Origin of the sequence: Staphylococcus sp. FSL W8-0305, from assembly GCF_037966415.1 — a bacterium.
Classification (GTDB): domain Bacteria; phylum Bacillota; class Bacilli; order Staphylococcales; family Staphylococcaceae; genus Staphylococcus; species Staphylococcus aureus.
Window position 1 is genome coordinate 1,384,114 of the sequence record NZ_CP150198.1, and the last position, 57,671, is coordinate 1,441,784.

The following is a 57,671-nucleotide window of genomic DNA, read 5'->3' on the forward strand; positions in this document are numbered from 1 at the left end:
GTCGCTGGATTAGCACTAATTGTTCATATGATAATCAATCGTTTATTTAGAAAAAGAAAATAAAACATACTAAAAACGGACAAGTTGCACATTATAAAGCTGCGAAACTTGTCCGTTTTATATTTATTTTATAATAACCTACGTTAATTTATCGTTTAGTATCGATAGTTCTATATAATTTATTTAGCATCTTTACCATATAATTCTTGTTTGATTTTAGTCGTCGAAATGCCTTCTGTACGTTTTAAATAAATGACTTCACATTTATCCTTTAAGAAGTCGAATTCACCTTCCCAGTCATGTCCCATAACAAAAACATCTACATCAAATTTTTCGACATCGTCTTCTTTTTGTCCCCAGCCCTTTTCTGGAATGACTAAATCGACATAGCGTATTGATTCAAGCATCATTTTTCGTTGTTCATAATCATAATAAGATTTTTTATGTTTAATTTGATTAAATTCATCAGTTGATAATGCTACTATTAAATAATCGCCCATCTCTCTTGCACGACGAAGCAATTCGATATGACCATAGTGAAGTAAGTCATATGTGCCATATGTTATTACACGTTTCATTAAGTTATCCTCCTCATATTGTCACATCATAGGATTGCAGTTTATGGTCATCAATGTACACATTATCGTTTTAACATTGATTTTGTTCGATGTGCAAACTTTCTCCCTTTAAGTTGAATCAAGAATCTTTTATATGTCGGCCTATTAATGCCCACTTGAATTAATGTTTGTCGCCACAATTCGTATATTTCTCTATCCCAATTCTCACCATTAAATTCAACTGTATTTATAATGTCAAACATATTTTGTGATACATAATCAGAATGCTGCATAGACATAATATAGTCTTTTACAAGTTGAATTGTCGTGTGCGTTACTGCTGGGTGTTCATTCATATAATATTTTAATGAATTATTGAATAAAATACGATCAACCATATCACTATATAATAGCCTTTGTTCAGGTAATAGTAACATTTCCATGACTCGTTGTCTTATTTTCATAATTTCTGTGATATATCTTTTAAAATCTTCATTGTTACTTGTAGCATGTGTATCTATATCGTTATCTCCGACAATCATCTGTGAAACTAAATGTATATCTGTAGCTTTTTGCATCGCTTTGACAAGTATTTCGTGATTGTAAGTGTTAGCTAAAGTTACGTCACACTGTAATTCAGCAAATTTAGCACTGAATAACTTTCCGTCAAAAGACATCATTGATAACAAATCTGGTTGTTCCGTTAATGTAACGATTCGATTGTCTTTAATAAACTCATCAGCACTTTTCAATTTCCATTCACCATGGTAATTGTAAGCTCGCTGCCCTATTACCATATCAATATTATCATTATTTTTGAATGCTGCAGTTAGCCTATCTAATTTACCTGGCAATACGATTGATGTTGGATTTATGACCATAAATGCGTCACTATCATGTGGATCTGTCATTTTGATCTCCATCAAACCTTTATTAATACACGTAGCTATCGAAGCATTTTGTAATTGTATTAATGAAATATGCTTGAGTTCTCTTTGTAACCGTTCAATCATAGGAATTGTTTGATCAGTAGAACCACCATCAATACAAAGGATTCTATAGTGTTCTTTACTCTCAATAGAGATTAACAATTGTCGAATTGTTGCCTCATTATTACATGTAGGTATGATTATCGTAAGCCTCATTTTGTCACCATCTTATCTATATATTCTGTGAGCTGATGTAAACTTTTATCAGTATTATACTTATGCCAATCTTTAAATAATGGACTTAATAGATGTTCTTTTTCTTGTATCGTCATTATTAAATCCTCTTCAGTATACACTTTGTAGCTATCCGGTATTGCTTTGTAAAATTGATTCAGGCCTCTCACCTTATCATATGTTCCTTCATCATACACATAAAATATAGTTGGAATATCTAACAAGCTAGCTTCTATTGGCAGCGAACTATAGTCGCTAATAATTATATCTGACATTAACATTAATATAGACGTATCGATCGAAGATACATCATCAATGTCTGAATGTTCAATTGATGGATGTAGTTTATTAATCAGTGTATATCCTGGTAAACATTTTTCAAAATAAGCTTTATCAATAGCCCTATTATCTGCTTTATCTTCTCTATATGTTGGTACATATAATGCCAACTTATTTGTAATTCCATATTTATCCTTTAACTCTGCCTTAACCGTTGCTCTATCAGCTGTGTAATATTTATTAATTCTCGGAAGCCCAAAATACAACATTTGCTCTTCTGTTGCACCTAAAGACTGTTTAAAACATTGTGACATTTGTTCACAACCCACTAAGTAAAAATCTGTCGCTTGATAAACTTTACGGTACTGCTGAACCATTGCCTTGTCAGACACATCGACTTGATGATCTGTTAAGCCAAAGTTTTTTAACGCACCACTTGCATGCCACGTTTGAACAATGTGTTGATTAGAAGTCTTATTATATCCACCTAGTAATAGGTAATAATTATCGATAATAATCATCTGCGCGCTTTTCAAAGCCTTAATTTGTTTTACCAGTGTTCGATTAGTCATTTCTATCACATTAACATCGTCGCTAAGTTCAGATAAATAAGGCGCTTGTTTTGGTGTTGTTAAAACCGTTTTCTGATACAACGAATTATTTAATGCTTTGATGATAGGCTTAATATCTTCTGGAAAAGTCATCATAAATACGATATGCGGTTTATCAATCACTTGAGGCGTAATCATTTTAGAAAGTATTCGAACTACCAAATGATAAAATTTCTTTATTAAAACGTTCATAATACACCAACTTAATATGTTATTTACTTAAATTATAAACAAAAATGAACCCCACTTCCATTTATTAATGGTTAGCGGGGTTTCGTCATATAAATATATTACAAGAAGTCTGCAAATTGATCTCTATATTTCATGTGTAAGTACGCACCAATTGCAAAGAAAATGGCAACAATACCGAAATTGTATAACATTAATTTCCAATGATCCATGAAATACCATTCGTGATATAAAATTGCTGCACGGTATGATTCAGCAATAAAGTAAACTGGATTATATTTCATTATTTCATGAATTAAACCACTGATACCATGGTTCTTTGGTAGCCACAAAATTGGTGAAAAGTAAAATAATATTCTTAATATTGCTTGCATTAACATTTGTGTATCTCTAACTAACACACCGAGTGTTGATGTTAATAACGTCACCGAGGCAGTTAAGAAAAAACAAAACGGTACATATATCAATAATTGAATGATATGTATTGATGGATAAATACCCGTAAACATACATGCAATTATCACAAGTAAAAGTAAGCCTAAATGTCCATAAAATCTACTTGTCACAATATATGTCGGTATTATCGATAACGGGAAGTTCATTTTCGATACTTGATTAAACTTTTGTGTAATTGCTTTAGTACCTTCTAAAATACCTTGGTTGATGAAGAACCACATACTGATACCAACCAATAACCAATAAACAAAAGGTACACCATGAATTGGTGCATTACTTCTTATTCCTAATCCAAAAACCATCCAGTAAACCATAATTTGCATAACAGGGTTAATTAATTCCCATGCCACACCTAAATAGTTACTATGATTGATAATTTTAACTTGAAACTGAGCCAGTCTTTGAATTAAATAAAAGTTCTTTACATGTTCTTTAAAAACTGTTCCTATTGCTGACATTCCATTAAACCACACTTTCAAATGTTTAACTATTTCTCTACTTAACTAAATAGTATTATAATAATTGTTGTAAATACTATCACTATACATGGATGCTATCAAAATTATTGTCTAGTTCTTTAAAATATTAGTTTATTACAAATACATTATAGTATACAATCATGTAAGTTGAAATAAGTTTAGTTTTTAAATATCATTGTTATCATTGATGATTAACATTTTGTGTCAAAACACCAACTCTGATAATAACAAAATCTTCTATACACTTTACAACAGGTTTTAAAATTTAACAACTGTTGAGTAGTATATTATAATCTAGATAAATGTGAATAAGGAAGGTCTACAAATGAACGTTTCGGTAAACATTAAAAATGTAACAAAAGAATATCGTATTTATCGTACAAATAAAGAACGTATGAAAGATGCGCTCATTCCCAAACATAAAAACAAAACATTTTTCGCTTTAGATGACATTAGTTTAAAAGCATATGAAGGTGACGTCATAGGGCTTGTTGGCATCAATGGTTCCGGCAAATCAACGTTGAGCAATATCATTGGGGGTTCATTGTCGCCTACTGTTGGAAAAGTGGATCGTAATGGTGAAGTCAGCGTTATCGCAATTAGTGCTGGCTTGAGTGGACAACTTACAGGGATTGAAAATATCGAATTTAAAATGTTATGTATGGGCTTTAAGCGTAAAGAAATTAAAGCGATGACACCTAAGATTATTGAATTTAGTGAACTTGGTGAGTTTATCTATCAACCAGTTAAAAAGTATTCAAGTGGTATGCGTGCAAAACTTGGTTTTTCAATTAATATCACAGTTAATCCAGATATCTTAGTCATTGACGAAGCTTTATCTGTAGGTGACCAAACTTTTGCACAAAAATGTTTAGATAAAATTTACGAGTTTAAAGAGCAAAACAAAACCATCTTTTTCGTTAGTCATAACTTAGGCCAAGTGAGACAATTTTGTACTAAGATTGCTTGGATTGAAGGCGGAAAGTTAAAAGATTACGGTGAACTTGATGATGTATTACCTAAATATGAAGCTTTCCTAAACGATTTTAAAAAGAAATCCAAAGCCGAACAAAAAGAATTTAGAAACAAACTCGATGAGTCCCGCTTCGTTATTAAATAAACCGAAAAAACCGAGAATCTCCATTTAAGGATTTCCTCGGTTTTATTTTGTCATCATGACTATTTTGCCTTTTTTATTTTTCTTTTTGCTTTGGCTATTTTATACATAAATATAGGAATACTCTTTAATCTACCAATACGTTTCCAATCTATTAATGCTCTATATATCCATTCAATGTTTAATTTTCTAAAGATATAAGGCGCTCTCTTTTTAGCCCCAGCAAATACTTCAAGAGAACCACCTACGCCCATCATCACTTTAGATTCAAATTGATTTTCATGTGTCATAATCCATTCTTCTTGTTTAGGGAATCCCATACCTACAAATATGTAATCAGGTTTAAACAGTTCAATTCGTTTCACTACTGTCTCATCTTCTAAATCAATATAACCATGATGATGTGCAAACGATATGTTTGGATATCTTTGTTGCAATGCATATTGTGCCGCTTCTCCAACTTCATTAGTTGCCCCTAGCAAAAATACTTTTTGATGATTTACATGAGCAATTTTCAAACATTCATCCATCAACTCAATACCAGGTATACGATGCGCTAGAGGTTGCTTTAAACGATGCGAAGCTTTGACTACTCCTGTCCCATCAGCAACAATATAGCTCGCTTGATTTATTAACTCTAAATACGCTTGATGTGTCGTCGCGTAATTCACTATTTCAGGGTTGGCTGTTACTATAAAAAGATTATTCGTTGATTGATTTGCAAAAAAGGTTTTAATATTTTCAACCATTTGCAACATTGTTGTATTATCAAAATCGACCCCTAAAATGTCAACTTTGGCTGTATTGGATCTTTCTTCAACAGTCATAACAGGAATCTCCTATCTTATTTCATTATTATGTTAGTGTAATCAATATTAACAGTATTTATATTCATCCTATTTATATCGAAATGATTTTGCTTTATTTTAACACATATTCACCTTTTCAAAAATTAAAATTAGTTTAACTAAGGTAAGTCTAAAGTCTAACGCTATTGATGCCAATATCATTTATAATAAGTGATAAGCAAACTTTAAATTAATATCTTATATGAGGTTAACAATGAATTATTTATCCAACTTTTTTAATACGACAATTCAACTTAATATATACATTATCGTTATTGTTGCAGCTTGTTATATTGCTATTCATCAATATAGACATAAGCCTGTTTTGAACTATTTAGATGTCATTTTAAACTATATCCCTGTTTTAACACATGAATTTGGTCATGTACTGTTTAATAAACTCGCTGGTGGCCGTGCAAAAGATTTAGTCATTGTAACAAGCCCACGAGAGCGACAACAGACATTACAACAAGGATTCGCAATTACACAATCTAGACATCTAGCAGGCCAATGGCTTACAACGATTGGTGGTTATTTTATGCCACCTATTATGTTATTGATTGGTCTAGCGTCGAGCCATTATCAGATACCTAGTTTCTTTATATTTACCTATTTATTGATATTTATTTATTTTTTAATTTTAACATCTAGAAAAGGCTCACCCATTGTTGTTATAACTTTAATTTCTATCATGTTGTATTTTATATTAAAAGATGAAAATATAGTAGAAATTCAACTACTTGTCACAATGAGTTATCAATATATTTTAGGTGTATTATTAGGCGAAGTTCTACAATCTAGTTGGACGATTGCTAAATTGACTTTCCAGCGTCCGAGTCCACAGTGGGATGGTAGTGCACTTAAAGAACTCAGTCATGTACCTATCTTCATTTATAGTACAATCTGGATTATCTTCAATCTTTATGCAGTGAATATTTTACTCAAATATACTCACTTGATAAATTAACTAATAAAAAAGAAGCCTAAAGCAATTATCCATATGTCTTTATCAGTACAATCATGGATATCTTTATGGCTTCTTTATTTTATTTTTCAGCAAACATGTTCATTGCATTTTCGTAACTGACAATAATTACATTATCATTACGTTTGATGATAATTACTTTATTCATTTCATCTTTCGATACAATTTCCACTTCATTACCAATAGAGATATCTTTACTAGACAAATATATTAGCAAATCAGTCTTATCTCTCACACGTTTGATTGTAACGATATCACCAGGTTCATAATTCAAAATCGTTGTTATATATTTCTCTTTATATTCATTATTTCTAGGAATCACACCGCCGTGCGGGCAAGTTTCTGGGAAATTTAACAAGCTATCCAGCCTTTCAACAAATAAATCTGAAATTCGATGTTCTAAAATTTCTGCTTCTTGATGTACTTCTTCCCAATTATATTTCAATATTTCTATTAAAAATAATTCTAATAGTCGATGTCTCTTAATGATATCAAGCGTATGCGTTAAACCATCCTCTGTTAATCTAACACCTTTGTACGGTTTTGTTTCAACATAGCCTGCTTTTTCGAGACGTCCTACCATTTCACTTACAGATGGAGGCTTAATATTTAAAAATTGAGATAAGATTTTATTTGTCACAAAATTTTTATCGCCATTATTCGTAAGGATTGCCTTTAAATAGTCCTCTTTTTCTTCAGTTAACATACTTTCACCTCACATACATTGTCTATATTATATCACGAATTTACTTGACATGATAAATATTCTCAGTTTATTATACAATTAATTAGGTTAGCCTAAACTTTTAATTAGGAGGTATAAACGTTTGTTAGAAACAAAAGATTTAAATCTGTTTTTAGGTAATAAGCATGTACTTAAAAACATTTCCTTATCGATACCAGTACGCGGCGAAATAATTGGTATCATGGGCCCGAATGGTGCTGGTAAATCTTCCCTTATCAAGTCTTTAATTGGTGAATTTAATGCTACCGGTACTAAATTGTTACATAACAAACCTATACAACAACAACTGCAACATATTACATATATTCCACAAAAAGCACATATTGATTTAGATTTTCCTATAAGTGTGGAACAAGTGATTTTATCAGGTTGCTACAAAGAAATTGGATGGTTTAGACGACCTAATAAATCAGCAAGGGATAAACTCAAACAGTTATTAAGCGATTTAGAATTAGAATCTTTACGTCATCGACAAATTTCAGAATTAAGTGGTGGACAATTACAACGTGTGCTAGTAGCGAGAGCATTGATGTCCGAAAGTGAAGTTTATTTTCTAGATGAGCCGTTTGTCGGAATTGATTTTAGTAGTGAAAAATTAATCATGACAAAAATCGAGAACTTAAAACAACAAGGAAAACTTATTCTTATCATCCACCATGATTTATCAAAAGCAAAGCAATACTTTGATCGCATTATTCTATTAAATCAAACATTACGATACTTTGGTGATAGTGAAGAGGCTATGAGTGTCACTCGCTTAAACGAAACATTTATGAGTAGCACTGACTGTAGTGACCCTAGTCAAAGGAGCAATATAACATGTTAGAGTTTGTCGAACATTTATTTACATATCAATTCTTGAATCGAGCATTGATAACTTCAATTATTGTAGGGATAGTTTGTGGTACAGTTGGTAGTTTAATTGTATTACGTGGTCTTTCATTAATGGGAGATGCAATGAGTCACGCAGTATTACCTGGTGTTGCCCTATCATTCTTATTTGGTATTCCAATGTTTGTAGGCGCACTTATAACTGGTATGATCGCAAGTATTTTTATCGGTTATATCACATCTAGTAGTAAAACGAAACCTGACGCCGCTATTGGAATTAGTTTTACCGCTTTCTTAGCTTCGGGGATTATTATTATTAGCTTAATAAACACTACGACAGATTTGTACCATATTCTGTTTGGTAATTTACTGGCAATCACAAATAGTGCATTTTTAACAACTATAGTGATTGGTTCAATCGTCCTTATTCTAATCATTATTTTCTATCGTCCATTAATGATTTCTACATTCGATCCAACTTTTAGTAGAATGAGTGGTCTAAATACGACGTTATTACATTACTTTGTGATGTTGTTACTCTCATTAGTAACAGTAGCAAGTATTCAAACGGTAGGTATTATTCTTGTAGTTGCATTATTAATTACACCTGCATCTACAGCATTTTTAATTAGTAAAAAACTATACTCAATGATGATTATAGCAAGTTTAATAAGTGTCATAAGTTCAATTGTCGGACTTTATTACAGCTATATTTACAACATTCCTAGTGGTGCAACAATCGTACTTTGTACGTTTGTAATTTATATCATCACATTATTTTTCACAAAATTTACGAATAGAAAGAAACGAGGAAGTTTAACATGAAAAAATTAGTACCTTTATTATTAGCCTTATTACTTTTAGTTGCTGCATGTGGTACTGGTGGTAAACAAAGCAGTGATAAGTCAAATGGCAAACTAAAAGTAGTAACGACGAATTCAATTTTATATGATATGGCTAAAAATGTTGGTGGAGACAACGTCGATATTCATAGTATTGTACCTGTTGGTCAAGATCCTCATGAATATGAAGTTAAACCTAAAGATATTAAAAAGTTAACTGACGCTGACGTTATTTTATACAACGGATTAAATTTAGAGACTGGTAACGGTTGGTTTGAAAAAGCCTTAGAACAGGCTGGTAAATCATTAAAAGATAAAAAAGTTATCGCAGTATCAAAAGATGTTAAACCTATCTATTTAAACGGTGAAGAAGGCAACAAAGATAAACAAGATCCACACGCATGGTTAAGTTTAGATAACGGTATTAAATACGTAAAAACAATTCAACAAACATTTATCGATAACGACAAAAAACATAAAGCAGATTATGAAAAGCAAGGTAACAAATACATTGCTCAATTGGAAAAATTAAATAACGACAGTAAAGACAAATTTAATGACATTCCAAAAGAACAACGTGCCATGATTACAAGTGAAGGTGCCTTCAAGTACTTCTCAAAACAATACGGTATTACACCAGGTTATATTTGGGAAATTAACACTGAAAAACAAGGTACACCAGAACAAATGAGACAAGCTATTGAGTTTGTTAAAAAGCACAAATTAAAACACTTATTAGTAGAAACAAGTGTTGATAAGAAAGCAATGGAAAGTTTATCTGAAGAAACGAAGAAAGATATCTTTGGTGAAGTGTACACAGATTCAATCGGTAAAGAAGGCACTAAAGGTGACTCTTACTACAAAATGATGAAATCAAATATTGAAACTGTACACGGAAGCATGAAATAACACGCTGTGTTTTAATGAAGTAAGATGAATTGATGTTGATGCAACCTAAAATATTGGTATCTCCAATATTTTAGGCCACACATCAACATAACAAAGTCGAAGGCTAATAGTCCCATATCGTGCGTTAAATATATATTACCCTCCTATTAATATATATACCGTTCCCGATCGCACGATATGGTGGTATTAGAACTTCTCTTTGAGCGAAAGAGAAAAGCTAGAAGTTCTTATGCAGTTTTAATTAAACTATAAACATTTGTCACTCTTTAAATCAAAGAGTAAAGTTAAAAGCTTTATGTGTTTTTAATTAAACTGTCGTTCCCTTCATCTCTTTTAACCACAGAGATGCGTTAGAAGTTCTTCTAATACAATTTATACAACGCCATTCCCTACACACTCTTATAAAAGAGATTCACGCGCGTCAATAAATTGTATTACATACTAACTAAAAAGCTTTTCTTAATCGTACTAACGAAGTTAGAGGTTCTTATGCGATTGGACAACTGTTCTCCCTACTAGACTTTTAGCATAGCTGGTTAAAAGTACTATTACAGATTGTTCAATTGTATGCCCCTTTCCTTTGAACGGAATATTAAAAGCTATGTGCAGTAACTTTTAATAGGCATACCACTTTTGCATCAAGCTATAAATAATCGCATACTTTGATATTTAATCTGGCCTATCAAAGTAAACATCTATGGTTTCCTCCCCCCATAGATCCTTAAGCCACACTCATCCGATGTCATATGAGTGTGGCTATTTTTTGTGAATGCACTTATCTTCATCTTTAAATGACTTCGATTAATCTATCTCCTCCAATTTTTAAAACTTATTTCAATTAAATCTCAAATGTTAACAACACCTTCAAATCCCTTTAATTAAGTTTACATAAAATTAATTTGCAATATTTAATTAATTTATATAGAATATAAATTAATCGATACTATTTTGAGGTGATAAAATGTTGCTTTTGCAAAGTGAAATAAAAAATTCTAAGAACTCACATGCATAGTTAGAAGCTGAAATCAACACTTCTCAAGAAGTAATTCAATCTCAAGGTTTTCCCTGTGTTTTTGGTGTACATGGCCACAAAAAAGAGGTTTGAATATACCTAGCGATGAACAAATAGAATATTATATGGGTATTCCGATTGAAAAATCTTTTAATTTAATGAGTGATTTTAAGCTAAATGACAAAGAACTCACCGAACTAATGACATTGTTTAGAGAAAATTATAAAGAAACTGAAGCAAAACATTTAAAAATATATGACGGAATGCAAGAACAGCTCAAAACACTTCATCAAAACCATAAGTTATTCGTTGTTTCTAGTAAAAAAACAAATGTATTAGAAAGAAATCTTTCTAAATTAGGTGTTGATAATCTATTTGTTGAAGTAATTGGTTCAGATAAAGTAACGAATTATAAACCTTCTCCTGATGGAATTATATATATATTACAAAAATATGACTTACATAACAAAGACACTATATATGTTGGAGATGCTGTTTTTGATATTAAAATGGCTAAAAATGCCAATATTGATTCTTGTGCTGTAACTTGGGGAAGTCATAGTATTGAAGTATTAAACACTGAAAATCCAAATTTTATAATTAATAATGTTAAAGAACTTAATTTTGAGGAGTAAGATATGTCAAATATTAAAATTGTAACTTTGATTGGCTTTTTCACAATGTTTATTGTTGGTGTTTCAGACTTAATTGTTGTAGGAATGTTAAATGAAATGAGTAAAGAATTTCATGTAAGTAATGCTTTAATAGGTCAGTTGGTAACATTGTATGCTGTTGCTTTTTCAATTCTAAGCCCTCTCTTAACAAAGGTAACTAGTCAAATTAATGACAAAAAATTATTAGTATCCTGTTTAATACTTTTTATTATTTTCAGCATGCTTACAACTGTAATGACCAATTATTTCTTTCTATGTATTGTTAGAATCTTTATGGCGGGCATCGCTTCATTAATCACTGTAAAATTAATGTCTACTGGAGCAAATATTGTTCCAGTAGAATACAAAGCATCAGTTATCGCTAACATATACGTAGGCTTTAGTGCAGCAAATATACTTGGTATACCCATAGGTACATTAATTGCTTCCCATTACAATTGGAAGATTCCGTTTTATATCATTGCGATTATCACTTTTTTATGTCTACTAGGTATTATGTTATTTATCCCGAATAAATCACATTATAGTATTAATAATCATTCTAAATACCAATTAGTAAATTTCAGAGGCACATTAATCATGTTGGGCTTTTTATTAATCATGATGATATCTAATAGCATGTTATTTACATATATAGAGCCTTTAGTAAAAAGTAAAGGTCATAGCATCTGGATAGTAAGTTTGTGTTTATTTTTCTCAGGTATTGCAGGTGTTTTAGGTTCAAAATTAGGAAATAATTTAACTGAAAAGAAAGGCTATAGGATTGCTGGAAATATCATTATAATTGTCTATATTATTTCTATTATGAGCATCTTATTGACTGGACAAAATGTCATACTTTTAATTTTATCTATATTTACATGGAATTTATTTCATTGGGGAACAAATCCAACAGTTCAATATGCTTTACTTAAATTTTTAAAAGGCGATCCAAGTCAAATATTGAGCTATGATATTTCAATATTAAATTTAGGAATCGGATTAGGATCATTAATTGGTGGTATATTATTTTCTATCGATAATCAGTTCAACTTATCAATTGTTGTTGCTATGATATTAGCAATGGTTTCATCTATATTATTAAAAACAGCTGTTCATACAGAGAAAAATTAAAACTATCTATTCAATTCCCCTAAATAAAAGGGATTGATGAAAAGCCATTCAGTTTTTCATCAATCCCTTTTAGCATAATTACGAACTACGTCATACTATCTACAATAACCATTTCATCATAATTGATGGCTTCTCTTAGTTTTAACGCTGTACCTTCTGATACTTCATCTGTATCAATCAACTCACGTAAAATGCGACGTTGTTCTCTCAATGCATTTAATTTAATTTTAGTAATCGTATCTTCACTTGCTGAGTTGAAGAAATTAGATGGTGTTAAGTTTTCAATTCGCATTAAATAACCGTCACAAACCATTCCAACTTCAAGTGTATTATCTTTTGTTGTTTCCTTAGACAAACGACTAACCACATTATAATGGACTAATTTATTAATTTTATTTAATTCCATTAAGTTATCCGTAACACTAAGTGAAGATGCCGAGTTCACTCTCGTTTGTACTCTTCGTTTTAATAAAGCACCTCGTAATAATACAATCATTCTTCTTATTAATGATGCTTGTCTATATACTTGTGTTCTTTCAGCATAACGCATATAGTTTTCAAGTACACTATTCGTTATTTGTCCTTCATCTACTAAAGACTCTAAAGTCTTTGTTTCTACATTAAAAGCAATTTTTTGTAGACGTTCTAATTCTTTAGAGTTTTCATCATCTTTCTCTACAGTTTTTAAAAATGCTAATTTATCATGATATTCTTTAATCACATTACCATATTTAAAACTTGTTTCGAAAGTAGATTTTTGATTTAGATAATCAATAACTTGTTCTAATATATAAATTCTAGCAACTTTAAACGACATATTGCCAATTACTGTTTTAGGTGCAGGTTTCGTTAATAATGGCAATAATACTTGCGCAACTACCAAACTAATAATAACCATACCAGATGCAATAAATAATAAATCATTTCTATACGTAAAAGCATGATGACCTGCTAAAAAATACGGTAACGTTAATGCGATTGCTAAAGAAATTGTTCCATGCACACCACATAACGTCATAATTAAAGCGTATAAACTTCGCTTTGGTGGTTTCTCAGTCGTTGGATTATCATCATCATTTTTAGTCATCATTTTTTGGAATGGACTGATGGCTAAATAAAAATAAGGATATAAGACATAAACCCAAACAAATCTAAATAGATAGACAGCTAAAGCAACAACAATAGTGATGCCTATTAAAAAGATTAAATTGTGCGGTTCTGTTTTGATAATTTTAATAATAACTTCAGGTACTAAAAATCCTAGTATTGAAAAAACAAAGCCATTTAAAACATAACCTAGTATATTCCATGTATGATTGTAACTCATTTGTAGTTGTGTACGTACTTGCATAATTCTGTCACGTTCGAAACCATGTACAAGTCCTGCAACTACTGCTGCAATGATTCCTGATGCGTGAAACAATTCAGCAATTAAATACGTAACAAATGGTGTTAACAATTGAATAATTGTAAACATATTAATGTTTTCATATCCTCGACGCATCAATGTTAATCGGAACCTTACTAATGCCATACCTATAAGTAAACCAACCACTGCGCCACCAATTGATGCAATTAAAAACAACTGAACAGCATCAACAAGTGAAAAAGCACCTGTAACTAATACTCCAACAGCTATTTTAAATGAAATAATACCAGCAGCATCATTCAATAATGACTCACCTTCAAGAATTGTCATTGCTCCTTTTGGCAAGACCTTTCCTTTAGTAATTGCTTGCACTGCTACTGCATCAGTAGGACAAAGAATGGCAGCAATTGCAAATGCTGCTCCAATAGGTAAATCTGGCCAAATCCAATGAATAAATAAACCGACACCTATCACAGTAGTAATGACTAATCCTAATGCCATCATCATCACTGGCTTAATATATTTCCTTAAATGGACTCTAGAAACATTAACACCTTCTACAAATAACAAAGGCGCAATCATTGTTACCATAAATAATTCAGAATCAAAATTAAATTGAACAGGGATTGGGGTAATAAATAGTAACATGCCCAAGAAAATTTGTATAAATGCTAGGGGTACTTTAGGTATGAAAGTATGGACAAACGAACTTAGTATCACAACAGCTATAAATATAAGAATTGTTTCAAATATTTCCAAACTTTCACCTCTCTAAAAAGTATTGTTTAATTGAAAAATAAGTATCACATCTCGTTGTAATTATACTTTAGAGGATAAATTGAGTTAGCGACCACAAAAGCACTTTAATATAGATATATGTCTACGATTGCAGTACTTAAATTTGCAATTATTTAATTTTATTTTATCACTAATTGTTTGTATAAATAAACAACTTGCTTTCACATAACAACATTAACTTATAATACAAAAAATGAGCACCTTAAAATCGACTAACCAATTTCAAAGTACTCTTTTAATGATTAATTTTGAAAACAAATCTTCAAAAGTATTGTTATGCTTAACAATTTAGCCAATACTTCAATCGTTTTGATACCATTTCTTACGATACTCTTCTCGTTTTTTAGCACGTAATTGTAATGCTTTTGTAGAGTTTTGTTCATTTGAACTTAATAATATTGATGCATGTGTGTGATCATCATTTTTTCGATACATATAAGCGCCGTTGCGATAAGCAGCGCGAGCGACTAAGTGCATGCCGACTGGTGAAGTTAAATTAATAAAAACAAGTGACAGTAATAAACGCACACTGAAAAATCCTGTATTCACAATAAAATAAATTAATACACCAATTAAAGTTAATAACACGGATAAAGTCGAACTTTTTGTTGCAGCATGACTTCTTAAGAAAACATCTTGGAATTTCACGATACCTATTGCACTAATAAGAGCAATAAAACTACCTAACAACAACATCACAGCAGCAATAAGACTAAAGATTTCTTTTGTTATTTCCATTAAACACATACCCCCCACCAATAAATCTTGAAATCGATACAGAGCTTACAAAAGATATAATGGCAATGAGCATGATTGAATCTAGGAAAGAAACGGTGCCCATTAGTACACTTAAGACACCCACAATAGACATGACAACAGCACTTGTTGTATCAAATGTAACGACACGATCTGCTGTTGTAGGTCCCTTGATTAATCTAAATAAACAGATGATTAATGCAATTCCAAAAATAATGAGTGAACTAATAATCATAATATGTGTGATTGTTTGTATCATCGCGACACCTCCAATATTAAGTCTTCATAATGCTTAATACTTCTTAACAAACTATCTTTTTCTTTTTCAGACACGTCGATACTATGAATAAAAAACTTTTTTGAGTCTTGAGAAATTCGTATTACTGTAGACCCTGGAGTTATAATAATTAAAATTGTTAAAAATGTTATTGCCCAGTCACTTGTTAGTCTTGTTTCATAAGAAAGTAATCCAGGGTTCATATCTTTTGTTTTAAAAAGAATATAATTAATCGTGCTAATGCTAGATGTTATTAATTGATATAAATAAACACCTAAAAATTTAATAGCTACCCAAATTTTTCTAACATAAAAATCATCGCTGAAAAACCTGTGTAATATATAAATGACAATTAAACCAATTAGATATCCAGAAAAGAAAGTCGAGAATTTAAAATGATCTTCATCTTGAAATAAAACCCATAAGAATGCAATGATAATATTTAAAACAATTTGATTCATTTATTCCTCTCCTTTCAAATGTGGATTAACAAGCTTTTGATATAATTGATCGTTCGTATTAAGTTCTGTTGCATCATTAGTTATTTTTAACAGCACAGGCGCTGCAATCCCGATTGCGATAACCACAACTACTAAAATACTTAAAATACCTTTACGATATTGTGGGATTTTCTTAAAATGAACTTCTTCGCCATCTTTATCTCCAAAATACATATAGAAAAGTATTCTAAACAAGCTGTACATAGCAATTAGACTAGTAATAATCATTAACGCTAGTCCAATATAGTTGCCATTTTGCAATGCACCTTGGAAAATAAGTACTTTCCCCGGAAAGCCACTAAATGGGGGCACGCCGCCAATAGCAAAAATCATTATAATAAACGCAACACCAAAGAATGGTTCTTTTTTTGCTAAACCATTTAAATATTGATATTGTCGATAACCAGTAATATAAACTAAACTACCAATAATAAAGAATAGCAATGTTTTTACAACAATATCATTTACTAAATAAAATATTGCACCATTAATACCTGCAAACGTGTTTGTTCCTAAACCTAAAATGATAAATCCTATTGAGATTATGACTTGGTAAGCTGCAATCTTTTTAATATCTTTATAAGCAATGACACCAATAGCGCCGATGACCATGGTTATAGCTGCCATTGTTACTAGCAATGGATGTATAAGACCATTATGTTGGTCAAATAATAATGTAAAGAAGCGAATCAATGCATAAGCGCCCACTTTGGTCATTAACGCTGCAAATAATGCTGCAAGCTCAGTATTTAACACTGCGTATGCTTTGGGTAGCCACATAAAAAGGACCAGCGCTGCCTTCGCACTAAAAGCGACTAAGAAGATTAATGAAATCATTGTAACAGTGCGATTATCTCCCATGTCATTCAAACGCATTGCAATATGTGAAAAGTTTAATGTACCTACTGTTTTATAAAGTAAACCTATACCTAATAAGAATAGCCATGAACCAATAATATTCAAGACAACATAAATAATTGCGGCACGTAATTGTTCTACAGATTGTCCAAGTGTAATGAGTACAAATGACGCAAGTAACATAATTTCAAACATGACATATAAATTAAATAAATCTGATGTTAGAAAAGAGCCTATCACACCAACACTTAAAAATAATATAAATGAAGGTAAATGATAACGATTTGCTTTATGTTCGCCACGCCCAAATCCATATGCCATAATTAAAGTAATCACAAACGAAGCGGTTGTAACCATGATTAAACTTAACGAATCTCCTAAAAACTGTATTCCAAATGGTGCAGTCCAACCACCAAAATCCAATGTAATTGGACGATGCCGCTGAACATAAATTAATAGCATTAATGAAATAATTGTGGTGATAGTCATTGTACCTAAGTATAAATATTTAGAAATACGGTCATTATTTTTTAAAAATACAAGGATTAAGGCACAAAGGAATGGTAATAACATTGGTAATATTAACAAATTACTTAGCATCATCTTCCCCCCTTAAGCCTTCAATTTCGTCTTCTTTAGTTACTTTATAAGTTCTATAAACGAGGACAAGTAAAAACGCAGTCATCCCAAAACCTATAACTATTGCAGTTAATACAATAGCTTGCAACAGTGGGTCGACAAACAATTGATTTCCACCTGTAATCAGCGGTTCTGATTTATTAGAGCCGTAAGTGCCCATACTCATGATAATAAGGTTACCAGCATGTGTATAAATTGAAATACCTATGACAATACGAATTAAATTTATAGATAATATCATATATGTCCCTATAAATACTAAAAATCCTATAACTAGTAATAAAATTAAATTCATGATCGACCTCCACTAAGAGACAGCATCACCGTTACAATAACCCCGACAACCGAGAACAAAATGCCCAATTCAAACAGTGTTATTGTCGTTACATGAATGTGCCCTAAAATTGGTAGTGTCAATGTTGTTTCATATTGCGACAAAAAAGGTTTTCCAAAAAATGTTGGCATTATCGCAGTAATAGATGAAACTAATGCACCAATAATCATTAAAATTCTAAAATCTATCGGTAAGCTTTCTAATACTTCTTCGACATTAAAAGCTAGAAACATTAAAATAAACGCGGAACTAAATATTAAACCACCTATAAAGCCACCACCTGGGTTATTGTGGCCAGCGAAGAAGACGTAGAATCCGAAAGTCAATAAAATAAATACAACGAGTTTCGTGACCGTTCTTAAAACGACATCATTCTCTTTCATCTTGTCCCCTCCTATCTTGGTAATTTAATAATGTGTAAATACCTAATCCAGTAATAATTAATACTAAACCTTCAAACAATGTATCTAATGCTCTAAAGTCTCCTAATATCGCATTCACAATGTTTTTGCCACCTGTTAATTTATCCGCTCTAAGATAAAAATTAGAAATCGATGCCAATCCATCTGCTTGTTGCGCGATGAAAATAAGTGACACAACAATCAGCGCCATCATAAGAGATACTGAAATTTTAATTATTTCTCGTTTTTTATTAACTTTAGACCTTGGTACGTTGGGTAATCTTGAAAAGCTAACAATAAATAAAATTGTCGTAATCGTTTCAACTACAAGTTGCGTCAATGCTAAATCAGGTGCTTTCATTGCTATAAAGAATAAAGTTACAACAAAACCGATGACCCCATTTAAAATGACCATGGTTAGTCGTTGACGTATAAATATTAATGACAAACCAATGATAACTGTAACAATTGCTAATATAACTTCTAACGGTCCAAATTCGGAAACATGTAACTGATGAACTTTTGGTAGTCCTATACGAATATAACCGTATCCGATGATTACCATAAATATGCCCAGTGTCATAATAATGTATTGATTTAAACGATCTTGCATAACACGTTTAAATCGCTTCGTAGTAAACTTTTCAAATTGTCGGTAAACCATTTCGTACCCTTTTGAAACTGAAATTTGTCTAATTTTACCTGTGAACACTTTTTTCCAATCTACTTTGATTGCTAGTACACTACCCAATAAAATAATGATGATGGTTAAAAGAAGCGGTATGTTAAATCCATGCCATTGCGAAACATGTGGTACCAATGGATCAATTTGATGATTACCACCTGATACACCTCTTAATGCTGGAACGATAATCCCCTTCCCAAATATATTTGGCACAAAAAAGATTACAGGTACTAGCACCATTAATATAAGAGAGGGTAAACTAAACAACCATGGTTCGTGGATATTTTTTTTAGTAAACACTTTAAAATCATATTTAGTCCAAAATACTTCTTTAACCATGTAAAGTGCATATGTGAATGTAAAAATACTAGCAATAACACCCATACATACGATGATAATCATTGAAATCAAACTAAATTGGGACAATTGTCCAGTTTGTGTTAAAGCATCTAAGAACATTTCTTTACTTAAAAATCCATTTAAAAATGGAACACCAGCCATAGATAGCGCCGCAATCATCATAACAAGATTCATTTTTGGAAATAATTGACGCATGCCACTTAAAATTCGTATGTCCCTTGAACCTGCTTCATGATCTAAAATCCCTACACCCATGAAAAGCGCACACTTGAAAATTGCATGATTCATAAGATGGAACAATGCTGCAAATAACACAAATACATAAATAGATGCTATTGCGTCTTGTTGGTGTTGAGCATATCCGCCACCTATACCCACCATAGCCATAATCATCCCAAGTTGACTGATTGTAGAGTATGCTAGGATTCCTTTTAAATCCCATTGTTTTAAAGCTGTGATTGATCCAAATAACATAGTTATTAACCCGACAAAGGTTACGATATAAATATACATATTGCTTAGACCTAACAAAGGTGTAAATCTAAGTAATAAAAAGATACCAGCTTTAACCATAGTGGCTGAATGTAAATATGCACTTACAGGTGTAGGCGCTGCCATTGCCCTTGGTAACCAAATATGAAATGGGAATTGTGCAGACTTTGTAAATGCACCTAATAAAAACATGATAATCATGGGGATAAATAAAGCATGGTTCTTAATATGATCTGCTTGTCCTAATATCTCTGTGATGTTATTCGTTCCTGTCATGATATACAACATGATAAAACCAACTAATAATGCCAAACCACCAAATACTGTAATCATAAATGACTGCATCGCACCAAATTGACTATCTCCGTTGTTATACCAATATGAAATTAATAGAAATGATGATACGCTAGTTAGTTCCCAAAACACATACATTAATATTGTATTATCAGCTAATACAATACCGAGCATGCTAAACATAAATAGCGTTAAGTATAAGTAAAACCTTGGTAAATTATCTTTACGAGAGGATAAATATTGTGTTGCATAGAAGAATACAGCGATTCCAATAAGGGAAATAATAAGGGAAAACATTAAACTCAAACCATCTAAACGTAAATCTACATTAATATCTAATGAGGTCATCCACGGAATGGAAACAGACAAATAATGCTGTTTAATTACTGATGGAACTTGTAACAAAAAATAAATAGATGCTATTACAGGTGCAGTCAGCGCTATGTATCCTGCATATTTAGCCATTGCTCTACGTTTAGATGTTAATAATATCATCGCCATAATTACTAGTATAGCAATTAATAGATAAACCAAACTCATTATTAGCCTCCTTTTTCGTTATAATTGTAATGAAATATAAATACTGTGTTCACATTCATTTTCTAAACCGATAAAATTCAATGTTTCTATAGCTGATTGATGCCCTAAATACTTTTGAATGACAGGAATAGGTATGCCCTTTTGATATGCATGATACGCAAATGTCTTACGCAATGTCGTTAGTCCTACATTCTCTATGCCAGCCTTAATTGCTGCTTGATGAATAATACGATAGGCTTGTTGCCTAGATAATACTTGATTAGTTCTCAATGATTGAAATAATACATCTTCATTTGACAGACTTTTGTTTTCAATATAATGAAGTAACTCATTAGATAATGTTTCTGGCAATCTAATTTTAATCAATGAGTGATAATGGGCTTTACACAATTCGCTTAGTGTCCCCTTTTCTATCAGTCGTTTAGTATCTTCAACAGTAATTGTTAATAATTCTGTTATTTTCATACCACTATGTATAGCTAATTTAAAAAACAAATAATCCCTATCAGATCGAGCTTTGAGCGCGTCATACATTTTATTAATATCATCATTGCATTTAATTACTTCTACCTTGTTCATATGTCCCTCCTTGCTTTAAGTGTCTTAATCATAAACATTAAGTATTTAAGTCACATATAATTATAACCTTTTTTATAGAATTTAAACAAGAATAATAAAATTAACCCAATTATTTTTTTCTTTCGATATATAGTGTGAAAGGAGGTTTTAAAATATGAGTAAAACAAATCACATTACAATTGTATTATCATTTACAAAACTAGATACAAATGGTAAACAAACAGAATTTAAACGTCGATTCGCCAATATTAATCCTGAAGTATCAAACGACCAAATTAAAACATTTAGCAAACTTATCGAGCGACTTACTGGAGAAACATACAATAACATCGAAGTCATCAAATCTGTATCAATTTAATCAGGAGGACACTTTCATGACCAAAACACTTGAATTAAGTTTTAAATCTTCATTAGACAAACCTGTCAAATTGCAATTACCACAATTAAACAACATCGTAACCGAGCAAGTTGCACGTGATAGTATGAATGCATTAGTAGATTTAAATATTTTAAAGTCTAATAGTGGCGCTATCACCAAAGTACATTCTGCTCAAATTATTGATAAAACGACGACCGTTTTATTTGAAGCAAAGAAATAGTCTCAAACATAGGTAGTCATTCATTGAATATAATCATTAACGCCCCAGTCTTTCTTCTTGATTGACTGGGGTATTATTATGGCACTCGCTTTACTTTTATCTCTTTTAAAAATAAGTTGTATTTTTTCTCTATAGTGATAATCTATACATATGTTTTTTATTATTAACTTTGGAAAGTGAGACTTTATTCATATGCTTCTTTTCTATATCATTGGTGTCCTAGTTGGAATGCTTATTCCTATCCAAACATCTGTCAATTCAAGACTATCACTGTATACTAAATCACCTTTCTATACATCATTTATTTCATTTTCAGTAGGTACTATATGCTTAATCGTCTTAAATATTTTTATAAATCCTGACGTTTTCTCATTACACTTTTTTAGTAATCAAACATTCAACTATACTTGGTTCGTTGGCGGATTACTCGGTGTTGGCTATTTAACTGGCAATTTATTGTTATTGCCAAAATTAGGTGCAACATTAACTGTAATTGCAACAGTTGCGGGTCAAATTATTATGGGTGTCATTATTGATACATTTGGATTATTTGGTGCTACAATTCATGATTTTAATTTAATTAAAGCAATTGGAGTATTGTTACTCATTATCGGTATCGTCATAATGAATCAATTTAACAAGAATAATTTATTACTAACTGATCAAAAGTATTTATTGTTTTGGCTTCTCTTAGGATTTATTTTTGGTTTCTTTCCACCTATTCAAACGACAATTAACAGTTTATTAGCAAGTCATACTCATTCACCAGCCTTTGCATCATTAGTATCATTTACAATTGGGTCAATAACGCTATTGATTTTAACCGCTATTTTTAATCGTTCTTTAAAACTAAAAACAAGTCATTTAAAATTCGGTAAATTAAAACCTATCTATTTTACTGGCGGTATACTAGGCATGGCTTTTGTAACATCTAATATAATTTTAATGCCCCATTTAGGTGCAGCATTAACAACACTTATTGGTATGTTTGGTCAAATACTTATGGGCATACTCATTGATCACTTTGCCCTATTTGGTTCACCTAAAATAGCTATGACATCAAGAAAAACTATAGGCCTGTTGTGTATATTGACAGGGATTATATTTTTAAGATTATTTTAATTTAACATTTAGCTTATCATTTTAACTTGTAATTATTTTTAAAAGTGATAAGCTATTTTTTTGTGGTCTAAATTAGTTTTAATAAGTACTAATATGGGTAGTATGCTTTGACACAACAAATTTTAATTTAGCAAATTCGATAGTCAACTCATTCTTAAGACCTAAATTAATGTTATTTTTTAATAATTTACACCAAATTAATAGCAAAATTTATGTTATTCGTGCTAATATTTCATAGTTGGTTATTCAATTAATTAAAAATAAGTCAAAATGTACAACTTTAATTCATTCATTGAGTCGACTTTAAAGATTGAAGATGCTTTAAATTATGAACCATAATCGTACTTTCTAATATTGATTACTTGTTATCAATCGGATTACTATACACTTACTTTAAAGTGCTATAGTTTTACTTTTGTCATTAAAATAGTGTATTTTTCTTATCATTAAAACTGCACTGGGAATTACTAAATTAAAAAAATTATAAAAATTTTTCTTTTTTAGTGATAAAAGTTCGAAAAATGGGTATAAATATTAGAAGAAGTTAACTTGAAAGCGTTAAGCTATGACAAAGAATCACTTTAGATACACATTGAATATTGAAACATTTAATTGCGCTAAATCGTTTCATTAAATAAATTACCTTGTACTGACGATTAAATTAAGGTAAATAATAAAAAATGCTGATCTTTTTGACTAATCCAAATGCTAACCCAGAAATACAATCACTGTGTCTAATGAATAATTTGTTTTATAAACACTTTTTTGTTTACTTCTCATTTTTAATTAGTTATAATTAACTAAATAATAGAGCATTAAATATATTTAATAAAACTTATTTAATGCAAAATTATGACTAACATATCTATAATAAATAAAGATTAGATATCAATATATTATCGGGCAAATGTATCGAGCAAGATGCATCAAATAGGGAGGTTTTAACCATGGCAATTACAAAAATCAATGATTGCTTTGAGTTGTTATCAATGGTCACTTATGCTGACAAATTAAAAAGTTTAATTAAAAAGGAATTTTCAATTAGCTTTGAAGAATTCGCTGTATTGACATACATCAGCGAAAACAAAGAGAAAGAATACTATCTTAAAGATATTATTAATCATTTAAACTACAAACAACCACAAGTTGTTAAAGCAGTTAAAATTTTATCTCAAGAAGATTACTTCGATAAAAAACGTAATGAGCATGATGAAAGAACTGTATTAATTCTTGTTAATGCACAACAACGTAAAAAAATCGAATCATTATTGAGTCGAGTAAATAAACGAATCACTGAAGCAAACAACGAAATTGAACTATAATTTTGTTTAGCGCAATTTGGTGAAGTTTGATAGATGATACATTCTATTAAACTTCCTTTTTTTATGCTCTTTTTACCTAATTGTTAAGCGGTTTTGCACTAATGGCACTTAATATAAGGAAGATAGCCGCTTAACGAGCAGTATATATCAAATACATTTCAAAAAAGCTGATTTCTATCAAATAATGAATAGTAATCAGCTTTTTCACATTGCCTAAGGGCTTTATGCCCTAGCTTTATATATCACATATTATGATACGCTTTTTAAAAAATTTAGATAATAACATAGAAATGCTTCTGGTTCTTCAATATGCGGTGCATGTCCTGAATGTTCGAAGATTTTTTTCGTTACATTTAAAAAATGCGCTTCTAATTTAAAATGATTCTTATCTTTAATCAAAGGATCATGTTCCCCATTAATTAACAAAGTAGGTACACATGTACGTTTTTTTAAATACATAGGTTCATCTTTATGCAAAATTAATGAACGAATTGCCACCGCACTATCATCCTCAGACTTAATGCTATATATTCTTTGTTTTTGATACCATTTCATCGTCTTCTCTTGATTTCTAAACAATTTAGAAAATAAAAGAATATACGCTTCAGACTTATTAAAACCCGCTATATCATCTTGATATTGAATTAACAATTGAGTAAAGCTGTGTATTAAGTCATCTTTCTTCGATGCAATGGTAGTTAATGATTTTACACGATAAGCATATTTATCTGTAAATAACTTAGCAACTACCCCACCTAAATCATGTCCTAGAATATGTGCCTCATGAATATTTAACTTCTCCATTAAAATTTTTAAATCCTCAACGTGATCGTTTAAATCGTATGATTCACTTTTAGAAGACTTGCCATGACCTCTTAAATCGTAGGTAATTACTTTATATGATGATGCTAGTTGATGTTGCAAATCTTCAAATCCAGCTAAATTACCATCCAATCCATGAAGTAATATTATAGGATCCCCTTTACCTTCAATTTGATAAGTTAATTGGATTTGAGGATTAATTGTGACTTTATTCATTGTGACACCTCCCTCAATAAACTATATACCCAACCTTCATTCTATGTACGCTTCCATTTTATAAACAATTTTTTTAAATTATTTATAAATTACCAAAAGTTATTCCAACAATAAAAAAACTATTCATCTCAATTAATACAATTAATCAAGTGAATAGTTTTATCATATTTATAATCTTGTACGTGAAGATAATCTAATTGTGAAATATATAACTAGAACTACTAATAATATCCATATAATTAATGAAAAAGTCTGGGCTGATTGTGGATTATGAATCATTGCATCTACGGTTTTTTGACAAAATAATAAGCCGATTCCCGAAAACTCAAGTCGCTTATAAAATATGCCGGCAATTACTAAAATAATACCAATGAAAAAGAAAAATTGATGTCCAAAATTTGTAATTGGTATAACGCCCCAAGTAATATTAAATGCTTGTAATATAATTAATAACAGGGATATGATAGCGATAATTGTACCCATAACCATTTCTATTTTATTACTACGCAAGTAATTCTTTTGAGACACCCTTAGGTATACAACAATAGTCATTGGAAAAATCACTAAACAATAAAATAGACTCATTCCAGTAATAGCTTGAAACTGAACATACTGTTTATCATATAAATAGGATATGAGAATGAAATTTATAATAAAGAAAATAACTGGATTCATTTGTAAAGCAAACAAATTCCTTTGAATCATTAATATGATTTGTGCTGGAGATTTTCTTTTATATTCAATATAATCTTGATCTTTCTTTTCAGAATTTTTTATATCAGTAATTACTTTCTCTTTAATATCATCAATCAAATGCGGTGATAAACCTTTATGATTAAAGTAATCTTCTATATTTTCTAGTAAAATTTTATCGTTAATACGCATTGGTAGTACTCCTTTAAAATGAAACATCTTTATTTATTGTATTGGTTTAATATCCCCTTCGCAAATCATAAAAATTAATATTCACTGTATTATGCCATGTAATAAAATAACCGACAAGTATTGCGATTTAACTTGTCGGTTAAGCACGATTAATTTAATTATTATTTTTCCAAATCAATACGATATAATTTTATGTTTTTATCTTTTGGTGCTGAGGCAAATTGATAAGTCGTTTTGCCTTTTTCAATATATCCAAAATTACCAGCAACTTTGCTATATTCCGTATGTGTTACTGCTTTGCCAACATAATTTTTAACAGCTTGATATGTTGGACCATTAGCATCATTATACATCATTGAAATATGAGTTACTTTACCATTGTTTTTCTTACCATCAGTAGTTACTAATAACATACCTTTTTTAGTATGGAATTCGTAATAATGTTCAGTTCCATCTTCATTGTAAGAATACATCGGATTTTTGTACTTAGTTAAAACATCTTTAATAGATTCGCCAATTTTCACATTTTCTAATGACTGGTCACCCTTAATTAATTGTTTAACAGTATCAATAGAGTTGCCACTTGCTGCTTCGGCACTAGTGTTCGCTATGCCTACTCCCATTACAACAGAACATGCAATTATACTTGCCGTTAGTAGCTTTTTCATAAGCACTCTCTCCTTTTATTTATATCGTCTTGTGCTCACAACCATTATACAACAATCATTTCTAAAACAACAGTCATATTACAATTATATTACAAATAATAATTACTACTTTTATATTTCACTTATCACTAAAAATTAAACATGCTTTTCATCGTGATGTTTGTTGATAAATGAAGCTGTATCTTCAACGAATCTTTCTTGCTCTTCAACAAATGGGAATGCACTTGATTCTTGATATACTTCAAAGTCCGCATTTTGGATTAAATCAGCTACTTCTTTAGCTTCTAATCTTGTTGTTCTTTCACCGAATTCTCCTGCAATAATTTTTGTCGGTACTACGACATTTCTATAAGTTTGAGAAATATCAGCGTTTTTGAATACCTCTTTAACTGCTTGAATTTCTTCTTTAGTTGATATTTCATTTGTATCTACGACATGTTTGAGGAATCGATTCATTTTTCTCGGACGATAATACTTACGCTTATTTAAAAATTTATCTTGTTTTTCAGGATCCCAGTTTCGAATAATATGGGCATATTTTCTAAATAAACGTTCTTCCGGTAATTCACCTTCAATAGATGTTGGATTTACCAACATAAGTGATGATGTAAATTCAGGATAACGTACTGAAATATCCGCACCAATGATTCCACCCATTTCATGGCATACAAATGCAACTTCTTCAATGTATAGATATTTAAGTAATTCAACAATATCTTCAGAAAAATCTTTTATTTCAATGTGACGAGGTTTATCAGAATAGCCATGTCCACGTAAATCAATTAACACAACTTGAAATGATTTTGCTAATTCTGCTGCTAATTTATTAAACACAGAATAATTATCAAGTACAGTATGAATCAATACGATAGGATAGCCTTCACCTAATGTACTGTAATGTATCGATGTTCCATCTTTTCTAGTAAATAGATCCATAATTTTCTCCTTTATTATCAATTTTTATTGGTAAAATGGTTAATAATTCTTCCACTGTTGTAATTGTAAAATCAACTTCTTCTTCGAGTGGTTCAATTTCTGCATCTTCTTGTTTATACCATACACTAACCATGCCCATAGCTCGTGCTGGAGCTACATCATTCAATGCATCATCACCGACATACATAATTTGCTCAGGTAATACCCCTAGTTGATCAATCATATCTTCAAAAATTTTAGGATGTGGTTTACGAAAACCAACTGTTTCTGATGTTGATAAATAATTAATAACATGCATCAAACCAAGTGAATGTAATCGAAATTGTTTAATCTTAGATTTACCATTTGCGATAACACCAATTTGAAAGCCTTTTTGCGATAGCTTTTCTAGTGTATACAAAGTATCGTAATAAGGAAATACATAACGATAAAAATGCATTTCAAAATCGTTAAATAAGTCTTTCCAAGTTAACCTATCTACATGGAAACGTTTAATGATTTCTTTATATAAATCAGGTTTATCATTATCTTCATCGTCATCTAGCTCAATAAATGCTTTTTTAAAATCTACCAGTTGAACATGAATTAAGTAGTCATGAAATCGTTCATATTGCTCTTCGATAAATTTCTCTCGAGATTTAACTCTGTCCAACAACGTACCTTCTAAATCAAATACAACTGCTTTAATTTGATTCAAATCCATCGCTTATGCCCTCTTTATGTTTATAGTTATTTTTATTTTAGCAAATGTCATGTGCTAGTGTAACCGTTTCGACTGAGATATTAGCATGTAAAATAACACTGGTATACCAATTAATGCAATGATAATACTTGCCGGTATTTGTACGGGTGACAATATATGGCTACCAATAAAATCTGCCATAACCATTATTTGTCCTCCAATTACAATATTCAAAGCCAATTGTCTTCCTAATGATTGTTTCCACTGCCATTTTCTAATGAGTTGTGGTATCACCATACCAATGAATCCAATTATGCCAACATATGCGACATTTATCGCCGTTATCATAGAAGCTATACATAACGCGATATATGTAATTATTTGAACATTTAAGCCTAGTGACTGACTTTTTAGTTCTCCTAATTGCAATAACTTTAGTTGATTAAGAATGATAAATATACCAAACAGTGCAATGATAAATGTGATTGCTATTATGGATACATTTGAGTATTCTGCATCACCAAAACCACCAAACAGATAATTGGCAATTGTATTTAATTTGCGAGGTTTTAATAAAATCAAAAAATATAGAAGTGAATTGAATAATGCACCAATCATTAAACCACTTAATATTAAGATTCTAACTGGATAGCCTTGGCTCAATACCGACGTAATGACTAATACAGTTATTAATGTTATTAAACTAAATGTTATTGAAAATACAGGAATCCATAACGTTGTTAATCCTAAAAATAATGCTAATCCTGAACCAAATGTAGCACCGCTTGCCAATCCTAATGTAAAGCTATCTGCCAATGCATTATTTAAAACTGTTTGAAATATAAGACCTGCAACAGTTAATATCATACCTGTCAACAATGCTTCTAATAATCTCGGTAATCTAACATTGATTAAAATAGACTGGTTAAATACATCATTGATATCCCCCAACTGCCAAAATAGATATATGCTAGTTGTTATAATCAATATGACTATCCAGCTCAATAATACTTTATTAAATGTCATAGCATTCTCTTTTCTTTCATCGATAATTACATTCATTATAGCAATCACATACTCGCGTTGCTATCATTCACTAAATATATTTTAAAACCCCTTATCTCAAACATGTAATTTTTATTACATGTAGCAATAAGGGGCATAATTAGAATGGTTTATTTTCTATAAATTGCATCTCTTAATTCTTTTAATCCTTCATCAATACGTGGACCCGGTCTTGATACTTCATCACCATTTACAACTTCAATACGTGTATTCTTGACAGCATTAATTTTATTGAATCCACCTCTTTTTTTGATGATATCCATATAATCTGATCTTGTCTTAGCTTCCGTCGAAATTAATATATCTGGGTTCTTTTTAATAATACTTTCCTTCGTTACAGGGTTCCAACCATTAATGTCACTATAAACATTTTGGGCTTCTAATTTTTCTAACATATCATTGAAAAATGTATGCTTCCCTGCTGTATATATTTCAGGCTTTGATGAAACCTCAATAAATACTTTTGATTTTTTATGATGAGCAGGAATTGAATCTATGACTTTATCGATATTATCCTTAGTTTCCTCAACAAGTTGTTCAGCCTGCTTTTCATGATGCGTTAATTTCCCAATTTGCTTAAATGTGTTGTAAGTTTCATCAATTGATTGTACATCTTTAACATACACTACTTTGATGCCTTGTTTCTCTAATGATGACAATACTTTATTAGCAGTTGCCTTTTGCGACTCATGCGCAAGAATTAGATCTGGCTTTGCCTTTAAAAGTTCCTCTTTATTTAGATTCAAAGCATCAAATTGTTTCTTACCCTTTTTCACATCTTTTGGATAATCATCAACCGTTGAAACACCAACTATGTATTTACCTAATCCTAATTCATATAAAATTTCAGTATTACTAGGCATTAACGAAACAATTCTATGGTACGGCGATTTAGACGAGCCATTATCGTCGCTACCTTGTTTATCATTATCTTTCATACCACAGCCACTCAGAACAAGCATAAAAATCAAAATAAAAGCAATTAACGATTTCTTCACATTATCACATCTCCTTTTTAAAGCCTCTTGAACTTTAGTGATTAGAGGCTTTTATGCAGTTGTGCGGTTACATCCAACTGCGTTCCTTTAATCCCACTTTTCGCTTTAGCGATTAGAGGGATTTATGCAGTTGTGCGGTAGCATCCAACTGCGTTCCTCTTCACCTTTAGTCATTAGAGGCTTTTATGCAGTTGCTGCACAAACAAACAACTTTTTTCTTTATATGCTTCTATTTATTATATAAGTCCACATACTAAAAGAAAATAGTAAATTATTTTTTATATTTCATATAAACTCATCTATCTAACTTCACAGCGTTTACTTTTTAAAGTAAGGTTCTAAAAAATCACAATTCTTTATATCTTTATCTCTAAAGTAATGTTTACCAAATACATCTAACAGAGCATGAAATTCATTAGCATCTTGATTTGTAAAATGATTTGGTAATGTGACTACTTTTTTTAATTGATCATAACTTTTAGTGTTTTCATATCCTAATTTATTATATATTTTTCTTGTATAGCTATCTGGAATAAATTCAATACGTCCGAATATATAAACAAGTAAGACATCTGCTGTTTCACTTCCAATACCTTTCAAAGATAATAATTCTTTTCTTAATTCACCTTTATATCGCTCATTAATCTCTTGATAATTGAAATGATGTCGTGCTAACCATGTTAATAATGTTTTAATCGTCAGTGATTTACTTTTATAAAAGCCACTTGGACGTATCAATGATTGTAACGTTTCAATAGGTAGTTCTAATATATGATTTGGATTAAAATGCGTGTGTTCTTTAATCTGATTCAATGCAATTTCTGCATTTCGCCATCTAGTATTTTGAACTAAAATTGCACCTAACATCATTTCAATGTCATTATCAGCAGGCCACCAATTTTGAGGTCCCATATGCCTATATAACAATTTATACAATTCATCAGTTCCTAACATTTACATCCTCCTTTTAGAGCCCCTTGAGCTTTAGCGATTAGGGGCTCTTTTGCAGTTGCTGCGCAAGCAAACCAACTGGATTCCTTTAACTCCCCTTGAGCTTTAGCGATTAGGGGCTCTTATGCAGTTGCTGCGCAAGCAAACCAACTGTATTCCTTTAACCCCCTTGAGCTTTAGCGATTAGGGGCTCTTTTGCAGTTGTGCGCAAGCAAGCCAACTGTATTCCTTTCCCCCCTTGAGCTTTAGCGATTAGGGGCTCTTTTGCAGTTGCTGCGCAAACCAACTGTATTCCTTTAACCTTATTCACATACTAAGCATTCCCCAATATGTCACATACCAAATAAAAAAACACTCCAACACAAAGTATCTTTCGAGAAACTCTACGTTGGAGTGTATATAAATGTTCTTACATTGATTCAGGTGCGCTTACACCGACCATTGCCAATGCATTTTTCAATGTAATTCTGACCGCTTCAATCATAGCAACATGTGCTTTTGTTTTTTCAATATCATCTGTTAACACTTTTTCAGCATTATAGAATTTATGGAAATGAGAAGCTAAATCTTGAATATAATTAGTAATTCTATGTGCTGATCTATGCTCAGCAGCACTTTCAATTGTAGGTTCGAAATCAGCTACTTTTTTCAACAATTCGATCGCTTTTTCATTTGTAATCGTTGTAAAATCATTCGCAGCAGCTACCTCAATTCCTTGCTCTTTCGCTTGTTTTAAAATTGAACAAATACGCGCATGTGCATATTGAGCATAGTAAACTGGATTGTCTTGAGATTGCTCTTTCGCTAATTCCATATCAAAATCAAAGTGACTATCAGGACTACGCATAGTTAAGAAATAACGTGCAGCGTCAACGCCAACTTCATCCATAATTTCTCTTAATGTAATCGCATTACCAGTACGTTTACTCATCTTCACTTCTTTACCATTTTCCATTAAACGAACCATTTGCATGATTTGAATTTCTAAACGATTACTATCTACACCAAACGTTTCAAGAGATGCTTTCAAACGGTTAATATAACCATGATGATCAGCACCAAATAAATCGATTAAAATGTCATTACCACGTTTAACTTTATCGAAGTGGTACGCAATATCTGGTAAGAAATACGTATATGTACCGTCATTTTTAATTAATACTCTGTCTTTGTCGTCTTTAAAATCAGTTGTACGTAACCATGTAGCGCCATCAGCTTCATACGTATAACCTAATTCTTTCATTTTAGCTAAAACTTCAAGAATTTCGCCTTTTTCATATAAAGATGTTTCACTAAACCAATTATCAAAATGCGTATTGAACTCTGCTAAATCATTTTTCAGTTTAGCCATTTCGTATTCTACGCCTAATTTTCTAAATTCTTTCAAACGTGCTTCTTCAGAATAATCTTTAATTTCAGGGTGTTTCTCTGCTAAATCTTTACCTATTTCAATAATATCTTTGCCATTATAGCCATCTTCTGGCATTGAATAACTATTGTCACCTAAAGCTTCAAAGAAACGTGTTTCAATCGAACGCGCTAAGTTAGTAATTTGATTACCAGCATCATTAATATAATATTCACGTGTTACATTATAGCCAGCTGCAGTTAAAATATTAGCTAAAGCATCACCAACTGCTGCATTTCTAGCATGACCAATATGTAAATCTCCTGTAGGGTTAGCTGAAACATACTCAAGCAATACATTTTGACCTTTTGATTCATTTACATGTCCAAATTGATCACCTTTTTCAATTGCTTCAGGAATAATTGCTGTTAAATACTGATTATCTAAGTAAAAATTAATGAATCCTGGACCAGCAATGTCAATTTGTTTTACATGTGCTTTTTCAGTATCTAAGTTATCAACAATCGCTTGAGCAATTTCACGAGGATTACGCTTTGCAATCTTAGTCAGTACCATCGCAATATTAGTAGCATAATCTCCATTTTTTGTATCTTTAGGAACTTCAATTTTAATATCAGGAATCTCATCTGCTAATCCTGCTTTGTTAATACTTGCTGCAATTTCTTCTACTAATGTTTGTTTCACTTGATCAATAATATTCATTCGCCTATCTCCTTATAGTTAATTTCATATTGATAAGAACCCATTTTTTCATTATCTTGATATAATTCATAATGAATCTTTAACTTGCCACCGTCTCCACTTACGAAATGTAAAATGCGTAATGTTTTAACTTCTAGTGGAATTCGTCCAGCCGATATATCGTAAAAAGTTGTTGTCGTTTGTCCTTCAACAAAATGCAAATTCATATTAATGTCGCCTTTACGAATCAACTTAACGCTATCATCATCCACTTTTATTGTAACATTAACTGTTGCATCCTCAATTTGTTCTACATACCGAATAAAGTTAGATTGCCTTTGTTGCCAAGTTCCTTCAGTAGTAAATTCAAATTTTTCTTTTTCGTTGTGCTGTTTCAACACTTGCTTTGTATGAATACTTACTTTTTTATCCAATTTACTACTCACCTTAATCTTCGCATAATAGAAATATTATAGCATAAAATAAGGTCATCTTGTTATGCCTTCTTAAAGCTAAATAGGTTCAATTAATTAACAATTCCATACTTAATCAACGCTTGATATATGTAAGCCATTTTATAAAATACAAACAAAACCTCAAAACCAAAAAAACACGAGATTTTCACTATCTTTCATGAAAACCTCGTGTTTGATTATAATGATAGTGTTCAGAGCACTACCTTCTTTATCTATAAAGTCATTTGATATTTTTAAAATTTAATAACCATTCTACCAGTTATAGTACCATTTTCCATTTCTTCAAAAATATCATTGATTTCTTCTAATTTTCTTAATTGAACTTTAGGTGTTACTTTATTTTCAGCAGCAAATTCAAACGCTTCACGTAAGTCTTGTCTTGTACCAACAAGTGAACCTACTACTTCAATACCATCTAGCACTAATCTTGGGATATCTAAGTTCATTTTATCAACAGGTAAACCAACGGCAACAACTCTTGCACCAGCTTTTACAACATCAACCGCTTGGTTAAATGGCGTCTTAGCAACTGAAGTTACCACTGTTGCATCTAATCCTTTGTTATCAGTTAATTTCATAACTTCTGCAACTGGATCAACATCTTTAGAATTAATAATAGCATCTGCACCTAATTCTTTTGCGAATGCTAATTTATCATCATTAATGTCGAAGGCAACAATTTTAGCCCCCATAACGTTTTTAGCATATTGTAAAGCTAGGTTACCTAAACCACCTATACCAAAAACACCTAACCATTGTCCAGGTTTAACATTACTTACTTTTACAGCTTTATAAGTTGTCACACCTGCGCATGTAATAGAAGACGCTGCTGCTGGATCTAATTTTTCAGGTACTTTCACAGCATAGTCTGCAGTAACAATAACTTGTTCAGCCATTGCACCATCTACTGTATAACCAGCATTTTTCACACTACGGCAAAGTGTTTCACGACCTGTTGTACAATATTCACATCTTCCACAGCTTTCGAACATCCAAGCGATAGACACACGGTCTCCAATTTTTAATGATTCTACATCTTCTGCAACTTCGATGACTTTACCAATACCTTCATGACCTAAAGTAACGCCTGTAACATCACCAAAATCAGCATTCTTAACATGTAAATCGGTATGACAAACGCCACAATATTCCGTTTGTACCAATGCTTCACCAGGTTTTAAAGCTCTTAACTTTTTGTCCTCAATACTTACTTTGTGATCTTTCGTTACAACTGCTGCTCTCATAATAATGTCCTCCTTATAGTCACTCCAGTATGTATGATATTAATTGGTGATTACTTTCAAAAATGAAAACGAATAATTATAGATGTAATTTTTATTTGTAATAGACGCCAAATTAAAACATACTATTGTGACTTTGTTTTTAGTTAGATATCAACCGTTAACTTTTAACGTTTCCCTAGTTAATATGTTAAAAGAAATGACATAATCGATATGCTAACGTGTAATTTTTACTTCACATATATTTATTTAAAGATAATTTATAATACTCTTATCTTCACTCTTATTATAATGTGAATTAATTCACAAAGTATATAGCTATGATCAAAAAAATGTGTCAGTTATTCAAATTTTTTATTAACTACAGATTAATTTAATTTCAAAAAAATTAAAAAAACTCCCAATCAATCTAAGACTTTATTTTCACCTCAAGATTTACGTCGTCATTGAGAAATGAATCATATCTTTATAGATTAATTGGGAAATTTTAGTTTCTAATATTTAATTAAATGCTTGATGTAATGCATCAGAAGAATGCTTCCACATACCTTCATCATGGTTCATTAAAAAGTCTTTTAAAATAGCTTTATTCTCGTCACCAATTTGATCAATGATAATATGATGTTTCATTGATTTATCCATCATATTAACATGTTCAGGCATACTTTTATAACCACGACGAATTGCTTTATTCACTAATAAATAGCACGCTGTTAAACCAGCATAATATGGTCCTTGTTCATTACGTTCTGTTGTTACCCAACACAACCAATATTCTTTAGCTTCATCGCCTTCAACAGCAGCTTTATCAGTAATCCATTTCACGCCTTTTTCAACTTTGGCGCGAGCATGCATGCCTCCAATATCAATAAATGCTTCTTTGTTAGCAACATCGATAAAAACTGGTGCAATATTGTCTAAGCTAATTGAACCAATATTTGTACCTTTATGACCATCTAGAGGGTCATTTTTTATGATATTAAAATTAAAGCCTTTTTTCTCAGACAATGATATAACCTCCATATTTAACGATAACAATTTTAGCCCTGTTTAATTAAGCTCATTAATCAAATTTTCAATAGCTTCTCTAATTGTCTTATCTTTAATCTTTGCAACCATTTCTCTAGGATAATATAATTTATAGTCTTGGCGATTAATGCCTGTAATACTATGAATGACTAAAGATTGATTGCTTATTTCTCTAATCTTACCATCTTGTCTTAATAAATGAATCGGTTTGCGATTTGACCCAGGTCGATCATAGTCATATGGCAAATCCGAAAATGCTTCACTCACAAAATAATAATCTGGATTAATACCACCTGCTTCAAACAGTTCTTGCAGTTCTGATATTGTAATAATTGAGCCATCAAATGGAATATATTTAAATAAGTCTCGATTAATAAATCGACTTGCTAAATCACTTAAAATGGCATCATCTTCTTTTGTCCATTTTTCCAAATAATACGTAACTACCGCTTCATCGAGTTCAACATATTGTTCAATCGTAACTGTCTCTTCAAAAAATGGAATAAAATCATGTGGATGCAACTTAAATTCATAGCCTTCATTATAAAGCTGTTTTGCGCGTTTCAAACAATTATTAAGCAGCACTTCTCCACCACGACTAACTGGGTGGAAATAAATCTGCCAATACATTTGATAACGACTCATAATAAAGTTTTCAACTGCATGCATACCACTTTCTTTAATTAGTACTTCATCTTTAGAAGGTCGCATTAATCTTAAAATACGTTCCATATCAAAAGCACCATATGACACACCTGTGAAATACGCATCACGTTGTAAATAATCCATTCTATCCGCATCGATTTGTGAAGAAATCATCGAAATGACCAATTTATTATGATGCGTTTTATTAATTACTTCCGCAACTTCTCTTGGAAACTCAGGCGATACTTTACGTAATACAGCATTCACCTCAGTATCTCCAGTAATAATCGCTTGAGTGTATGCTTCATGGTCTGTATTAAATATTTTTTCAAAACTATGTGAAAATGGACCATGTCCTAAATCATGTAATAATGCAGCACATAATGCCAACGGTCTATCTTTATTGTCCCATGCATCATGACCAATAAATGACTCATCAATTAATCGTCTAACTATTTCATACACACCTAAAGAATGTCCAAAGCGACTATGTTCTGCTGTGTGAAAAGATAGGTACAGTGTTCCTAATTGTCTAATTCGACGTAACCTTTGAAATTCCTTAGTTTTAATTAAATCCCATATCAATTGATCTTCAACATGAATATATCGATGTATCGGGTCTTTAAAAACTTTTTCTTCTACTAATTTTAAATCTACATATGCGTTAGTCATTATTCCCCTCCTTTTCGTTTAATATAATATTTAATTTACTTAAAATGCTTTGTACATAAGTGCTAAGTCTAACTTTTCGCCATACATTTCTGGCTCATAAGAGCGTAAGATTGTAAAACCTTGCTCTTTATAGTAAGCTACTGCTTCTTCATTTTTATTATCTACTTCTAAGTAAACACCTTCAAATTTATCTTCAAAACGTGATAATCCTTCATTTAACAATGCTGTACCATAACCTGTATGTTGCGATTCTGGTTTAACATAATGAGCTGATAAATATAATTCTTCACCGTAAATAAAGTTAGCAAAGCCAACGATGTCATTACCTTCTTCAACGACTAAGAATAATTGTTCTTGAAGTCTTTTCTTTAAATGATGTTCATTATATGAAGCTTCTAACAAGTGATTAACTGTTGTCGCAGCGTATATATTTAAGTATGTATTAAACCAAGCTTTAGTTGCGACATCTCTAATTTGAACAACATCTTTTTCAGTTGCTTGTCTTACCTTGAACATGACTTTCTCCCCTTATTAACAAGTTTTAATAACGGCATTATACCACAACTTGCTCAATACTTAATAAACAATGATTGTCTATTCAATTTATATATTTATATTTTCCGTTAAAATTAAAAATAAAAAATAACGAAGCAAAAAATCACTTCGTTTAGTATGAGGTATGTCTTATTGCAATATACTATTCCACTCAGTTGCACGTGCTAAGGCATAGTTGTCTTTCATGATGTCACCAGGCTTTTCAGCAGTTCCAATAATATAACCATTTAAAGTGGCACCTAAAAAGTCTAAACTATATTTCATTTGCGTAATTGCTGGCTTCGCTTTTATTTTTGGACAATCTCCACCAACTAAAATAACTCTAAAATCCTTTTCGGCCATTTGTGCCTTAAAATTAGGATATCGTTTATCTTGTAATGTTTCTGACCAATGTTCGATAAATGCTTTCAATGGTGCTGAAATGCTATACCAATACACTGGTGATGCAAAAATAATCGTATCACTAGCCAATATTTTATCTAGAATCGGCAAATAGTCATCGTCATATGAAGTAATAGTCTCTGCTGTATGTCTCACGTCACGTATCGGTTTAAACTGATGTTGTGTCACGTCAATCCATTGATACTCTAAATCTTGCAAAGCGAATTTTGTTAATTGTGCAGTATTACCGTTTGGTCTACTCCCACCAAACAAAACAGTAATCATTTTAGCCTAACCTCACTTTTGATTAATAAATATCTGTGTTTTTCGTTACCTAATTATACTATCATAAGCTTTACCTACCGAATAGTAAAACGCTTACAACTTTTATATAAATTTGACGAAATTTCGTCATGCCTTATATAAAGTCGTTTGTGATACGGGGCTAATTCATGATGAATTAGATACATATGTCACCATTAAATACAATTCATTTAGTCTTCAATTGGAAACAGTTCATCGATATATTGAATCTCATCATCTGATAAAACGATATCTGCAGCTTTAATATTTTCAATGACTTGTTCTGCACGTTTTGCACCAGGAATAATCACATCGATAGCTGGTCTCGTTAAATAAAATGCTAATACAATGTTCGCAATTGAAGTTTGATGTGCTGCAGCTATGCTTTCCAAAGCTTTTACGCGACGCACATTTTCTTCAAATACACCTGGTTTAAAATCACGACGTGTAGTACGATGGTCACTAAATTTAGTGTTCTCATCATATTTTCCAGCTAAAATACCGGATGCTAAAGGGAAATATGGAATAAATGTGATTTGGTGATCAACACAATATTGTAATACTGCCTCATTTTCACGATGCAATAAATTATATTCTAACTGTACAACATCAACGTAACCATCTTTATTTGCTTCTTTAAGTTGATCTAATGTGAAATTTGATACACCAATGGCTTTAATCTTCCCTTGTTCCTTAAGCTCTTGTAATGCTGCAACTGCTTGATCTTTCGGAGTGTTGTCATCTGGAAAATGAATATAATATAAATCGATATAATCAGTTTGTAGACGTTTCAAACTATTCTCAACTTGTTGTTTTAAATATTCCGGTTGATTGTTCTGATGTACTTCTTGATTTTCATCAAATTCATGAGACCCTTTCGTAGCAATTTTAATTTGCTCTCGCGGATATTCCTTAACAACTTCTCCAACCAATTCTTCTGATCGTTCTGGCCCATAAATATATGCCGTATCTAATAAATTAATACCATGATTAATGGCTTGACGAACAACATCTTTTCCTTGTTCTTCATCTAAGTTCGGATATAAATTATGCCCACCTACTGCGTTCGTCCCAAGTGCGATTGGAAACACTTCAACATCAGATTTACCTAAGTTTACAAATTGCTTCATTAGACCCAGCTCCTTATCTTTATAACTTTTCCACTATCACACTATCATGATTTAATACAACTTCCAAATGTTAGAATTAGGGTTTGAATTTAGGCGGTGTATTAGAAAAATGTTATGTAGAACTCAGTTAAAATAAGTATTGCTTAAGTTGATATTCACATAGTGCGATTGCTTGTTAGCCTTTAAATTACATGTACTTTTGAATCAGAAATTGAAAAATCATTTAAGAACGACAACATTAAAGCCATTGCAAATTCAATTAGAAATACTATAATGTTTTGATTTGCATAACAAAGAAATTAAAACTGTTAATATTAACATGGGATATCCATTATAAAACATTCATCTTTGTAGTTGATAATTCTATATTTCGGATTTTTATTCATTCTATCTATGAGTCGAATTTTTATATTAAATTTAATAATTTTAGATTTAAAAAACTCCTTTATTATTCAGCTTTTTTTAAGAAGTATTACATGAGCTTTTTTAATGCCAATGGGAACAATGTTTATAAAAAAGAAAAACATAGTTACTGCACCCCAACAGATAAATATAATTATATTTTGAACATCTATAGTTATCAGGGCATATAAAGTGAAAAATGAAAAACCACCGAAATATAAATATGCAAATATTATAAAGAAAAAATGTTTTAAATTAGGTAGCAATATCATTTTCTGACTTTTTTCTTTATTCATAGTAAAAACACTTAATGCTAACCTACGATTTAAATTTAGGTAGAAAAATAAAATACCAAGAAATACAACAAAAAATATGGCTATTACTATTGTTTTTTCCAATCTAACATTAAATAAAGGCATATACTTTCTAAAAGTCACACTAAATAAAACTGAACTACCTAATGCTGGCCAAAATGCATTGTTTTTAGCAGGTTTGAAAGTATTTAAATTTTCTAATTCTTCTTGACTGATCTTGATGTATCTTTTTGGTGTCAACCAATTAAGCAATGGAATAAATAAAACTAACCAATTATTTATTATATTCACCATCAAATATTCATCATTATATTTAATAATTCTATATTTGGGATTTTTGTATATAGCTATTACCTCGCAAAGCAATGTCTCCACATCCCTTTAATTTTATGTGTAATACATTTTTCGATACTTCAAAAGACATTAAAATATTATCAACTTACTATCATTAAAAATTTTATTCATTGTTATTTGCATATCTTTAATCTAAATTTATTACTACCATTTAATTTTTAAGTATGACATGAATGTTTTTATCTATAATTAAAGCTATATTCACTAGAAAAAAACCCATCATAACTGCAATCCAAGCAAAATATACTATTATGTTTTGGTAACTCATTGATAATAGTGCATCTAGGAATAGCATAGTCAATCCGCCAAATAAAATATATCCAAATAATGTGAAACAAACATTTTTTAGTGTAGGTATTAAAAAAATTTTTGACCTTTTATTTTTAGTATTATAAATATTTAAAGATGATTTTTTAATTAGGCGTACATAAAATATTAAAATCCCTATAAATGTGATGCAACATATGGCAATAACTAATTTTTTATCAAGTTGAACGTCAAGTAAATGTGTATATTTTCTTAATGCAACTCCCAGCAAAGCAGAGCTACCTGCAACTGGCCAAAAAACATTTTTTAGCAGGTTTAACAATATTTAAATCGTCAAATTCTTTTTTACTGATTTTGACATATCTTTTTGGGATGAACCAATTGATAAATGGAAAAAATAAACTAATCCAAGTGCTTATTATATCGACCATTAAGTATTCATCATTATATTTAATAATTCTATATTTGGGGTTTTTATTGATGATTTTAGATTCGCATAGCAACATTTACCAGCTCCATTTCTTAGGGCTTATATGATTAGAAATACTTTTTGAACCTTCACCAACAACATTCCCAACACTATCTACGGCTTTTTCTGTAGATTTTTTAACACTATCGATACCATCGTCTAGTTTATGTCCTATCCAATCGTTTTTACCTTTTATTCCAAATTCATTTCTTTGATTGGTCCAATATACAAGTATTGACGAAACAGAACTCGCAGTAAATCCAGCTAAACCATCATTTTTCCACCGTGTTAGTTTTAGATAATACATAAATTTTTTTGTCAATAATCGATGACATGTTTAACAGAAAGAAACCTGCAGTCATTACCAACCAACCAATAAAGCCTATTATATTTTGAGGATTTAAAGTTAATAACATACTTAGAGCCATTATTGAAAGACCGCCAAATAAAAAATAATAAAATATTGTAAAGCAAAAGTTTTTTAATGAAGGAAATAAAATTATTTTCCCTTTACTAGAGTTATTATTATAAATTTCCAATCTTAGCTTACGATTCAGAAATAAAAAAAGTATTAAAACACCCAGAAATATTGCACAACATATTACAATCACCATGTTTTTCTCTAATTGAATATTAAGTGAAGGAATATATTTTCTAAACGTAACTCCGAACAAAATAGTACTACCTGCAACTGGCCAAAAAGCTTTATTTTTAACAGGTTTGACAATGTTTAAATCGTCAAATTCTTTTTTACTGATTTTGACATATTTTTTTGGAATTAACCAATTAATCATAGGAAGAAATAAAGTTAACCAGGTACTTACTAAATCAATCATTAAATATTCATCACCATATTTAATAACTCTATACTTAGGATTTTTGTTGATAACTTTAGATTCACATAGCAACATTTACCAGCTCCATTTCATAGGGTTTAAATGATTAGAAATACTTTTTGTAGCTTCACCAACACTATCTACGGCTTTTTCTGTAGATTTTTTAACAACATCGATACCATCGTCTAGTTTATGTCCTACCCAGTCTGCTTTATCTTTTATACCAGCCTTATTATTTTGATAAGCCCAATCTACAAGCATTGTCGAAACCGAACCAAACACAAAGCCACCTATAACAGCCCATCCTACTGGATTACTTGCAAATAACGCGATAGTAGCAGTCATACCCGCACCTGCGCCAATACCTATTCCTGTAGTTAAAGCATTATGCGACAATGCCTCTCCAACTGTTTTATCATCGTTTGCCATATCATCATACATACCTATACCAAATCCTACACCTGCAACACCTTTGCCTAGGTATTTTCCGCCTTTTGCAAATTTACTACCATTTTCTATAAACACATTACCTGATGTACGTTTGACTTCCACAAATGAATTTGGACCGGCTGGGCCTTTCACTCCACCTGCTGTGTTAATAAATACACCGAATTTACTTGCATTTATACCGCCTTGCTCTAAAAGTGTTGACGTAATATCTAATCCTATATCTCGTTTAATACTATCTTTATTGTCATTTATATATTTCATTATACTTTTCGGGATATCGTCTTCTGGATGTTCTTTAGCATATGTCTTTATAACAGCAAAGTCTGCTTTATTTAAAGTTTCTTTCTCTGCTTTTTGTTCAATTTTCCCCATAGCAACTTTCAAATATTTTTCATGACTTGCTTTAGCCCAATCAAGTTCTTTACCTGAAGGTATATTAAATTGATTTGTTGAAAAGTTCCAAAAATTTTGCGCTTGGGTAAGTCCTTGTTGTACAATTTTTTGAAATTCTTCAACTTCTTTAAATATTTCTGGTGATTTTTGATTAAACTCACGCAATTTGCGTAGCTTCTCTTCTAATTCATGTTTTTGTTGACCTAATGTTCGTATTATTTGTTGGTTCGATGAAATGGCTTGCTGATTATCGGAAGCATGCTTTTTCAAATTGTTATTCAAATTTTCATATCGCGTAATTTGTTGACTTAATGATCTGATATCTTCTTCAAGCTCTGATTCTTTTAAAGATATGCTATCAACCTCACTCGTATAACGTGACACAAAATTATCGCAAGCTTGCTTCGTTAAATCACTCAATGTTTTCATACTTGTTGATAATGGAATTAACACCGTACTAAAAAATTGCTTAGCTGACGTATACGCTTTACCTTTAAGCGCATCATCATTGATAAATTGAGTAATTGCTTTTTCCAACGCATCATAATTTGAATTCATTGTTTGACTCAAATTACCCACACTTGAAGCTTGGTTTCGAGATCTGTCTAAATACATGTCAATACTCATCGGCATGCTCCTTTTTCAAAAATATATGATTTTCAAACTATTTAAAATCAAATGCTTTTTACATCTACAAAATTGTAAAATTTTAAAACTCGGCGATGATTATTTCTTATGTAAAGGAGTCTAGATGCAGGTAAATTGAGATAACATGTCGCCTTTTTTCTTATTTTAGCATATGGATATAATGGTGTCTTTGTATATTCGCAATTAATAAATAAAAATTATCTTTCAATATTTTAATTTTATTGCGACAACATCCTTAACATTAAATATATTAATATCTCAAAATATATTCACTATTAAAATATGTCATCAGTTGTTAAAAGTATTTCCTCATTATGCGAAATATCAAAACGTCTCTAAAATACGAACAAGTTTATACAATCACACAACATCATCATTCAAAATTTTATTGCCCTTATTTTCAATACTCATTTCATATCTATTAGTTCATACATAACTAAAATTCAATTACGCAATCTCACCGTTAATGCAACAACTTTCAAATAATAAATCATCATAATAATCACACCTAATTCAACACTTTTCAAACATAAGTATTGACACATTGAGCAAAATGATTTTTAATTGTAACTAATACAGTTACAATTACGAGGTGAGAACCATTGAATTTAGAATTTAACATTGCCGTACATGTATTAACTTTTTTAACTAAGCATCATTCAGAAAAATTCAATAGTAGTTCATTAGCTGAATTAACTTGTTTAAATCCTGTTCAATTACGCCGCGTGACGACTCAACTTGTCGATTTAAAAATGATTAACACAATACGGGGTAAAGATGGTGGTTATTTAGCAAATGATCGTAGCGCTGATGTCTCATTAGCAACATTATATAAACATTTTGTCTTAGAGAAAGAACATCACACACGACTATTTACTGGCGACGAAGGTAGTCACTGTCAAATTGCTCGTAATATTGCAACTACCATGTCACATTATCAACAAGACGAACAGAATAACATTATTAATTTTTATAAAGAAAAAACAATCAAAGATGTCATTGAAGACATTCAAAAGGAGGATTTATGTCATGAAAACATATGATTTAATTGTAATAGGATTTGGGAAAGCTGGTAAAACTTTAGCGAAATACGCTGCATCAACAGGTCAACACGTCGCAGTTATCGAACAATCTTCGAAAATGTATGGCGGCACTTGTATCAACGTAGGATGTATACCTTCGAAGACACTTGTACATGATGGATTAGAAGGCAAATCCTTTGAAGCAAGTTATAACCGTAAAAACGATGTTGTCAATGCGCTAAACAATAAAAATTACCACTTATTAGCAGACGACAGTAACATTGATGTATTGGATTTTAAAGCGCAGTTTAAATCTAATACTGAAGTGAATTTATTAGATCAGCATGGTGATATCGTCGATAGTATTACTGCACCTCATATCATTATTAATACCGGTGCTACCTCTATCATTCCTAACATAAAAGGCCTTGATCAAGCTAAACACGTCTTCGATTCAACAGGTTTATTAAACATTAGCTATCAACCTAAGCACCTCGTTATTGTAGGTGGCGGTTATATCGCCTTAGAATTTGCTTCAATGTTTGCGAATTTAGGTAGTAAGGTTACAGTATTAGAACGTGGTGAATCATTTATGCCACGCGAAGATCAAGATGTCGTTGCACATGCTATTACTGACTTAGAAAATAAAGGCATTGCATTGCATACAAATGTTGAAACGACTGAATTGTCATCTGACAATTATCATACAACTGTCCATACTAACGTTGGTAACTTTGAGGCTGATGCAGTACTTTTGGCTATCGGACGCAAACCGAATACGGATTTAGCATTAGAAAATACTGATATCGAATTAGGCGACAGAGGCGAAATTAAAGTCAATGCTCATCTTCAAACAACTGTGCCGCATATTTATGCTGCAGGTGATGTTAAAGGCGGACTTCAATTTACGTATATATCTTTAGATGATTATCGAATTATCAAATCATCTTTATATGGTAATCAGTCACGTACGACTGACAATAGAGGCAGCGTGCCTTATACAGTATTTATAGATCCACCATTATCACGTGTTGGATTAACTAGCAAAGAAGCTGCCGCTCAACATTATGATTACACTGAGCATCAACTTTTAGTAAGTGCTATACCTCGTCACAAAATTAACAATGATCCAAGAGGTTTATTTAAAGTAGTCATTAATAATGAAAATAATATGATTTTAGGTGCTACATTATATGGTAAGCAATCTGAAGAATTAATTAATATAATTAAACTTGCGATTGATCAAAACATTCCATATACCATATTACGAGATAATATTTATACGCATCCTACGATGGCCGAATCATTTAATGATTTATTTAATTTCTAGACAAAACATAAAAACCTGGTGGCACGCATTGAATGATGCTGCCATCAGGCTTTATTGTTGTGCTTTTCGCTTTTCTAATTTTTCTTTAAGCTTTCTATCTTGTTCTTCTTTACGACGTTTACGTTCTTCATGTCGTTTTCTTAAACGCTCTTCTTCTTCAGGATCACGTGGTTTCTTTAATTGTTGAGAAACTTTTTCGATTAATTCTTCTTCAGTAAGCGCAGCCAGTGGGCGGTTATTAACAAAAGCGAATGTTTTTCGGCGTCCAGGTCCACAATAAGATTGACAACCTATCACGATTTCAGCATCGGGATCTAATTTTTCCAACTTCTTTTGTAACGTTCTTATATTGACTGCCTGACATTCATCACAAATAAGGAATGTATTTTTCATATTGCTACCCACCTTTCTTTATCATATCTATATCGTCGATTTCATTAATTTTTTCGTTAACTCTATCTATTTTACTCTTTTTAATATTTTTTTCAAGATACGTAACACAGCTGGCAATAAAAAATGGAGCATTTATCTTCTAATTAAATTAGATGATTGCTCCCCTATCAAATCATTTATTGCCCATGATAAATATTAAATTTTAATGGTTTAATACCATGTTTTGTCCATTCATCATAAATTTTTTCTTTATCTACATCTTTATTGATAATTGTAATACCACAGTCTCCACCACCAGCGCCTGATGTTTTAGATGCGCCGTGATACTTTTCAGCAATATCACACAAATATTTTAGCTTTTCAGTTTCTATATCAACTGTAGCTTCTTTATCCATACGTTGAATAATTGTACGATTCTGACGCACCATCTTTTGCACACCTTTAATGTTATTTGTTTTAAAAGCATGAATAAGTTTTTCAACACAACGATGTGAATCTTCTAAGAAGTCACCGTAAAATGAAGGATCTGATTTCAAACGTTTCACTTCGCTAACAAAGTGTGGTGATGACGCCGGTGAGCCAGTCCAACCGATAAGTACTTCCATATTTTCAGGTGCTTGTAATGGTTCGATGTGCAATCCAGGCCAGTTTTTGATTAAAACTTCTTCAACCGTAGTATCTTCAATTTGATGCTTAACCCATTCATGATCAAAAGTACTATACGCTAGCCATCCACTATATACACTCACAGCAATATCTCCGCATGAACTTAAACTTTGTAACTTCATATTTGCAATCACTGCTAGTTTATAAATGTATAAATTAGATAACTTCATATCATAAAATTCATTTAATACTTTTATAACTGATACAAGTACTGCTGCACTTGAACCTAATCCATATTTATGACCATTTGAATCATCTAAATTACTATCAATAGTCAGATGAAAATGCTTCATCGCTATATCGCAGCTTTTCGCATACTGTTCAAATATTTCAATAGCTGTGACCACATAATTTAATTGTTTTGCTGCATGTGGATCTGAAATGACAATACTATCTTCATCTCTACTAAATGTAACTGGGTTATGATGTAATGCTTTTGAATGAATGGTACCTTTATATTGGTCTGCTTCTTCAATAGTAGCAGTTACAAAACGATCTAACGCAATAAGTACAGATTTATATCCTGGTTCTGTTACAGCATATTCTCCAGCAATATAAAGTTTTCCGGGTGCTTTGACCTGAATCATTTTATCTCTTCCTTACTCAATTATTTCAATTCCTGTGGCAATAATGTCACTATCAATAATTTGGTTATTATCAAACTGTGTTAATAATTTATCTATAATCTGTTGCTTGTTTTTCTTTTCTACAAGTATTTTCACATTAGGTCCCGCATCCATTGTAAAATAACACGGATACCCCGCTTCTCGGCATTCGTGAACGAGCGCCATTACATCATAACTTTCTTGCACAAGATATGTGAACGGCGGTGTTGATCCTAGATTCGTGGCATGCATACGCAAACCATTTTCTTCAATTACTTCACCAAGGCGTTTAAAATCTTTGTCTTGAATCGCTGCTTTTGCTTCAGCTAAATCTTCATCAATATGATCTAACCAATATTGATAAAATCTTGATGTGTTTCGTGTCAACGACATACCATATCGACTAGGTACCTTTTTAGAATGTTGATTAATCACAACAAATATCATGGCAAGGTCATCTTCAAAATGATTCGATTCAAGTGGAACGGCATATGACGTCTCATCATTATACCCTTTTTCCCATTCTGCAAATCCACCATAAATACTACGCGACGCAGAACCCGAACCGATTCGCGCCAATCTCGATAAATCCTTATCTGACAGCTGCAAGTCTAGCGCTTGATTACAAGCTGCTGCTAAAGCTGCATATGCGCTTGCTGATGAAGCCAATCCTGCTGCTGTTGGTACAAAATTGTCGCTTTCAATTTCTGCATACCAATCGATGCCAGCTCTATTTCTGACAATATCCATATATTTTGAAATTTTCTCTAATTCTTTGCCACTAACCTTTTCACCATTCAACCAAAATTGATCCTGTGTTAACTGGTCGTTAAAAGTGACTTTCGTTTCAGTGTAAAATTTTTCTAATGTAACAGATATGCTATTATTCATTGGAATGATTAGTGCTTCATCTTTTTTACCCCAATATTTAATAAGTGCAATATTCGTATGTGCACGTGCTTTGCCACTTTTAATCAACGCATTAACCTCCTAAATTCTCAATCCATGTATGTGCTGCACCAGCTTTTTCTACAGCTTTTACAATATTTTTCGCTGTTGGTAAATCTTTGGCAAGCAATAACATACTTCCACCACGACCAGCACCAGTAAGTTTTCCAGCAATCGCACCATTTTCTTTACCAATTTTCATTAATTGTTCTATTTTATCATGACTAACTGTCAACGCCTTTAAATCCGCATGACATTCATTAAAAATATCCGCTAAGGCTTCAAATTTATGATGTTCAATCACATCACTCGCACGTAAAACTAACTTACCGATATGTTTTACATGTGACATGTACTGAGGGTCCTCACAAAGTTTATGAACATCTTCTACTGCTTGTCTTGTTGAACCTTTCACACCAGTATCAATAACAACCATATAGCCGTCTAAACTTAACGTTTTCAACGTTTCAGCATGACCTTTTTGGAACCAAACTGGTTTGCCTGATACAATCGTTTGCGTATCAATACCACTTGGTTTACCATGTGCAATTTGCTCTGCCCAATTAGCCTTTTCAATGAGTTCTTCTTTCGTTAATGATTTCCCTAAAAAATCATAACTCGCACGAACAAAAGCAACCGCGACAGCTGCACTCGATCCTAACCCACGTGATGGTGGTAAATTCGTTTGGATCGTTACTGCTAGCGGCTCTGTAATATTATTTAATTCTACAAAACGGTTCACCAAAGACTTAAGATGGTCAGGCGCATCATATAACATACCATCGTAAACATCGCTTTTAATAGACGAATAGTTCCCGCTCTCTAAGGCTTCTATTAAAACTTTGATTTTACCTGCGTTAAACGGTACTGCAATAGCAGGCTCTCCAAATGTAACAGCATGTTCTCCTATTAAAATAATCTTACCTGTCGATTCCCCATATCCTTTTCTTGTCATGTCAATATCACCTTTTATATTTATCCTATACTTGATACATTGTTTTTATTTATTAGTAAAAGACATCATATTCTAAGTTGCATACGCATTCGCGTTAAATTTCATTGCAGTCTTTATCTCACATTATTCATATTATGTATAAACTTTATTTTAAATTTATATATGACTTAACTTGATTAGTATAAAACTAACTTTCGTTTACTTCAAAGTTTAAATCTTATCGAGTGATATTTCAGATTCTTTATCTTTTTATAAAATAGCCCTACAATTTATAATTTTCCACCCTAACTATAATACTACAAATAATAATTGGAATATATAGATTTACTACTAAAGTATTAGAACATTTCAATAGAAGGTCGTTTCTTTCATAGTCATACGCATTATATATACCCTATTCTCAATCTATTTAATACGTAAAACATGAAATTTCCTTATTAAATTTATTATTTCAATCATATCATTACTTTTAATTTAATGATGTTCAATTTAAATATTAGGTCAATAACATATTTATGCTATTTATGGATACTTTCAAAAATAACAGCCCCAAACGATAACTTGAAAGGGGCTGTTAAATATTTAACTATTGCATTTGGTCTATCATTTTCTTGTTTCTTTCAATCATTTTATCAAAATACGTATCGTATCTTTGCCATTCTTCTTGAGTAATTGGCGTCATATTTAATACACCGCCAAGATCTTTGATTGCATATAATAGTAAAAACATTACATCTTGAACAGTAATCGTTTTGTTAAGTAATGTCTCTAGTGAGGCCATACAAGATGGTTCAATTTCAGGGTATTTAAATTTAGTCACTTCACCTTTTAAAGCATGTTCATAAAATGTTTGCATCATCAATGCACGTTCTGAACCAGAGCCTTCAACACAAAGATAAATTTGTACAGCAATACCGCCTCTAACTCTTCGTTGCGATATGCCTGCAAATTTCTTACCATCGATACTTAAGTCAAATTTTCCTGGGCAATAAGAATGTTCAATTTCCATCGTATCAATATCAAAATTCTCATCTTCGAACATTTTGCTAATTAAGAGATACATCACAGTAAACGCTTCATCAATCGTTGTTTCTGTTTGTCCTTTGAACATCAGCGATATATTTAATACACCTTGATCTAGAACGACACCTAGGCCGCCAGAATTTCTAACAATGGCATTATAACCAATCTCATTCGTTAAATAATCAATGCCATCTTTTAAAAACGGCAATCTTGAATCATGAATACCAAGAATAACAGTATGTTGATGAATCCAAGTACGCACAACATTATCTGATATATCTTTGCCCACACTTTCACAAAATGTATCATCGAATGCGAAAGATTGCATAGGCTCTAATCCAGAAGAATGATCGATATATCGCCAGTTGACGCCATTAAAATATTTACTCGCTAAATCCATCGTTATTGTAAGGCTTGCGCTGCTGTGATGAATGAAAGATTGTATACATCTTCAATTGAGCAGCCACGTGATAAGTCATTTACTGGAGAATTTAAACCTTGTAATACTGGACCAACTGCATCATATCCACCTAAACGTTGTGCAATTTTGTAACCAATATTACCAGCTTCTAAACTTGGGAATACAAAGACATTTGCATCACCTTGTAATTTAGCACCTGGCGCTTTTTTCTCAGCAACACCTGGTACAATCGCAGCATCAAATTGGAATTCGCCATCAATGATTGCTTCTAATTTTTCTTCTTCAGCTTTTTGTTGTGCTAATTTGACAGCTTCTTGAACTTTTGTCACATCGTCTGATTTAGCAGACCCTTTTGTTGAAAAGCTTAACATTGCAACTTTTGGATCCATGCCAAAGCTTAATGCTGATTTTGCACTTTCTACTGCAATTTCTGCAAGTCCTTGTGAATCAAGTTCTGGATTGATTGCACAATCACCAAAGATGTACTGTTCATCACCTTTAATCATAAAGAAGATACCTGATGTTCTTGATACACCTGGTTTCGTTTTGATGATTTGTAAAGCTGGACGCACAGTGTCGCCTGTTGAATGTGCTGCACCACTAACTAAACCATCTGCTTTACCAGCATAAACAAGCATTGTACCGAAGTAGTTCACATTGTTTAATAATTCTTGTGCTTGTTCTTCAGTCGCTTTACCTTTACGTCGTTCAACAAATGATTGAACTAATTCAGCTTTCAATTCACTTGTCGCAGGATTAATTAATTCAATATTAGAAATATCAAGATTAAGTTTTTGCGCTAAAGATTGAACCTTAGTCTCATCACCTAACACGATTGGTGTAACATAATCTGTTGCTTGTAATTGTGTTGCAGCTGTTAGAACACGCTCGTCCTCTCCTTCAGGTAATACGATTTTAACGTTTTTACCAGAAAGTTTGTCTTTTAATACATTTAATAAATCAGCCATAATGTCCTCCTGTAATATAAATCTTATTAATCATTCACGGTATAATTATACGCCATTTTATTTCATAATGCCACGTCACCAATTTGTAATCATAATTTTATCGTTACCCCTTTGCTTTATGATAAAATTTATAAAGAACTGATGATTTTTGAAAAGGAGCGATAAACATGAGTCAAGCAGCCGAAACATTAGATGGTTGGTATAGTCTACATTTATTTTATGCAGTTGATTGGGCATCATTACGTCTAGTTCCAAAGGACGAACGCGATGCACTTGTCACTGAATTTCAATCATTTTTAGAAAATACAGCAACTGTAAGATCATCAAAATCTGGTGATCAAGCTATTTATAATATAACTGGTCAAAAAGCAGATTTGTTATTATGGTTCTTACGTCCTGAAATGAAGTCTTTAAATCATATTGAAAATGAATTTAACAAATTGCGCATTGCTGACTTCTTAATCCCTACATATTCATATGTATCAGTCATTGAATTGAGCAATTATTTAGCTGGTAAATCTGATGAAGATCCTTATGAGAACCCTCATATCAAAGCAAGATTATACCCAGAATTACCACATTCTGATTATATTTGTTTCTATCCAATGAACAAACGTCGTAATGAAACTTATAACTGGTACATGTTAACTATGGAAGAACGCCAAAAATTAATGTATGACCATGGTATGATTGGTAGAAAATATGCTGGCAAAATCAAACAATTTATTACTGGTTCTGTAGGTTTTGATGATTTCGAATGGGGCGTAACATTGTTCTCAGACGACGTATTACAATTCAAAAAAATTGTATACGAAATGCGCTTTGATGAAACAACAGCACGATACGGTGAATTCGGTAGTTTCTTTGTAGGACATATTATTAACACAAACGAATTCAATCAATTCTTTGCGATTTCTTAATACATTGGTACGTTTATAAATTAATAAAAAATTCCAAGCTTATCGGTTTAAGCTTGGAATTTTTCGTTTATCTTCAGTATATTCCCGTATACATAAGACGTGATTTGGTAAATAGTTGAAATCTGTATGTTTAAACTTATATATATGTGCTAATGTAATATCAATAACAAAGTACACTTTGCTCATAGCAAAGTGTACCCGAGTAGTCTTCCTTGGGAGAACTTTAACTACTATCACTACATATAAACGTTAACCTCAATAGAAATTATACAGTCGCTACTCTATACAATTTTTGTAATGGTTAACTAATATTATTTTAACCTATTTGAAATATTTGAAACATATTTTTGTCGAATTTTTTTCAATATTTTTTCCTTTTTATACTTCAAGAGAATTTTAACTACTAAAAATTCCGATGATTATTATTACAATAGTATCAAATATTAGTTTTTTAAAATCAATAACAACTTATCAAAAAGCTCATGTGGTTATTTTATAGTGTATAAACTATAATGAGTATTAAATTCTTATAAACAATGGTGATGAAATGGACATAAATTCAGAAGAATACAAACAAGAGGTACTTATCAAAGATGTTGTCATGCTTGCTGCTCGCATACTATTAGAATCTGGTGCAGAAGGTACGCGTGTAGAAGATACCATGACACGTATTGCAAAAAAACTTGGTTACAGTGAAAGTAACAGCTTTGTTACAAACACTGTCATCCAGTTTACGTTACATTCGGAATCGTTTCCTAGAATATTTAGAATTACCTCTCGAGATACAAACTTAATAAAAATTTCTCAAGCTAATAAAATTTCGCGTCAAATTACAAATAATGAAATTTCTTTAGCCGAGGCAAAAACACAACTTGAAAAAATATATGTTGCCAAGCGTGACAGCAGTCTTCCCTTTAAAGGTTTTGCTGCAGCAATGATTGCAATGAGTTTCTTATATTTACAAGGTGGTAGATTGATTGATGTTTTAACTGCGATATTAGCAGGTAGTCTAGGATACCTAGTCACTGAGATTTTAGATCGTAAGTTACACGCACAGTTTATCCCAGAATTCATTGGTTCATTAGTTATTGGGATTATCGCCGTTATTGGACATACACTTATTCCAACAGGTGACTTGGCAACTATTATCATTGCGGCAGTCATGCCTATTGTTCCTGGTGTATTAATAACAAACGCAATACAAGATTTATTTGGTGGGCACATGTTGATGTTCACAACGAAATCATTAGAAGCATTGGTTACTGCGTTTGGCATCGGTGCTGGCGTTGGTAGCGTATTAATTTTAGTATAGGAGTATCAGACTATGTTTTGGATATTAAACTTTATCTTTAGCTTTTTAGCTTCAATGTTCTTCTGCGTCATTTTTGATGCACCTAGAAAATTATATTTATCATGTGGTTTCGTTGGTACGTGTGGATGGATGGTTTACACCTTATTCTTCAACGGCTTTAATGTGCACACTATATACTCTAGTTTCTTCGGCAGTCTTGCCCTAGGTTTATTAAGTCACTATATGGCTCGTAAACAAAAAGAACCTGCAATCATTTTTATGGTGACAGGTATCATCCCGTTAGTGCCAGGTGGATTAGCTTACGATGCAACGAAAAATTTAGTATTATTAAATTTCAGTACAGCAATCAATACCATGCTAGAGGTTACACTTATTGCAGGAGCTATCGCATTAGGTTTATTATTCGCCGACCAAATTTCCAAATTAATTGTTTCTGGATTCGTGAAATCTTTTAAACGATTATAAATATTTGTTAGAAATGCCTCAGCCTTAACTCTTGGCAATTTTATATAAGGTTCAACTGCCTCGTCTTAAATGTCAATTTATGATACAAAAAATCGCACGATACGCCTTCAAATTAAGAAGGTATATTGTGCGATTCTTTTATTATTTAGTTTTTTCTTTTTCAGGTTCTTCAATCATATCATCAACTTCATTTTCACTTCTATTTAAAATCAAGCGACTTAATTCATCATTATCCATATTTTTCAATTTAGGATATCGAATCACAAAGAATATTAAACCGATGATTAACCATCCAAGTAATGCAATATAAGATGGTGCAGTCAGTGCTGCAGGAGAACCTGGCACTAATAACAACGCTAAGAAAATGAATGATACAAATGAGCCAATAATAGCAAACGTTTTGTAAACCGGTGCATACGTATTACTTTGTTTGTTATAACTGAATAATTTCGCAGCAGACAAACATGTAATAAAGTAGGCAATGGATACACCTGTAGATGACATATCTACGATCCAAGTCAATGCCGTTCTTCCTAGCCAAGGTGCAATTAAAGACACACTTACTAAGAATATGATTGCGACATATGGTGTTTTGTATTTACTATGTAATTTACTAAACATTGTTGGCATTATACCTGAACGTCCCATAGAAAATAACAAGCGACTTGAACTCATCAAGAATCCATTTAAACCAGTAAATATACCCATCATAATTGCAATTGCTAATACACCTAATCCAATATAACCAAATGCTGTTTGTGTAACAGCACCTGTTAACCACAATTGTCCATTTAAACTTTGATGACTTGTTGATAACCAACCAGTGTATAAAATCATGACAACATAAGTTAATGATGCTGCTAATAAACTGTACACGATAAGCTTAAATGTCTTGTTTGGTGCAAAGTTAAACTCTTCTGCTGTTTGTGGAATATTATCAAATCCAACATATGCCCATGGTGCCACGGATACAATAACCACAATAGACACTAACCATCCTTTGCTAGGTTCAGCTAACGGTTGTAAATTTTCAAGTGCAAAATTATTACCAAAGAATGAACCAAAGAACATCAATAATACGACGATTACCATCGCCACACAGAAATAATATTGTAATGATCCAGATACACTTGCGCCACGAATCGTTACTAGCATGAATACAAGTAGTAATACGGTCGCAATAATGATTTCCGTAATATAAACGTCCCAGCCCGCAATGGTGTATAGTTTCCCATTATTTAAGACATCTGGCAATAAGAATTTAACTAGTAAACTGAATGCTGTCGCATTTAAAGCAACAACACAGACATAACCAAAAGTTAAAAACCATGATGAGAAGAAACTCACATATCTGCCGAAACTTAAGAAACTAAAGGCAAACGCGCCCCCTGATACTGGAAATCTCTCTACTAATGCGCCATAACTAACCGCAATTAATATCATTAATAATGCACCAATAACAATACCAATTGATGCTGCAATCGGACCTGACTGCTTAATCCAGTCTCCTGGTAAGATGAATGCGCCCCATCCGATACATGAACCATATGCAATCGCCCATACAAACTTTTCAGATAGGTTTTGTTTTAAATCGCCTCTATCTATTTGCTTATTCTTTTTTTCCATAAATAAAAACTCACCTCGAAGGTATTCTATACCCAAAAGATGAGTTTGTAACTCTTTTTCTTGATTATTTTTATTAAAAATTTAATGTTTAGTTACATAGGTAATCTAAAGTTTTAAAATTTAACCAGCAAATTTGAATGTCGCAATGATTAACATTATCCATCCAATGATGAACAATACGCCACCAATTGGCGTAATCGCACCTAAAACTTTAATTTGAGTTAATACTAAAATATATAATGATCCACTAAAGAAAATAATACCAGCAAATATTAACCAGCCAGCCCAGTTAACATTGATTGAAGTTGTACCACTAATTACACCTATAATTAATAATGCTAAGCCATGGTACATTTGATACGTCGTTGCTTTTTCCCATACTGATAAATAGTGATCACTTATTTTTCCTTGTAAACCATGTGCACCAAATGCACCTGTTCCGAC

The 57,671-nt window shown here is 31.6% G+C and carries 59 protein-coding genes and 4 pseudogenes (2 of these 63 only partly in view); 17 read left to right on the top strand and 46 right to left on the bottom strand.

What is annotated here, in order from left to right:
• Positions 1–63 carry the final stretch of a penicillin-binding protein PBP4 gene (gene pbp4 / locus NST10_RS06850; protein ID WP_000793055.1) on the top strand. 1,233 nt of this gene lie to the left of the window's left edge, so the window shows 63 of its 1,296 coding nt (coding positions 1,234–1,296); the start codon falls outside the window, past its left edge; it ends in the stop codon at positions 61–63.
• Positions 64–179: 116 nt separating this feature from the next.
• Here pbp4 and tagD read toward each other — a convergent pair whose 3' ends face one another.
• From tagD to tagG, 4 genes are all read right to left on the bottom strand, one after another.
• Complete coding sequence (gene tagD / locus NST10_RS06855) at positions 180–578, bottom strand: glycerol-3-phosphate cytidylyltransferase (protein ID WP_000832260.1); 399 nt, start codon at positions 576–578, stop codon at positions 180–182.
• Between the two features lie 62 nt (positions 579–640).
• Entirely contained in the window at positions 641–1,702 is a 1,062-nt protein-coding gene (locus NST10_RS06860; protein WP_001241200.1) for a glycosyltransferase family A protein, read from the bottom strand.
• Positions 1,699–2,802, bottom strand: coding sequence for a teichoic acid glycerol-phosphate primase TarB (gene tarB / locus NST10_RS06865; RefSeq protein WP_001101591.1), 1,104 nt, complete (start codon positions 2,800–2,802; stop codon positions 1,699–1,701). Before tarB ends, NST10_RS06860 begins: the two co-directional genes overlap by 4 nt.
• A gap of 98 nt (positions 2,803–2,900) precedes the next feature.
• Positions 2,901–3,713 (bottom strand): teichoic acids export ABC transporter permease subunit TagG, encoded by an 813-nt coding sequence (gene tagG / locus NST10_RS06870; RefSeq protein WP_001273056.1) that lies wholly within the window; start codon positions 3,711–3,713, stop codon positions 2,901–2,903.
• Between the two features lie 346 nt (positions 3,714–4,059).
• Here tagG and tagH point away from each other — a divergent pair, with 346 nt between their 5' ends.
• Positions 4,060–4,854, top strand: coding sequence for a teichoic acids export ABC transporter ATP-binding subunit TagH (gene tagH, locus NST10_RS06875; RefSeq protein ID WP_001103232.1), 795 nt, complete (start codon positions 4,060–4,062; stop codon positions 4,852–4,854).
• 59 nt (positions 4,855–4,913) lie between these two features.
• Here tagH and tarA read toward each other — a convergent pair whose 3' ends face one another.
• A complete protein-coding gene (gene tarA, locus NST10_RS06880; RefSeq protein WP_000215382.1) occupies positions 4,914–5,678 on the bottom strand; it encodes an N-acetylglucosaminyldiphosphoundecaprenol N-acetyl-beta-D-mannosaminyltransferase TarA in 765 nt (254 codons plus the stop codon).
• Between the two features lie 235 nt (positions 5,679–5,913).
• On the opposite strand from tarA, the gene NST10_RS06885 reads away from it, so the two are divergent.
• Positions 5,914–6,666: a M50 family metallopeptidase gene (locus NST10_RS06885; RefSeq protein ID WP_001108545.1), complete on the top strand. Its 753-nt coding sequence runs from the start codon at positions 5,914–5,916 to the stop codon at positions 6,664–6,666.
• A 79-nt stretch (positions 6,667–6,745) separates the two neighbouring features.
• On the opposite strand, the gene NST10_RS06890 is transcribed toward NST10_RS06885, so the two are convergent.
• On the bottom strand, positions 6,746–7,390 hold the full coding sequence (locus NST10_RS06890) for a metal-dependent transcriptional regulator (protein WP_000954654.1): 645 nt from the start codon (positions 7,388–7,390) through the stop codon (positions 6,746–6,748).
• 121 nt (positions 7,391–7,511) lie between these two features.
• Here NST10_RS06890 and NST10_RS06895 point away from each other — a divergent pair, with 121 nt between their 5' ends.
• From NST10_RS06895 to NST10_RS06915, 5 genes and pseudogenes are all read left to right on the top strand, one after another.
• Positions 7,512–8,255: a metal ABC transporter ATP-binding protein gene (locus NST10_RS06895; protein WP_000894458.1), complete on the top strand. Its 744-nt coding sequence runs from the start codon at positions 7,512–7,514 to the stop codon at positions 8,253–8,255.
• On the top strand, positions 8,249–9,085 hold the full coding sequence (locus tag NST10_RS06900) for a metal ABC transporter permease (RefSeq protein WP_000889252.1): 837 nt from the start codon (positions 8,249–8,251) through the stop codon (positions 9,083–9,085). Before NST10_RS06895 ends, NST10_RS06900 begins: the two co-directional genes overlap by 7 nt.
• Positions 9,082–10,011, top strand: a complete 930-nt coding sequence (locus NST10_RS06905) for a metal ABC transporter substrate-binding protein (RefSeq protein ID WP_000737654.1) — start codon at positions 9,082–9,084, stop codon at positions 10,009–10,011. Before NST10_RS06900 ends, NST10_RS06905 begins: the two co-directional genes overlap by 4 nt.
• A gap of 1,098 nt (positions 10,012–11,109) precedes the next feature.
• Positions 11,110–11,658, top strand: a pseudogene (locus NST10_RS06910) (HAD family hydrolase); the annotation flags it as partial.
• A 3-nt stretch (positions 11,659–11,661) separates the two neighbouring features.
• Positions 11,662–12,810 carry an MFS transporter gene (locus NST10_RS06915; RefSeq protein ID WP_000065345.1) on the top strand — a complete coding sequence of 383 codons (1,149 nt, stop codon included), beginning with the start codon at positions 11,662–11,664 and terminating at the stop codon, positions 12,808–12,810.
• A gap of 85 nt (positions 12,811–12,895) precedes the next feature.
• On the opposite strand, the gene NST10_RS06920 is transcribed toward NST10_RS06915, so the two are convergent.
• From NST10_RS06920 to NST10_RS06960, 9 genes are all read right to left on the bottom strand, one after another.
• Entirely contained in the window at positions 12,896–14,938 is a 2,043-nt protein-coding gene (locus tag NST10_RS06920) for a sodium:proton antiporter (RefSeq protein ID WP_000402172.1), read from the bottom strand.
• Positions 14,939–15,277: 339 nt separating this feature from the next.
• Positions 15,278–15,715, bottom strand: a complete 438-nt coding sequence (gene mnhG2, locus NST10_RS06925; RefSeq protein ID WP_000406616.1) for a Na+/H+ antiporter Mnh2 subunit G — start codon at positions 15,713–15,715, stop codon at positions 15,278–15,280.
• Positions 15,690–15,992, bottom strand: a complete 303-nt coding sequence (gene mnhF2 / locus NST10_RS06930; protein WP_000616643.1) for a Na+/H+ antiporter Mnh2 subunit F — start codon at positions 15,990–15,992, stop codon at positions 15,690–15,692. Before mnhF2 ends, mnhG2 begins: the two co-directional genes overlap by 26 nt.
• Positions 15,989–16,471 carry a Na+/H+ antiporter Mnh2 subunit E gene (gene mnhE2 / locus NST10_RS06935; RefSeq protein ID WP_001071971.1) on the bottom strand — a complete coding sequence of 161 codons (483 nt, stop codon included), beginning with the start codon at positions 16,469–16,471 and terminating at the stop codon, positions 15,989–15,991. The genes mnhF2 and mnhE2 overlap by 4 nt, the downstream gene beginning before the upstream one ends.
• Positions 16,472–17,968 (bottom strand): Na+/H+ antiporter Mnh2 subunit D, encoded by a 1,497-nt coding sequence (gene mnhD2, locus NST10_RS06940; RefSeq protein WP_000950557.1) that lies wholly within the window; start codon positions 17,966–17,968, stop codon positions 16,472–16,474.
• The gene (mnhC2, locus tag NST10_RS06945) at positions 17,958–18,302 is read right to left on the bottom strand and encodes a Na+/H+ antiporter Mnh2 subunit C (protein WP_001048982.1); all 345 of its coding nucleotides are present in this window, start codon (positions 18,300–18,302) and stop codon (positions 17,958–17,960) included. The genes mnhD2 and mnhC2 overlap by 11 nt, the downstream gene beginning before the upstream one ends.
• Positions 18,299–18,724, bottom strand: a complete 426-nt coding sequence (gene mnhB2 / locus NST10_RS06950) for a Na+/H+ antiporter Mnh2 subunit B (RefSeq protein WP_000661909.1) — start codon at positions 18,722–18,724, stop codon at positions 18,299–18,301. The genes mnhC2 and mnhB2 overlap by 4 nt, the downstream gene beginning before the upstream one ends.
• Positions 18,711–21,113, bottom strand: a complete 2,403-nt coding sequence (mnhA2, locus tag NST10_RS06955) for a Na+/H+ antiporter Mnh2 subunit A (RefSeq protein WP_339209099.1) — start codon at positions 21,111–21,113, stop codon at positions 18,711–18,713. The genes mnhB2 and mnhA2 overlap by 14 nt, the downstream gene beginning before the upstream one ends.
• A gap of 18 nt (positions 21,114–21,131) precedes the next feature.
• On the bottom strand, positions 21,132–21,692 hold the full coding sequence (locus tag NST10_RS06960; protein ID WP_001044966.1) for a tyrosine-type recombinase/integrase: 561 nt from the start codon (positions 21,690–21,692) through the stop codon (positions 21,132–21,134).
• A gap of 154 nt (positions 21,693–21,846) precedes the next feature.
• Between NST10_RS06960 and NST10_RS06965 the strand changes: the two genes are divergently transcribed.
• The 4 genes from NST10_RS06965 to sarA all read left to right on the top strand — a co-directional run bounded on the left by NST10_RS06965 (position 21,847) and on the right by sarA (position 24,735).
• Positions 21,847–22,050 carry a hypothetical protein gene (locus NST10_RS06965; protein ID WP_000047745.1) on the top strand — a complete coding sequence of 68 codons (204 nt, stop codon included), beginning with the start codon at positions 21,847–21,849 and terminating at the stop codon, positions 22,048–22,050.
• Positions 22,051–22,066: 16 nt separating this feature from the next.
• The gene (locus NST10_RS06970; RefSeq protein ID WP_000169038.1) at positions 22,067–22,291 is read left to right on the top strand and encodes a DUF2922 domain-containing protein; all 225 of its coding nucleotides are present in this window, start codon (positions 22,067–22,069) and stop codon (positions 22,289–22,291) included.
• A gap of 192 nt (positions 22,292–22,483) precedes the next feature.
• Complete coding sequence (locus NST10_RS06975) at positions 22,484–23,413, top strand: DMT family transporter (protein ID WP_001574632.1); 930 nt, start codon at positions 22,484–22,486, stop codon at positions 23,411–23,413.
• Between the two features lie 947 nt (positions 23,414–24,360).
• Positions 24,361–24,735, top strand: a complete 375-nt coding sequence (sarA, locus tag NST10_RS06980; protein WP_001018677.1) for a global transcriptional regulator SarA — start codon at positions 24,361–24,363, stop codon at positions 24,733–24,735.
• Between the two features lie 249 nt (positions 24,736–24,984).
• Here sarA and NST10_RS06985 read toward each other — a convergent pair whose 3' ends face one another.
• The 23 genes and pseudogenes from NST10_RS06985 to NST10_RS07095 all read right to left on the bottom strand — a co-directional run bounded on the left by NST10_RS06985 (position 24,985) and on the right by NST10_RS07095 (position 45,118).
• Positions 24,985–25,773: an alpha/beta hydrolase gene (locus NST10_RS06985; protein ID WP_339209110.1), complete on the bottom strand. Its 789-nt coding sequence runs from the start codon at positions 25,771–25,773 to the stop codon at positions 24,985–24,987.
• A gap of 168 nt (positions 25,774–25,941) precedes the next feature.
• On the bottom strand, positions 25,942–26,658 hold the full coding sequence (locus NST10_RS06990) for a hypothetical protein (protein ID WP_001222137.1): 717 nt from the start codon (positions 26,656–26,658) through the stop codon (positions 25,942–25,944).
• A 161-nt stretch (positions 26,659–26,819) separates the two neighbouring features.
• Entirely contained in the window at positions 26,820–27,326 is a 507-nt protein-coding gene (locus NST10_RS06995; protein WP_000735554.1) for a hypothetical protein, read from the bottom strand.
• Between the two features lie 135 nt (positions 27,327–27,461).
• Positions 27,462–28,262 (bottom strand): alpha/beta hydrolase, encoded by an 801-nt coding sequence (locus NST10_RS07000; protein WP_000362975.1) that lies wholly within the window; start codon positions 28,260–28,262, stop codon positions 27,462–27,464.
• Entirely contained in the window at positions 28,246–28,965 is a 720-nt protein-coding gene (locus tag NST10_RS07005) for an HAD family hydrolase (RefSeq protein WP_162655155.1), read from the bottom strand. Before NST10_RS07005 ends, NST10_RS07000 begins: the two co-directional genes overlap by 17 nt.
• A gap of 54 nt (positions 28,966–29,019) precedes the next feature.
• Complete coding sequence (locus NST10_RS07010; RefSeq protein WP_001820041.1) at positions 29,020–29,970, bottom strand: iron ABC transporter permease; 951 nt, start codon at positions 29,968–29,970, stop codon at positions 29,020–29,022.
• Positions 29,971–30,119: 149 nt separating this feature from the next.
• Positions 30,120–31,007: an ABC transporter substrate-binding protein gene (locus tag NST10_RS07015; protein WP_339209118.1), complete on the bottom strand. Its 888-nt coding sequence runs from the start codon at positions 31,005–31,007 to the stop codon at positions 30,120–30,122.
• Between the two features lie 318 nt (positions 31,008–31,325).
• Complete coding sequence (locus tag NST10_RS07020) at positions 31,326–31,961, bottom strand: endonuclease III domain-containing protein (protein WP_000901760.1); 636 nt, start codon at positions 31,959–31,961, stop codon at positions 31,326–31,328.
• A gap of 406 nt (positions 31,962–32,367) precedes the next feature.
• Positions 32,368–34,029, bottom strand: coding sequence for an arginine--tRNA ligase (gene argS, locus NST10_RS07025; protein ID WP_001021140.1), 1,662 nt, complete (start codon positions 34,027–34,029; stop codon positions 32,368–32,370).
• Complete coding sequence (locus NST10_RS07030; protein ID WP_000359082.1) at positions 34,026–34,442, bottom strand: DUF1934 domain-containing protein; 417 nt, start codon at positions 34,440–34,442, stop codon at positions 34,026–34,028. Before NST10_RS07030 ends, argS begins: the two co-directional genes overlap by 4 nt.
• Before the next feature lie 92 nt (positions 34,443–34,534).
• A pseudogene (locus NST10_RS07035) lies at positions 34,535–34,643 on the bottom strand (hypothetical protein).
• A gap of 74 nt (positions 34,644–34,717) precedes the next feature.
• Positions 34,718–35,728: an alcohol dehydrogenase AdhP gene (adhP, locus tag NST10_RS07040; protein WP_001200748.1), complete on the bottom strand. Its 1,011-nt coding sequence runs from the start codon at positions 35,726–35,728 to the stop codon at positions 34,718–34,720.
• A 498-nt stretch (positions 35,729–36,226) separates the two neighbouring features.
• On the bottom strand, positions 36,227–36,748 hold the full coding sequence (locus tag NST10_RS07045; RefSeq protein ID WP_001788287.1) for a YwhD family protein: 522 nt from the start codon (positions 36,746–36,748) through the stop codon (positions 36,227–36,229).
• Positions 36,749–36,775: 27 nt separating this feature from the next.
• Positions 36,776–38,071, bottom strand: a complete 1,296-nt coding sequence (locus tag NST10_RS07050; RefSeq protein ID WP_000180233.1) for an HD domain-containing protein — start codon at positions 38,069–38,071, stop codon at positions 36,776–36,778.
• 39 nt (positions 38,072–38,110) lie between these two features.
• Positions 38,111–38,587 (bottom strand): GNAT family N-acetyltransferase, encoded by a 477-nt coding sequence (locus tag NST10_RS07055; RefSeq protein WP_000477504.1) that lies wholly within the window; start codon positions 38,585–38,587, stop codon positions 38,111–38,113.
• A 168-nt stretch (positions 38,588–38,755) separates the two neighbouring features.
• Positions 38,756–39,292: a flavodoxin family protein gene (locus NST10_RS07060; protein ID WP_000633782.1), complete on the bottom strand. Its 537-nt coding sequence runs from the start codon at positions 39,290–39,292 to the stop codon at positions 38,756–38,758.
• A 209-nt stretch (positions 39,293–39,501) separates the two neighbouring features.
• Complete coding sequence (locus tag NST10_RS07065) at positions 39,502–40,440, bottom strand: aldo/keto reductase (RefSeq protein ID WP_000808894.1); 939 nt, start codon at positions 40,438–40,440, stop codon at positions 39,502–39,504.
• A gap of 452 nt (positions 40,441–40,892) precedes the next feature.
• On the bottom strand, positions 40,893–41,522 hold the full coding sequence (locus NST10_RS07070) for a DUF443 family protein (RefSeq protein WP_000882189.1): 630 nt from the start codon (positions 41,520–41,522) through the stop codon (positions 40,893–40,895).
• A gap of 139 nt (positions 41,523–41,661) precedes the next feature.
• Positions 41,662–42,283, bottom strand: a pseudogene (locus tag NST10_RS07075) (DUF443 family protein).
• A pseudogene (locus tag NST10_RS07080) lies at positions 42,284–42,493 on the bottom strand (transposase); the annotation flags it as partial.
• A 25-nt stretch (positions 42,494–42,518) separates the two neighbouring features.
• Positions 42,519–43,154: a DUF443 domain-containing protein gene (locus NST10_RS07085; RefSeq protein ID WP_000882123.1), complete on the bottom strand. Its 636-nt coding sequence runs from the start codon at positions 43,152–43,154 to the stop codon at positions 42,519–42,521.
• Positions 43,155–43,157: 3 nt separating this feature from the next.
• A complete protein-coding gene (locus NST10_RS07090) occupies positions 43,158–44,552 on the bottom strand; it encodes a T7SS effector LXG polymorphic toxin (protein ID WP_339209139.1) in 1,395 nt (464 codons plus the stop codon).
• A 464-nt stretch (positions 44,553–45,016) separates the two neighbouring features.
• Positions 45,017–45,118: a hypothetical protein gene (locus NST10_RS07095; protein WP_016186842.1), complete on the bottom strand. Its 102-nt coding sequence runs from the start codon at positions 45,116–45,118 to the stop codon at positions 45,017–45,019.
• A gap of 57 nt (positions 45,119–45,175) precedes the next feature.
• Between NST10_RS07095 and hypR the strand changes: the two genes are divergently transcribed.
• Both hypR and merA read left to right on the top strand, forming a co-directional pair.
• Positions 45,176–45,616 carry a redox-sensitive transcriptional regulator HypR gene (hypR, locus tag NST10_RS07100; RefSeq protein ID WP_001047251.1) on the top strand — a complete coding sequence of 147 codons (441 nt, stop codon included), beginning with the start codon at positions 45,176–45,178 and terminating at the stop codon, positions 45,614–45,616.
• On the top strand, positions 45,603–46,925 hold the full coding sequence (gene merA / locus NST10_RS07105; RefSeq protein ID WP_000860607.1) for a hypothiocyanous acid reductase MerA: 1,323 nt from the start codon (positions 45,603–45,605) through the stop codon (positions 46,923–46,925). Before hypR ends, merA begins: the two co-directional genes overlap by 14 nt.
• 51 nt (positions 46,926–46,976) lie before the next feature.
• Here merA and NST10_RS07110 read toward each other — a convergent pair whose 3' ends face one another.
• From NST10_RS07110 to pta, 6 genes are all read right to left on the bottom strand, one after another.
• Complete coding sequence (locus NST10_RS07110; protein ID WP_000798965.1) at positions 46,977–47,318, bottom strand: DUF1450 domain-containing protein; 342 nt, start codon at positions 47,316–47,318, stop codon at positions 46,977–46,979.
• Positions 47,319–47,494: 176 nt separating this feature from the next.
• The gene (locus NST10_RS07115; protein ID WP_000616885.1) at positions 47,495–48,571 is read right to left on the bottom strand and encodes a phosphomevalonate kinase; all 1,077 of its coding nucleotides are present in this window, start codon (positions 48,569–48,571) and stop codon (positions 47,495–47,497) included.
• A 12-nt stretch (positions 48,572–48,583) separates the two neighbouring features.
• Entirely contained in the window at positions 48,584–49,567 is a 984-nt protein-coding gene (gene mvaD, locus NST10_RS07120) for a diphosphomevalonate decarboxylase (RefSeq protein ID WP_000597327.1), read from the bottom strand.
• 4 nt (positions 49,568–49,571) lie between these two features.
• Entirely contained in the window at positions 49,572–50,492 is a 921-nt protein-coding gene (gene mvk / locus NST10_RS07125) for a mevalonate kinase (RefSeq protein WP_000197032.1), read from the bottom strand.
• Positions 50,493–51,078: 586 nt separating this feature from the next.
• Positions 51,079–51,915, bottom strand: a complete 837-nt coding sequence (locus NST10_RS07130; protein WP_000362355.1) for a biotin/lipoate A/B protein ligase family protein — start codon at positions 51,913–51,915, stop codon at positions 51,079–51,081.
• A 2-nt stretch (positions 51,916–51,917) separates the two neighbouring features.
• A complete protein-coding gene (gene pta, locus NST10_RS07135; protein ID WP_000774286.1) occupies positions 51,918–52,904 on the bottom strand; it encodes a phosphate acetyltransferase in 987 nt (328 codons plus the stop codon).
• Positions 52,905–53,071: 167 nt separating this feature from the next.
• On the opposite strand from pta, the gene hemQ reads away from it, so the two are divergent.
• From hemQ to NST10_RS07150, 3 genes are all read left to right on the top strand, one after another.
• Positions 53,072–53,824: a hydrogen peroxide-dependent heme synthase gene (gene hemQ, locus NST10_RS07140; RefSeq protein ID WP_000075713.1), complete on the top strand. Its 753-nt coding sequence runs from the start codon at positions 53,072–53,074 to the stop codon at positions 53,822–53,824.
• Positions 53,825–54,371: 547 nt separating this feature from the next.
• On the top strand, positions 54,372–55,136 hold the full coding sequence (locus tag NST10_RS07145) for a threonine/serine exporter ThrE family protein (RefSeq protein ID WP_000354088.1): 765 nt from the start codon (positions 54,372–54,374) through the stop codon (positions 55,134–55,136).
• A gap of 12 nt (positions 55,137–55,148) precedes the next feature.
• Entirely contained in the window at positions 55,149–55,601 is a 453-nt protein-coding gene (locus NST10_RS07150; protein WP_000498572.1) for a threonine/serine exporter family protein, read from the top strand.
• A 141-nt stretch (positions 55,602–55,742) separates the two neighbouring features.
• On the opposite strand, the gene NST10_RS07155 is transcribed toward NST10_RS07150, so the two are convergent.
• Positions 55,743–57,227 (bottom strand): APC family permease, encoded by a 1,485-nt coding sequence (locus tag NST10_RS07155; RefSeq protein ID WP_000412518.1) that lies wholly within the window; start codon positions 57,225–57,227, stop codon positions 55,743–55,745.
• Positions 57,228–57,347: 120 nt separating this feature from the next.
• Positions 57,348–57,671, bottom strand: partial view of a DUF423 domain-containing protein gene (locus NST10_RS07160; protein WP_000765183.1) — the 3' portion only. Its footprint extends 45 nt past the window's final position; the window shows 324 of its 369 coding nt (coding positions 46–369); its start codon lies off the right edge, out of view; the stop codon is at positions 57,348–57,350.

Excerpts from the sequence above, each read along its gene's own strand:
- merA (WP_000860607.1), top strand. The coding sequence starts at position 45,603 with ATGAAAACATATGATTTAATTGTAATAGGATTTGGGAAAGCTGGTAAA.
- NST10_RS07115 (WP_000616885.1), bottom strand. The coding sequence starts at position 48,571 with ATGATTCAGGTCAAAGCACCCGGAAAACTTTATATTGCTGGAGAATAT.
- mnhD2 (WP_000950557.1), bottom strand. The coding sequence starts at position 17,968 with ATGCTAAGTAATTTGTTAATATTACCAATGTTATTACCATTCCTTTGT.
- NST10_RS07010 (WP_001820041.1), bottom strand. The coding sequence starts at position 29,970 with ATGACATTTAATAAAGTATTATTGAGCTGGATAGTCATATTGATTATA.
- NST10_RS07065 (WP_000808894.1), bottom strand. The coding sequence starts at position 40,440 with ATGAAGCAATTTGTAAACTTAGGTAAATCTGATGTTGAAGTGTTTCCA.
- NST10_RS06970 (WP_000169038.1), top strand. The coding sequence starts at position 22,067 with ATGACCAAAACACTTGAATTAAGTTTTAAATCTTCATTAGACAAACCT.
- tagG (WP_001273056.1), bottom strand. The coding sequence starts at position 3,713 with ATGTCAGCAATAGGAACAGTTTTTAAAGAACATGTAAAGAACTTTTAT.
- NST10_RS07130 (WP_000362355.1), bottom strand. The coding sequence starts at position 51,915 with ATGGATTTAGCGAGTAAATATTTTAATGGCGTCAACTGGCGATATATC.
- mnhE2 (WP_001071971.1), bottom strand. The coding sequence starts at position 16,471 with ATGAATCAAATTGTTTTAAATATTATCATTGCATTCTTATGGGTTTTA.
- tagD (WP_000832260.1), bottom strand. The coding sequence starts at position 578 with ATGAAACGTGTAATAACATATGGCACATATGACTTACTTCACTATGGT.
- NST10_RS07145 (WP_000354088.1), top strand. The coding sequence starts at position 54,372 with ATGGACATAAATTCAGAAGAATACAAACAAGAGGTACTTATCAAAGAT.
- NST10_RS06885 (WP_001108545.1), top strand. The coding sequence starts at position 5,914 with ATGAATTATTTATCCAACTTTTTTAATACGACAATTCAACTTAATATA.
- pta (WP_000774286.1), bottom strand. The coding sequence starts at position 52,904 with ATGGCTGATTTATTAAATGTATTAAAAGACAAACTTTCTGGTAAAAAC.
- NST10_RS07000 (WP_000362975.1), bottom strand. The coding sequence starts at position 28,262 with ATGGATCTATTTACTAGAAAAGATGGAACATCGATACATTACAGTACA.
- mnhG2 (WP_000406616.1), bottom strand. The coding sequence starts at position 15,715 with ATGGAAATAACAAAAGAAATCTTTAGTCTTATTGCTGCTGTGATGTTG.
- NST10_RS07055 (WP_000477504.1), bottom strand. The coding sequence starts at position 38,587 with ATGTTCAAGGTAAGACAAGCAACTGAAAAAGATGTTGTTCAAATTAGA.
- argS (WP_001021140.1), bottom strand. The coding sequence starts at position 34,029 with ATGAATATTATTGATCAAGTGAAACAAACATTAGTAGAAGAAATTGCA.
- NST10_RS06960 (WP_001044966.1), bottom strand. The coding sequence starts at position 21,692 with ATGAACAAGGTAGAAGTAATTAAATGCAATGATGATATTAATAAAATG.
- NST10_RS06905 (WP_000737654.1), top strand. The coding sequence starts at position 9,082 with ATGAAAAAATTAGTACCTTTATTATTAGCCTTATTACTTTTAGTTGCT.
- NST10_RS07110 (WP_000798965.1), bottom strand. The coding sequence starts at position 47,318 with ATGAAAAATACATTCCTTATTTGTGATGAATGTCAGGCAGTCAATATA.
- mnhC2 (WP_001048982.1), bottom strand. The coding sequence starts at position 18,302 with ATGAATTTAATTTTATTACTAGTTATAGGATTTTTAGTATTTATAGGG.
- NST10_RS07090 (WP_339209139.1), bottom strand. The coding sequence starts at position 44,552 with ATGAGTATTGACATGTATTTAGACAGATCTCGAAACCAAGCTTCAAGT.
- mvk (WP_000197032.1), bottom strand. The coding sequence starts at position 50,492 with ATGACAAGAAAAGGATATGGGGAATCGACAGGTAAGATTATTTTAATA.
- NST10_RS06900 (WP_000889252.1), top strand. The coding sequence starts at position 8,249 with ATGTTAGAGTTTGTCGAACATTTATTTACATATCAATTCTTGAATCGA.
- tarA (WP_000215382.1), bottom strand. The coding sequence starts at position 5,678 with ATGACTGTTGAAGAAAGATCCAATACAGCCAAAGTTGACATTTTAGGG.
- NST10_RS07150 (WP_000498572.1), top strand. The coding sequence starts at position 55,149 with ATGTTTTGGATATTAAACTTTATCTTTAGCTTTTTAGCTTCAATGTTC.
- NST10_RS06915 (WP_000065345.1), top strand. The coding sequence starts at position 11,662 with ATGTCAAATATTAAAATTGTAACTTTGATTGGCTTTTTCACAATGTTT.
- NST10_RS06975 (WP_001574632.1), top strand. The coding sequence starts at position 22,484 with ATGCTTCTTTTCTATATCATTGGTGTCCTAGTTGGAATGCTTATTCCT.
- NST10_RS07045 (WP_001788287.1), bottom strand. The coding sequence starts at position 36,748 with ATGGAGGTTATATCATTGTCTGAGAAAAAAGGCTTTAATTTTAATATC.
- NST10_RS06985 (WP_339209110.1), bottom strand. The coding sequence starts at position 25,773 with ATGAATAAAGTCACAATTAATCCTCAAATCCAATTAACTTATCAAATT.
- tagH (WP_001103232.1), top strand. The coding sequence starts at position 4,060 with ATGAACGTTTCGGTAAACATTAAAAATGTAACAAAAGAATATCGTATT.
- sarA (WP_001018677.1), top strand. The coding sequence starts at position 24,361 with ATGGCAATTACAAAAATCAATGATTGCTTTGAGTTGTTATCAATGGTC.
- NST10_RS07020 (WP_000901760.1), bottom strand. The coding sequence starts at position 31,961 with ATGTTAGGAACTGATGAATTGTATAAATTGTTATATAGGCATATGGGA.
- NST10_RS07155 (WP_000412518.1), bottom strand. The coding sequence starts at position 57,227 with ATGGAAAAAAAGAATAAGCAAATAGATAGAGGCGATTTAAAACAAAAC.
- NST10_RS06995 (WP_000735554.1), bottom strand. The coding sequence starts at position 27,326 with ATGAAAAAGCTACTAACGGCAAGTATAATTGCATGTTCTGTTGTAATG.
- tarB (WP_001101591.1), bottom strand. The coding sequence starts at position 2,802 with ATGAACGTTTTAATAAAGAAATTTTATCATTTGGTAGTTCGAATACTT.
- mnhB2 (WP_000661909.1), bottom strand. The coding sequence starts at position 18,724 with ATGAAAGAGAATGATGTCGTTTTAAGAACGGTCACGAAACTCGTTGTA.
- NST10_RS07050 (WP_000180233.1), bottom strand. The coding sequence starts at position 38,071 with ATGACTAACGCATATGTAGATTTAAAATTAGTAGAAGAAAAAGTTTTT.
- NST10_RS07095 (WP_016186842.1), bottom strand. The coding sequence starts at position 45,118 with ATGTGTCAATACTTATGTTTGAAAAGTGTTGAATTAGGTGTGATTATT.
- hemQ (WP_000075713.1), top strand. The coding sequence starts at position 53,072 with ATGAGTCAAGCAGCCGAAACATTAGATGGTTGGTATAGTCTACATTTA.
- NST10_RS07005 (WP_162655155.1), bottom strand. The coding sequence starts at position 28,965 with ATGGATTTGAATCAAATTAAAGCAGTTGTATTTGATTTAGAAGGTACG.
- NST10_RS07060 (WP_000633782.1), bottom strand. The coding sequence starts at position 39,292 with ATGATTACTGTTTTGTTTGGTGGGAGTAGACCAAACGGTAATACTGCA.
- NST10_RS06965 (WP_000047745.1), top strand. The coding sequence starts at position 21,847 with ATGAGTAAAACAAATCACATTACAATTGTATTATCATTTACAAAACTA.
- NST10_RS06860 (WP_001241200.1), bottom strand. The coding sequence starts at position 1,702 with ATGAGGCTTACGATAATCATACCTACATGTAATAATGAGGCAACAATT.
- NST10_RS06990 (WP_001222137.1), bottom strand. The coding sequence starts at position 26,658 with ATGCGTATTAACGATAAAATTTTACTAGAAAATATAGAAGATTACTTT.
- adhP (WP_001200748.1), bottom strand. The coding sequence starts at position 35,728 with ATGAGAGCAGCAGTTGTAACGAAAGATCACAAAGTAAGTATTGAGGAC.
- NST10_RS06890 (WP_000954654.1), bottom strand. The coding sequence starts at position 7,390 with ATGTTAACTGAAGAAAAAGAGGACTATTTAAAGGCAATCCTTACGAAT.
- mnhA2 (WP_339209099.1), bottom strand. The coding sequence starts at position 21,113 with ATGAGTTTGGTTTATCTATTAATTGCTATACTAGTAATTATGGCGATG.
- mnhF2 (WP_000616643.1), bottom strand. The coding sequence starts at position 15,992 with ATGATACAAACAATCACACATATTATGATTATTAGTTCACTCATTATT.